The following is a 55,074-nucleotide window of genomic DNA, read 5'->3' as shown; positions in this document are numbered from 1 at the left end:
TGCTGCAGGGCCGCCCGCGCACGCCGCCGACTGCGGCAGTGGAATGACCTCGGTACTCAGGGCGCGCGCAGCAACGCGCTGCCGCTGCGGTAGAGGATGTAGGCGGCGACCGCGAACACGATGCCGGCGAAGATCCGCGCCAGGGTGTTGCGCTGCCCGGCCAGGCGCAGCGACAACCGGGTGCCGACGAGCCCGCCGAGCAGACCGCCGGCGATGAACAGCCCGGCCACCGGCCAGTTCACCATGCCGGACACCGCGTAGTTGAGCGCGGTGGCCAGGCCGAAGGTGCCCACCGCCAGCAGCGAGGAGCCGACCGCGTTGGCCATCGACATCCCGGTGGCCAGGATCAGCGCCGGCACGATCAAAAAGCCACCGCCGATACCGAAGAACCCGGAGGCACCGCCGGCCAGCAGCGCCGCCACCCCGGTACGCAGGCAGTTGCGCAGGGTGGTGATCTGGTGCGCGGCGCCGCGCTCGCGCCGCGGGCGCAGCATGGCGATGCCGACCGCGACCATGATCAGGCCGAACAGGAACAGCAGCGCCTGCCCGTCGATTGCCTTGCCGAGGGTGGAACCGAGCAGCGCGCCGACGGTGCCGACCAGCGCGAACACGATCGCGCAGGCCCAGCACACGTTGCGGCGGCGCGCATGGCTGGCGAAATTGAGATACGCATTGGCCGACACCGCCAGCGCGCTGGTGCCGATCGCCACGTGCGGCTGCGCGATCCCGACCACGTACAGCAGCAGCGGGGTGGCCAGGATCGAGCCGCCGCCGCCGATCAGGCCGAGCACGAACCCGACCGCGGCGCCGGAGCCGACCGAGGATAGCGTCTGCCAGAGGTCCAGCATGGCGCTCAGCCCGGCAGCTGCCGGGCCATCTGGTAGGCCATCGCGCAGCGGTTGCCGGAGGCGCAGTAGGCCAGCACCTTGCCCGGCGCCTGCGCCAGCACCTGCTTGAGCTGGGCGGCCTGGGCCGGGGTCACCGCGCCGGACTGGGCCGGGATGTAATGCGTCTTGAGGCCGTGCTTTTTCGCCTCGGCCTCGACCTGGGCCCAGGCGGGCTGGCCGGCCATCTCACCATCCGGGCGCATGCACACCAGGGTGGTATAGCCGGCCGCAGCGATCGCGGCGACCTCGCGCGGATCGACCTGCGGGCTGACGTGGTACGTGGGGGTGATGGGGGTGATGGGGGTGATGGCAGGCATGGGGGATTCTCCTTGCTGGAATGGGAAGGCAAATGCGACTTACAGCGCGTTCAAAGGCAGTTTGAGGAAGTGGCGGCCATCGGCCTCTGCCGGCGGCAGGTGGCCGGCGCGCATGTTCACCTGCAAGGAAGGCAGGATCAGGCGCGGCATGCCCAAGGTGGCATCGCGCGCCTGGCGCATCGCCACGAAGGCGTCTTCATCACTACCGTCGGCGACATGGATATTGGCGCGGCGTTCTTCGGCCACCGTCGTCTCCCAGCGGATCTCGCGTCCGTTCGGGCCGTAGTCGTGGCACATGAACAGCCGCGTGTGCGGCGGCAGCGCCAGGATGCGCCGGGCCGAGCGATACAGCGTGTGGGCATCGCCGCCGGGAAAATCGGCGCGCGCGGTGCCGGCATCCGGCATGAACAGGGTGTCGCCGACGAACGCGGCATCGCCGATGACGTGGGTCATGCACGCCGGGGTATGCCCGGGCGTATGCAGGGCGAAGGCTTCCAGGGTGCCGATCGTGTAGCGGTCGCCGTCCGCGAACAGGCGGTCGAACTGGCTGCCGTCGCGCTGGAACTCGGTGCCTTCGTTGAAGATCTTGCCGAAGGTGCGCTGCACTTCCACGATCTTCTCGCCGATCCCGATCCTGCCGCCCAGCTGCTGCTGCAGCCACGGCGCGGCGGAGAGGTGGTCGGCATGGACATGGGTTTCGATCAGCCATTCGACCTGCAACCCCTGCGCGCGCACGTGGTCCACGATGCGCTGCGCCGAGGCATAGCCGATGCGGCCGGCGGCGGGATCGAAATCCAGCACCGGGTCGATGATGGCGCAGGCGGTGCTGGCCGGATCGCGCACCACGTAGCTGATGGTGTTGGTGGCGGGGTCGAAGAAGGCGGTCACGTCCGGATGGGCGTCGGAAACGGGCGGCAGCGATGCGCTGTGCATGGCGATCTCCTTGGTGGCGTTCTGGACTTACGGTGCGATGGTGTCGTCGCTGGCATCATCGCCGACGTTCATGCGGGGCACTGTAGGCCCGTCCCGCGCGCAAGGGAAACGAATTATTCCGTCCTGTGTGATCGACCTGCTCGATAACGCTTTCGCTACCATGGCAGTGTCCAAGCCCTCCGCATGTTCGCCATGTCCGCCCTGCCCAATCTGCGCCACCTGCGCTACCTGGTCGCCCTGCACGACCATCTGAACTTCGGGCGCGCGGCCGCCGCCTGCTTCGTCACCCAGTCCACCCTGAGCGCCGGCATCCGCGAGCTGGAAGCGCAGCTGGGCGCGCAGGTGGCCGAACGCAGCAAGCGCAGCGTGGTGATCACCCCGCTCGGTCACCGGCTGGTGGCGCGCGCGCGGTTGCTGCTGCGCGAGGCCGAGGCGCTGGTGGCGATGGCGGCCGAGGACGGCAACCCGATGGCCGGCACGATCGACCTCGGCGTGCTGCCCACCATCGGCCCGTTCCTGCTGCCGCGGCTGATCCCCGCGCTCGGCCGCCAGTTCCCGCAGCTGCGGCTGGCCCTGCGCGAGGACAAGACGGGCAACCTGCTGGACCAGCTGGCCGAGGGCCGGCTCGACCTGGTGCTGATGGCCTTCCCCTACGACACCCCGGGCATGGAAACCCGGATGCTGTTCGACGATGCCTACCGCTTCGCCACCCGCAAAGACGACGCGCCGCGGCCGGTGAAGGGCAAGCGCTTCGACCTGCAGGCGCAGATCGACGAGCGCAACCTGCTGCTGCTGGAGCACGACCACTGCCTGCACAGCCACGCCCTGCCCGCCCTGCAGCACGCGGCGGAGGTGGGGCGCGTCAACTTCTCCTCGACCAGCCTGCACACCCTGGTGGCGATGGTGTCGGAAGGCATGGGTGCCACCTTCCTGCCCGACCTTGCGATCACCGGCGGCATCCTCAAGGGCACGTCCGTGGTGGTACAGCCGCTGGGCGATGCCGCCAGCGCGCGCACCATCGGCCTGTGCTGGCGACGCAACGCGGCACGGCGCGAGACCTTCGTGCAGCTGGGCGATTTCCTGCACGCCTGGGCGGCACGCCACGTGAAGCCGTGGGCGCCCGCCTGAGCCGGCGCGCGCGGCGGCTCTGCTAGGCTGTGCGGATGACGGATCTCATGAATGCTCCCGCAGATGCGCCCGCCTTCACGCCGATGGCGCAGCGTTTCCGCGGCTTTCTGCCGGTGGTGGTGGACGTGGAGACCGGCGGCTTCGACTGCCAGCGCCACGCGCTGCTGGAAATCGCCGCCATCCCGATCGAACTGGATGCCGCCGGCCGCCTCGTCCCCGGCGAGATTGCGCACGCGCACATCGCGCCGGCACCCGGCACCACGATCGACCCGAAATCGCTGGAAGTGACCGGCATCAAGATCGGCCATCCGCTGCGCGGCGAAGTGGACGAACGCAGCGGGCTGGATGCGATCTTCATCCCCGTGCGCGCGGCGGTGAAGAAGCACGGCTGCCAGCGCGCGATCCTGGTCGGCCACAACGCCCACTTCGATCTCGGCTTCCTCAATGCCGCGGTGGCGCGGGTGCAGCACAAGCGCAACCCGTTCCACCCGTTCAGCGTGTTCGATACCGTGACGCTGGCGGGAGTCGCCTACGGCCAGACCGTGCTGGCGCGCGCGGCGATGGCCGCCGGCCTGGGCTGGGATCCGCAGGAAGCGCATTCGGCGGTGTATGACGCGCTGCAGACCGCGCGCCTGTTCTGCGCGATCGCCAACGCCTGGCCGCTGCCAGCCGCTGCGGGCACGGGCGGTGCCGATCCGGATACCGCCACCGGCGCGGCCTGACGCGGCCGGCGTCAGGCGATGCCGCCGCCCTTGCGCGCGCTGCCAAGCGTGCGCGCAATGCCGTACAGGCTGATCGCGACCCAGGTCGCCTCCAGCAGAAACACCGAGATGTTGAAGCTGCCCCACAGCGAGGCCAGCACTCCGGAGGCGCCCAGCAGGTTCATCAGCTGGTAGGGCAGGCGGTTGCCGTGCAGGCGCCCGGCCTGCAGCAGGAAATACGAGAGCACGATCGACACCGTGCCCGCCAGCCCCACCCAGTCGTACCAATGCAGATTCATCTGCATCTCCTTACGCCGCTCACGCCAGCCGCTGGCGCACGGCCTCGAACAGCGCCACCCCGGCCGCAACCGACACGTTCAGGCTCTCGAAGCCCCCCGGCATCGGGATCTTCACCAGCCCGTCGCAGTGCTCGCGGGTGAGCCGGCGCAGGCCTTCGCCCTCGCTGCCCAGCACCAGCGCCACGTTGCCGGTGAGGTCGGTGGCATACAGCGAGGCCTCGGCCTCGCCGGCCAGCCCGTAGATCCACACCCCGGCCTTCTGCAGCTCGCGCAGGGTGCGCGAGAGGTTGGTGACGCTGAAAATCGGCAGCGTGTCCGCCGCGCCGGCCGAGGTCTTGCGCACGGTGGCATTGACCTGCACCGCCTTGTCCTTGGGGATCACCACCGCGGTCGCGCCCGCCGCCGCCGCGCTGCGCAGGCAGGCGCCGAGGTTGTGCGGGTCCTGCACGCCGTCCAGCACCAGCAGCAGCGCCTTGCCTTCGGCGGCGTCGACCAGGCCCGGCAGTTCGTGCTCGTCCCAGGTCTTGGCCGCGACGTAGCGCGCCGCGGCGCCCTGGTGGCGGACGCCGCCGGCCACGCCGTCCAGCGCCTGCTGGGAGACCCGGCGCACGTCGATGTCCTTGCGCCGCGCCTGCTGCTCGATCTCGAGGATGCGCGGGTTCTTGCCGCCGGCTTCCAGCAGCACTTCGCGCACGTGTTCGGCATCGTGCTCCAGCGCGGAGGCCACCGCGTTCAGGCCGACGATCCATTGGGAGGATTTGCTCATGTGGCTATTGTGCCGCGCCGCGGCCCCGTGCGCCCGGAAACACGCGCCCGCGATGCCCCGGCGGGCACGCCCTCCCCGCCGCCCGCGGCGAAAGGGAGGGCGCCCGGGCTAGTACTTCTGCTTCTTGCGGCGGGCTGGCTGGCCGCGTTCCGGCAGCGGCGGCAGACCGGCGTCGTCCTCGGCCAGGCGGAAGTCGATCTTGCGTTCCTCCACGCTGGCCTTGAGCACCACGATGCGGACGCGGTCGCCGAGCCGGAACGCGCGCCCGCGGCGCTCGCCGGTCAGCGTCTTGCGCACCGCGTCGAAGTGGTAGAAATCGCGCGGCAGCTGGGTCACGTGGACCAGTCCGTTGACCTTGGACTCGTCCAGCTCCACGAACAGGCCGAAGCTGGTGACGCCGCTGATGGTGCCGTCGAACTCCTTGCCGACATGGCTTTCCATCCACGCCGCGCGGTAGCGCTCGTCCACCTCGCGCTGGGCCTCGTCGGCGCGACGGGAGCGTTCGGAGCACTGCAGCGACAGCGCCGCCATCTCGTGCGGCGAATAGTCATAGGCCTCAGGCTTGCCGCCGCGCAGCGCATGCTTGATCGCGCGGTGCACCAGCAGGTCTGCATAGCGGCGGATCGGCGAGGTGAAGTGCGCGTAGGCCTCCAGCGCCAGGCCGAAGTGGCCGATGTTCTCCGGCGCGTACACCGCCAGCGACTGGCTGCGCAGGATCACCGATTCCAGCAGCGCCGCGTCCGGGCGCTCGCGCACCTTCTCCAGCAGGTTGCGGAAGTCCTTCGGCCGCACCTTGCCCCACGGCGGCAGGCGCAGCTGGAACTCCTTGAGGAACTCCTCGAGGTCGGCGTACTTCGACTCCGGCGGCTTGTCGTGGTCGCGGAACGGGGCCGGCACGCCGCAGGCGAGCAGGAACTTCGCGGCCTCCACGTTGGCCGCGATCATGCATTCCTCGATCAGCTTGTGGGCGTCGTTGCGCTGGAGCATGCCCGCCTGTGCCACCGCGCCCTGCGCGTCCAGCACGAAGCGCACCTCGCCGGTCTCGAACTCGATCGCGCCACGCTTGGCGCGCGCCTTCTCCAGCACCTTGAACAGCCGGTGCAGGTTGCGCACCTGCGGCAGCAGCGGGCCGATCTTGGCCAGCGCGGCGGCGTGGTCGTCCTCGGGGATGCCCTCGCCCACCGCGTTCCATACGTCGCTGTAGGTCAGCCGCGCGTGCGAATGCATCACCGCTTCGTGGAAGCTGGCCTTGGCGACGATGCCATCGCGGCCGATCTCCATCGCGCACACGAAGCACAGCCGGTCCACCTGCGGATTGAGCGAGCAGATGCCGTTGCTCAAGGTCTCCGGCAGCATCGGCACCACGAAACCTGGGAAGTACACCGAGGTCGCGCGCTTCTGCGCCTCCTCGTCCAACGGCGTGCCGGGACGCACGTAGTGCGAGACGTCCGCGATGGCGACGATCAGGCGGAAGCCATCGCGGGTGGGTTCGCACCAGACCGCGTCGTCGAAGTCCTTGGCGTCCTCGCCGTCGATCGTCACCAGCGGCACCGCGCGCAGGTCCACCCGCCCGGCGATCTCCGCGGGCTGCACCTCCAGCGGCACCGCGGTGGCCTGCGCCAGCACCTCGGGCGGGAATTCGTGCGGGATGTCGTGGCCGTGGATCGCCGCCTCCACCGCCTGCGAGGCGGTGAGTTTGTCGCCCAGCACCGCCAGCACCTTGCCGATCGGCGGTCGGTGCGCGTCCTGCGGGGTGGTGATCTCGGCCACCACCAGTTGCCCCGGGCGGGCGCCGTTGCGCGCGTCCTGCGGGATCATCAGGTTGCGCTGGATGCGCTTGTCGTCCGGCACCACGTAGGCGATGCCCAGCTCCTCGGTGTAACGGCCCAGCAGCCGGGTCAGGCGGCGCTCCAGCACCTCGACGATGCTGGCCTCGCCGCGGCCGCGGTGGTCGAGGCCGATCAGGTTCACCAGCACGCGGTCGCCGTGGCTGACCTTGCGCATCTCCAGCGGCGGCAGGAACAGGTCGTCGCCGCCCTTCTCCGGGCGCAGGAAGCCGAAGCCGTCGGGATTGGCGATGACCGTGCCGGCGATCAGCTCGGCCTGCGCCGCCGGCACGTAGCCGCCGCGACGGTTCTGCAGCAGCTGGCCGGCGCGCAGCATCGCCGCCAGCCGCTTCTGCAGCGCCTCGAAGCGGTCGGGGGCGGTCAGCCCCAGGGTGCGCGCCAGCTCGGTATCGTCCATCGGGCCGTCGTGCGCGGCCAGCACCTGCAGGATCAGCTCGCGGCTGGCGATCGGCTGCTCGTAGCGCTGGGCTTCGCGCTGGGCATAGGGATCGGCCACCGGTGTGCGCTGGCCGGCCGGGGGCGGTTCGGGCATCCACGGCGGCCGCGCGCGGGAAGCGCCGTTCTTGCCTGCCGGCGCGCGCCGCTTACCGGCTTTGGAGGGTGCACCGGCAGACTTGCCGGACGTCTTGCCGCGGCCACCGCCGCGCTTGCTTGGGGGTTTGCTCATCCCGCGATGGTACAGGCAGGGAGGTGAAGCGCCGCCGGCCGGTGAAAATACCTGTTGACAGCCCGCAGGCATCTCCGGAAAATGCGCGGCTCACCACCGGCCCAGGTGGCGGAATTGGTAGACGCACTAGTTTCAGGTACTAGCGGGTAAAACCGTGGAGGTTCGAGTCCTCTCCTGGGCACCACGTGAAGCATGAAAAGCCCGCGCAAGCGGGTTTTTTCGTTTCTGGTTCCTGCACGTGCCTGCACATTCCTGCACGGCCAGAGGGCGGCGGCAGGCTGCGCCCGTCAGGCGTCGCGTGCCGCGCGGCCAGTGGCGTGCAGGCTCACACCCCGGCGGCGTGCCGCCACAGCGCGCGCGCCAGCGGCGGCAGGCGCCCGGCCAGGCCCAGCGCGTGGCCGCGCACCAGGGTGGGCAGCAGCGCGTCGTTGCTGAACACCCGGTTGATGGCCTCGAACGCATACGCGCCGAGTGCGTTCTCGCTGCGGCGGTTGCGCGCCCAGCGCGCCAACCGCGCCGGCGCGGCGATGTCGCCACCCTGCGCTTGCGCCGTGCGCACCAGCGCGCGCAGCGCGGCCACGTCGCGCAGGCCGTGGTTCACGCCCTGCCCGGCCAGCGGGTGCATGACGTGCGCGGCATCGCCCACCAGCAGCACCCGCCCTGCGACCTGCGTGTCCGCCAACTGGCGCCGCAGCGGGAACGCGGCGCGCGGCGACTGCAGCGTGAAATCACCGAGTTCGCCGCCAAAGGCAATGGACAGCGCCTGCTCGAACTCCGCCTCCGGCGCCTGGAGCAGGCGCTGCGCCTCGGCCTCCGGCAAGGTCCACACGATCGACCCGAGGTGGCCTTCGAGGCCGGCGTCGCCGTCCGCGGCGAACGGCAGCAACGCCACCGGCCCGGTCGCCAGGAACCGCTGCCAGCAGGTGTCGCGGTGCGGCGCGCTGCTGGCGACGAAGGCCACCAGACCGCGCTGGTGGTAGTCGTGCTGCGGGGCCGCGATCCCGGCCAGCTGGCGCAAGGCCGACTGCCCGCCATCGGCGGCGATCGCCAGCCGCGCCTCCAGCTGCAGGCCATCGTCCAGGCGCAGGCGCACGCCGTCGTCCATTTGCTCCAGCCCTTCCACCCGCGCCGGGCAGTGCAGGCGCACGCCGGCCGCCGGCAGCGCCTGCCATAGCGCATCCACCAGCAGGGCGTTCTCGACGATCCAGCCCAGCTGCGGCTGCCCCAGCACGTCGGCATCGAATACCAGCGGATCACCGCCCGCGGCATCCCAGACCCGCATGCCGCGGTAAGGCTGCGCGCGGCAGGCCGCCACCTGCGGCCAGACCCCCAACTCGCGCAGCAGGGCCGCGTTGTCGGGAGCGAAGGCATACACCCGCAGATCGCGCGACTCGCGCCGCCACGGCGCGGGCGGGCGCGCCTCCACTAGCGCCACCTGCAATCCCGCGCGCGCCAGCGCCAGCGCCGCCGTCGCGCCGACCACGCCGCCGCCGGCGACGACCGCATCCAGCTGCCCGCGCCGGCTCATGCCGCCCGCCCCCGGCACAGCGCCGGCACGTCGCCGCGATAGCCCATCGCGCCGCCCACCAGCCAGGCCTGCAACCCGCCCGACAGCCCGCCCGCCAGCAAGCCGGCGCTACGCAGCGGGCGCAGCAGCGGGGCGTCGCTGGCGGTCAGCCGCGCCAGCCCGTCGGAGAACGCCAGCGTGCGCGCACGGTCCTCGGCGCGACGCGCGGCATATTGCCCGAGCACCGCGTCGGCGCCAGGGTCGCCACCGTTGGCGGCGATGCATTCGGCCAGGGTGAGCGCATCGCGCAGGCCGAGGTTGAAACCCTGCGCGCCGATCGGATGGATCGCCTGCGCCGCGTTGCCGACCAGCACCGCGCGCGGCGCGGTGAGCGCATCGGCCACGCAGCGCTGGATCGGATAGGCGCTGCGCGGCCCGACCGCGAAAAAGCGCCCGGCGCGCCAGCCGAACACGTCCTGCACGCGGGCGAGGAAGGCGGCATCGCCGAGCGCGGCCACCGCTTCGGCCTGCGCGCGCGCGACCCCATGCACCAGCCCGTAATGGCCATCCCCGCGCGGCAGCAGCGCGGTCGGGCCGGCGTCGGTCAGGCGCTCGTAGGCGGTGCCGTCGGGCGCGCGCTGGGCGCGCAGGCGGGCGACGAACAGGGTCTGGCCGTAATCGTGCTGTTGCACGCCGATGCCCAGCGCTTCCCGCACCGCGCTGTGCGCGCCGTCGGCGGCAACCAGCAGCCGCGCGCCGAGGACGCGCTCGCCGCCGGGTTCCTCGACGCGGATCCAGCGCAGGCCGGGATCGCCCGCCTCCAGCCCGACAAAGCGCGCCGGGCGGTAGCGCACCAGGTGCCGCAGCTGCTGCAGCCGCGTCTCCAGCGCCGCGCCGAAATCGCGCGCCACCACCACGCGCCCGAAGACCTCGCGCCCATGCTCGCGCGCATCGAGCAGGACGCGCCCGAAATCTCCGCTGCGGCTGATGTGGATGCGCTGGATCGGCCCGGTCGGCGCGCGCAGCAGCGGCAATACCCCGAGCGCATCGAGGGCATTGAGGCTGGCCTCGGCCAGGCTGAGGTTGCGCTGGTCGAACACCGGCGGCAGCGCCTCGGCAGGGGCGGCTTCGACCAGGCCAACCTCAAGGCCCTGGGCATCGAGGGCGATGGCGAGGCTGGCGCCGACCAGGCCGCCGCCGACGATCAGGACGTCATGCACCGGGCCGCGCGTGGGGGCGTGGGAGGACATTGCGCTATGCTAACGGCTTCACCGTACCGCCGTGCGCATGCCCATGAACCGCCCCGCTTCCCTGCTTCCCGCCGGCCCGCTGCTGCTGGCCGTGCTGATCTTCGCCGCCGCGCTGAGCCGGGTGCTGCCGCATCCGCCCAACTTCTCGCCGGTGGAAGCGGTGGCACTGTTCGGCGGCGCCTATTTCGCCCGCCGCGGCTGGGCGGTGGCGGTGCCGCTGCTGGCGATGTTCGCCTCCGACCTGGTGCTGGGCCTGGCCAACGGCGGCATCTACTGGAACTACTTCGCCAGCGCCGGCTACCTGCTGGTGTACGCCTGCATCGCGCTGTCGGCGGTGCTCGGCTTCGGCCTGCGCGGCAAGGTCGGCGCCGGCCGCGTGCTCGGCTATTCGCTGGCCGGCTCGCTGCTGTTCTTCGTGCTGACCAACGCCGGGGTGTGGGCGTTCGGCGCGCTGTACCCGCACACGCCGGCCGGCCTGGCTGCGGCGTTCGCGGCCGGCATCCCGTTCTTCCAGTGGACCGTGCTCGGCACCCTGTTCTATTCCGCGCTGCTGTTCGGCGGCTTCGAACTGCTGCGTCGGCAGCTGCCGGCCCTGCGCGCACAGACCGCCTGATGGGCAACCGCCTCAGCAAGATCTACACGCGCACCGGCGACGACGGCAGCACCGGCCTCGGCGACGGCACCCGCGTGGGCAAGGACTCGCTACGGGTGGAGGCCTACGGCACGGTGGACGAGGCCAATTCCTGCATCGGCCTGCTGCTGGCGGCTGACCTGCCGGATGCCGTGCGCGACCTGCTGACGCGCATCCAACACCAGCTGTTCGACCTCGGCGGCGAGCTGTGCATCCCCGGCCATGCCGCCATTTCCGACGCCGACATCGCGGCGCTGGAATCGCAGCTGGACCATTTCAACGACGGCCTGCCAGCGCTGCAGGAGTTCATCCTGCCTGGCGGCGGCGAGGCCGCGGCGCGCTGCCACGTGGCGCGCACGGTGGTGCGCCGCGCCGAGCGCGCGACGGTGGCGCTGGCGCGGCAGGAGGACATCCGGCCGCAGGCGGTGCGCTACCTCAACCGCCTGTCCGACCTGCTGTTCGTGCTGGCGCGGGTGCTGGCGCGCGCGGCCGGCCACGGCGAAGTGCTGTGGCAGCACGAGCGCCGCAAATAGGCGCCGGCGGGATCCCGCCCATGCAGGTATTCACCCATCCCGCCTGCCTGACCCACGACACCGGGCCCGGCCATGCCGAGCGCCCCGAGCGCCTGCGCGCGGTGCTCACCGCGCTGGAGCGCGCGCATCCCGACCTCGACTGGCAGCAGGCCCCGCGCGCCAGCCGCGGCCAGCTGCTGCGGGTGCACGATGAAGCCCTGCTGCGCACGGTGCTGGACAGCCAGCCGCACGAACGGGTGATGCTGGACCCCGACACCGTGCTCTCGCCCGCCTCCGCCGAGGCCGCCCTGCGCGCCGCCGGCGCCGGCGTGGCCGCGGTGGATGCGGTGCTGTCCGGACAGGCCCGGCGCGCCTTCTGCGCGGTGCGGCCGCCCGGCCATCACGCCACCGCGACCACCGCGATGGGCTTCTGCCTGTTCAACAGCATCGCGGTGGCGGCCCGCCACGCACTCGACGCGCACGGGCTGGAGCGGGTGGTGATCGCCGATTTCGACGTGCACCACGGCAATGGCACCCAGGCCATTTTCGCGGATGATGCGCGGGTGCGCTTTGCCAGTTCGCACCAGTGGCCGCTGTACCCGGGCACCGGGGCGCACCACGAGACCGGGCGCGGCAACATCGCCAACGCCCCGCTGCCGCAGGGCGCCGACGGCGCTGTTTTCCTGGCCGCCTGGAACGACGAACTGCTGCCGTTCCTGGACGCGTTCCGGCCGCAGCTGGTGCTGATCTCGGCCGGCTTCGACGGCCACCGCCGCGACCCCCTGGCCGGCCTGCAGCTGGAAGCCGAGGACTATGCCCGCCTGACCGCGCGCCTGGTCGCGCTGGCCGACCGCCACTGCGACGGCCGGGTGGTGTCGATGCTGGAGGGCGGCTACGACCTCGAAGCGCTGGCCGAATGCAGCGTGGCGCACGTGGATGCGCTGCGATCCTGAACGCCGCAACGCCCGCCGGGTTTGCCGCCTCCGGCCGCTTCCGGCAAGCTTGATTCCCGTTTTCCCGCTTCCGGACCCTTCGTGCGCCTGATCCCGCGCCTGCTGCCGCTTCCGCTCTGCATCGCCGCCGCGCTGCCCGCGCAGGCCGGCAACGACATGCCGCAGAACTGGGCGCTGTGCCCGGTGGGCGACGCGGTGCCGGCGTTCGCGGATTTCCCGCGTGCGCCCGAGGGCCTGAACATCGATCCGCTGGGCAAGGCAGCCGGGCAGGCGGCCGGCGACGACAAGCACGCGCCCACCGACATCGAGGGCGACCACCTGGGGGGCACCGATGCCAACCCGGTGTTCCAGGGCAACGTCACCATGCGCCGCGGCAGCCAGTTCATGGGCGCCGACCAGCTCACCTTCGACAAGGCCGAGGGGCGCTACAAGGCCGAAGGCAGCGTGCGCTTCCAGGCCAACGGTCTGCGCCTGCGCGCGGCCAGCGCGGAGGGCGACCAGAACTCCGACACCCATACCATGCAGGACCTGCAATACCAGCTGCTGTCGCGGCGCGGCAACGGCAAGGCCGACAGCCTGAGCCTGGCCGGCCAGGAGGGCAGCCTGCGCGGGGCCACCTACTCCACCTGCCCGCCGCAGGCGCGGCACTGGGAGCTGGACGCACGCCGGATCGACATCGACAACCAAACCGGCTGGGCCCGGGCCTACGGGGCGCGCCTGCACGTCGGCAAGGTGCCGGTGCTGTATTTCCCGTTCTTCATGTTTCCCACCGACGACCGCCGCCGCACCGGCCTGCTGCTGCCGTCGGTCTCCAATTCCAGCCGTAACGGCCTGGACTGGGCCCAGCCGATCTACCTGAACCTGGCACCGAACTACGACGCCACCCTCACCCCGCGCCTGATGTCGTCGCGCGGCGCGCTGCTGGGGGGGCAGTTCCGCTATCTGCAGGAAAGCGGGCGCGGCACCCTCAACGCCTGGTGGATGCCGCATGACCGCCTGCGCGACCGCTACCGCGGCAGCATGGATTTCAAGGGCGTGCAGGACATTTCCGAGCACTGGCAGGCGCGTGCCGACCTCGCCTGGATCAGCGACCCCCGCTATCTGGAGGATTTCAGCAGCAGCCTGGACGGGCTGGCGCGCGCCACCACCTTCAGCAACCTCGGGCTGTACGGCATCGGCGAAGGCTGGACCGCCGGGGTGACCGCCGACCACTGGCAGCTGGCCGACTACACCCTCGACCGCAGCGTGCTGCCCTACGACCGCCTACCGCGCGCCTTCCTGCACTGGCAGCGCAACGCGGGCATGGCGCTGACCTACGGCGTGGACGCCGAGGCGGTGCGCTTCCAGCACCCGGTGTACGCGGCCGGCTCGCGTTTCGACGCCAAGCCCTGGATCAGCTCGCCGCTGCAAGGCGACGCCTGGTTCGTACGCCCCACCCTGGCCTGGCGCTATACCAGTTACGTGCTGGACCCGGCGCTGGCGCAGAGCCTCGGCAGCGGCAAGACCCCCTCACGCGCGCAGTCCATCTTCAGCCTCGACAGCGGGCTGTTCTTCGACCGCGAGATCCGGGTCAAGGGCCACGATTACCTGCAGAGCATCGAGCCGCGCCTGTTCTACCTGAACGTGCCCTACGTGGACCAGTCCGGAATGCCGGTGTTCGATACCCAGCCATTGACCTTCAGCTGGGAGCAACTGTTCCGCGACAACCGCTATTCGGGCGGCGACCGCCAGGCCGACGCCAACCAGCTCACGCTGGCGGTCAGCACCCGCATGATCCGCCAGTCCGACGGCTTCGAGCGCTTCTCGGCCAGCATCGGCCAGATCCGCTACTTCCGCGAATCGCTGGTGCGCCTGCCGGGCGAGCCGATCACCGACAAGGGCAATTCGGCCTGGGTGGTGGATGCCAACTACGCGCCCACCGACCGCTGGACCATCGGTGCGTCCTACCAGCGCGACCCCAAGTTCAAGCGCACCGACCTCGCCAGCCTGCGCGCGCGCTACCTGTTCCCGGACGACGGGATCGTCAACATCAACTACCGCTACCGCCGCGCGCAGCTGGAGCAGGTGGACTTCTCCTTCCTGTACCCGATCAACCCCCGCTGGAGCGTGGTCGGCCGCGAGTACTACTCGCTGCGCGACCGCAAGACGCTGGAGGGCGTGGCCGGGGTGCAGTGGGACAGCTGTTGTGTCGCGGTTCGGCTTGTGGCCCGCCGCTACGTGCAGAATCGGGCCGGCCAGCTGGGCAATACCCTGATGTTCGAGATCGAGCTGAAAGGGCTGGGCTCCGCCGGCCAGGACATCCAGACCACCTTGCGCCGATCCATCCTCGGCTACAATCGCGACGACCTTTATCTGGTGCCGCCGCAGACTGCCACGGGCCAGCCTTCCAAGCCCGCCCCCGCGAACGCCAATCCATGATGCCCACCTCCCGCCTGCGTGCCCCCCGACTCCTCGCCTCCCTGCTGCTGCCGGCCCTGCTGCTGGCCGGGCACGCGGACGCACAGCAGGCCGCCACGCCGCTGCAGCCGGTGGAGCAGATCGCGGCGGTGGTCAACGACGACGTGATCCTGCGCAGCGAGCTGGAGCGCGCGATCGCCAATATCCGCGCCCAGTACAAGGGCAACGAGAACCAGCTGCCGCCGGACAACGTGCTGGAGCGCCAGGTGCTGGAGCGCCTGATCCTGATGCGCCTGCAGCTGGCGCGCGCGGCGGATGCCGGCATCACCGCCACCGACTCGGACATCGAGCGCGCGGTGCAGGGCGTGGCCCAGCAGAACGGCATGAGCGTGGACCAGCTGCGCGCGCGCATCGCCCAGGACGGCATGAGCTTCGCCGACTTCCGCAACAACCTGCGCGACGAGATCGTCACCCAGAAGCTGCGCCAGAGCTTCGCCCAGGGCCGCATCAACGTCAGCGAGGCGGAAGTGGACGCCGCGATGGCCACCGCCGCCGCGACCGCCACCCAGCAATACCACCTGGCGCACATCCTGGTCGGCACGCCGGAGGCCGCCAGCCCCGAGCAGATCGCCATCGCGCAGAAGAAGATCGAGGGCGTGAAAGCCCTGATCGACAAGGGCGAGATGAGCTTCTCCGCCGCCGCGGTGCGCTATTCCGACAGCCCCAACGCGCTGGAAGGCGGCGACCTCGGCTGGCGCAGCCTGAACGAGATCCCGCCGGCATTCGCCGCCGCCATCCAGCAGATGCACGACGGCGAGATCCTCGGCCCGATCCGCGGCCCCAGCGGCTTCCAGCTGCTGCAGCTGGTGGGCACCCGCACCCAGGCGCCGGGCAGCGGCGACAAGGTCACCCAGTTCTCCGCACGCCAGATCCTGGTCAAGGTGGACGACAAGACCAGCGATGCCGCGGCCAAGGCCAAGGCCGACGCCATCGCCGCCAAGCTGGCCGGCGGCGCGGACTTCGCCAAACTGGCCAGCGAGAACTCCGACGACGCCGCCACCCGCCGCCGCGGCGGCGACCTCGGCTGGTTCACTGCCGACACCTACGGCACCGCCTTCGGCCTGCAGGTCGCCGCGCTGTCCGATGGCCAGACCTCGGCCCCGTTCAAGACCGATGCCGGCTGGGTGATCGTGCAGCGCGTGGGCACCCGCGAGATCGCGGCCGGCGACGAGAACATGCGCGCGCAGATCCGCGAAACCATCGGCCGCCGCAAGCTGGAAGACGAATGGAACCGCTTCCTGCGCGAAATGCGCGGCGAGGCCTACGTGGACGTGCGCGACGCCGAAGGCCATTCCACCGCCCCGGCGCTTCCGGAAACGCCCAAGGAAAAGCACAAGGCGCGCCCCAATCGGGAAATGGAAGACGCCAGCGCCGCCGGCCGCTTCATGCCCGAGGCGCAGCCCTGAGCCTGTGATGCGTCCACGGCTGGCCCTGATCCCCGGCGAGCCGGCCGGTATCGGGCCGGAACTGGTGGTGCGCGCGGCCCAGCGCGACTGGGAGGCGGAGCTGGTCGTCTACGGCGATGCCAATACCCTCTCGCGCGCCGCCGCCGCGCTCGGCCTGCCGCTGCACCTGCACCCTGCGGGCAGCCCGCCGCCGCAGGCACGCAGCCTAGCGCTGGTGGAGATCCCGCATCCCCATGCCGCGCCCTGGGGCCAGCCCAACCCTGCCAATGCCCCCAGTGTGGTCGCTGCGCTGACCCGCGCCGCGCGGGACTGCCTGGCCGGCACCCTGCACGGCATGGTCACCGGCCCGGTGCACAAGGCGGTGATCAACCAGGCCGGGATCGCGTTCACCGGCACCACCGGCCTGCTGGCTGCGCTGAGTGGCTGCGAGGTGGTGATGATGCTGGCCAACCCGGCGATGCGGGTCGCCCTGCAGACTGTGCACCTGCCGCTGCGCGCGGTGCCGGAGGCCATCACCCCGGAAACGCTGACACGCACCCTGCGCATCGTCGATGGCGCGCTGCGCACGCAGTTCGGGATCGCCGCGCCGGTCATCGCGGTGCTGGGCCTGAACCCGCACGCCGGCGAGGACGGCCATCTTGGCCGCGAGGAACTGGACGTGATCGCGCCGACGCTTTCGGCGCTGCGCCGCGAGGGCCTGCACCTGCTCGGCCCGCTGCCGGCCGACACCGCCTTCCTGCCGGAGAAACTGCGCGGCGTGGATGCGGTGCTGGCGATGTACCACGACCAGGGCCTGCCGGTGCTCAAGCACGCCGACTTCGCCCACGCCGTGAACATCACCCTCGGCCTGCCCTTCCCGCGGGTGGCAGTAGATCACGGCACCGCGCTCGACCTGGCCGGCACCGGCCGGGCCGACCCGTCCAGCCTGTTCGCCGCGATCACCACCTGCACGCACCTGGCCATCGGGAAGCGCGCGTGATGGAGATGATTTCCTTTGCCGATTTCCTCAAGGTGGAACTGCGCGTCGGCCGCGTGGTGTCCGCCGAGCCGTTCCCGCAGGCCCGCAAGCCCGCCTACATCCTGCACGTCGATTTCGGACCGGAACTGGGCGTGCGCAAGTCCAGCGCCCAGATCACCGTGCACTACCGGCCGGAGGACCTGGTCGGGCGCCTGGTCGTGGGGGTCGTCAATTTACCGCCCAAGCAGATCGGCCCGCTGATGTCGGAATGCCTGGTGACCGGCTTCCATGATGCCGACGGCGCGGTGGCCCTGTGTGTGCCCGACCGCGACGTCCCCCTCGGAACCCGCCTGTTATGACCACCGGCTTCACCGAACCGGCCAAGAAGCACCTGGGCCAGAACTTCCTGCACGAGAAGGGCGTGATCGCGAAGATCGTGCAGGCGATCGATCCGCAGCCGGGCGACGTGCTGGTGGAGATCGGCCCCGGCCAAGGCGCGCTCACCTTCCCGCTGCTGGACCGCCACGGCGAACTGACCGCGATCGAGTTCGACCGCGACCTGCACGCCCCGCTGCAGGCCGCGGCCGCCGCGCACGGGCACCTGCACCTGATCGAAGGCGACGTGCTCGGCGTGGACTTCACCGCGCTGGCCGCGCGCGCCGGGGATGCCCGCGGGCAGATCCGGCTGGTCGGCAACCTGCCCTACAACCTGTCCTCGCCGATCCTGTTCCATGCGCTGGACCACGCCGCCGCGATCCGCGACATGCACTTCATGCTGCAGAAGGAAGTGGTGGAGCGCATGGCCGCCGGGCCAGGCAGCAAGGTCTATGGCCGCCTGAGCGTGATGCTGCAGGCCTATTGCGCGGTGACGCCGCTGTTCACGGTGCCGCCCGGCGCGTTCCGGCCAGCGCCGAAGGTGGACTCGGCGGTGGTCCGGCTGGTGCCGAAGCCGGCCGAGCGCATCGAGGTAGCGGATCGCGCGACATTCGCGAATGTGGTTCGCGCGGCCTTCGGGCAGCGCCGCAAGACCCTGCGCAACGCGCTGCAGGGCGTAGCCGATACCGCCGCGATCGAGGCCGCCGGCCTGCGCTCGGAGGCGCGCGCCGAGCAGGTGACGGTCGCCGGTTTCGTGCAGCTTGCCAATCTCCTCGCGGCGCGCGGCGGCTGAACGCTACCCGCGGCTAATCCCACAGCGCGGCCGCTTGCGCCAGCACGCCGGGCACGCGGTCGTAAGGCACCGAATCGACGATCTGGTACTCCGGCTGGCGGGTGTCGCGCAGCACCTGCGCGCCGCCGCGCGCACCATCGGCGGTCACCAGTCGCGCCACCTGCGGATGCGCGGCATCCTCGCCGCGGCGCAGGACGATCCCGATTTCATCGTTGGCCAGCCGCACCAGGGTGCCGGGCGGATACACGCCCAGTTCCTTGACCAGCATCATCGCCAGCCCCTCGTCCACCTGCTTGCCGCGCTCGAGGAAGATGCTGCGCAGCGCCATCCGCGCCGGCAGCGCGTCGCGGTACACCCGCGGGCGCAGCATCGCGGTGTAGATGTCGATGATCGCCAGCAGCCGGGTCGGCTCGCGGATGGCCGCGCCGCGCAGGCCGTGCGGATAGCCGGAGCCGTCCAGGCGTTCGTGGTGGTGCAGCACCGCGTCCACCCACACCGGGTCGGTGATGCCCGCGGCTTCCAGCAGGCGCAGGCCCACCTCCGGGTGCGCGCGCACCTGCGCCAGCTGGGTGTAGCTCAGGCGCTCGCTCTGGCCGTTGAGCTGGGCCGCCAGCGGGCCGAGGGCGAGGTCGTAGGTCAGCGCCGCGCCCGCCAACGCGCGCGCGGTGGCCGCCTCCATCCCCATCGCCCGGGTGGCGAACACGCAGATGATGGCCGCATGCGCCTGGCGCGCGGCGTGGTTGGCCGGGTCCAGCTGCATCTGCATGGCCGCCAGCGCGGCATCGGCATCCTGCGCCAGGTGGGTTTCGATGCAGGCGATCAGCTGCGCCACCCGCTCCTGCACGCCGGCCGCGGTGCCGGAGAGCAGGCGCCGGTGCAGCATGGCCACGTCGCGGTGGAGCTGGTTCATCGCCTCGATGGTGGTCGCCGGCGGCGCATCCACGGCGGCCGGCGCGCGCCGCGCCAGCGGCACCAGGTTGCCCCGCTGCAGCAGCATCCGCCGCTGCTCCTCGTTCTCGACCAGCGCGCCCTGCGGCATCAGCAGCGCGCCCGAGCGGTCGTACACCGGCAGCACCAGCGGCTTGCCGACTTCGAGATCGTCCTCCCTGAGCGGGCGGGCGGCATCCATGCGGATCGTTACTTGGTTCATGTCCCCGGAACTGTCCCTGGCGCGCGAGTGGGCGCGGGCTGGCTACAGCCAGCAGGCACTGGCCCGCGCCTAGTCTGCCAGAGATTGCGACGGTGCCGATGCCCCGCGCAGGCGGCCACGGGGTGCGGCCGGCTCACGGGGCCTCCGGCAGCCAGGCGGCCACCCAGTCCTCGATCGCGGCGCGCTGGCGCGCGCGCAGCAGCGCCGGCGCGGCGGCGCGCAGGCGGCCGAGGTCGCACTGGCGGATCGCCTGCCGCACCTCCAGCAGGGTCGCCGGGTGCAGGCTCAGCTCGGTCAGCCCCAGCGCCAGCAGCAGCGGCACCAGCCGCGGGTCCGCGGCCATCTCGCCGCAGACCGTGACCGGGCGGCCACGGCGCTGGCCGATCCGGACCACATCGCGCAGCACCCGCAGCACCGCCGGGTGCAGCGGGGTGTACAGCTCGCCCAGCGCTTCGTGGGTGCGGTCGACCGCCAGCAGGTACTGCACCAGGTCATTGGTGCCGATCGACAGGAAGTCGCATTGCCCGACGAACGCGCCCAGCGCCAGGGCCGCGGCCGGGACTTCGATCATCGCGCCCAGCGGCAGCTGCGGCGCGGTTTCCAGCCCCTGCGCGCGCAGCTCGCGCAGGACCTCGTCCAGCAGCCGCCGCACCGCGCGCAGTTCCTCGCCGCCGCTGACCATCGGCACCAGCACCCGCACCGGGCCGTAGCCGGAGGCGCGCGCGATCGCGCGCAGCTGGGTGCGCAGCAGCTCCTGCCGCGCCAGCGACAGCCGCACCCCGCGCAGGCCCAGCGCCGGGTTCGGCTCGTCGCGCAGGGCCAGGCCGGTCTTGTCGGCTTTGTCGGCGCCGAGGTCCAGGGTGCGGATGGTGACGGTGCGCCCGGTCATCGCCAGCACCGCGTCGCGGTAGGCGCGGAACTGCGCCTCCTCGTCGGGCAGCACGCTGCTGCCGAGGAACAGGAACTCGGTACGGTACAGGCCGACGCCCGCGGCCCCCAGCGCGTGCGCCTCGGTGACATCCTCGCGCGACTCCGCGTTCGCCCACAGCTTGATGTCGATCCCGTCCAGGGTGCGGGTGGGCTCGCGCCGCAGGCGGTTGAGCTGGCGCCGCTCGCGGCGCGCCTCGGCCATCCGGCGATGGTGGGCGCGCAGATCGGCGGCATCCGGCTCCAGCACCACCAGCCCGCTGCCGCCGTCGATCGCCAGCACGTCGCCGTCGTTGATCTTCTGCAGCGCCTGCGCGGCACCCACCACCAGCGGCAGGTGCAGGCTGCGCGCGAGGATCGCGCTGTGCGACAGCGGGCTACCGCCGGCGGTGACCACCCCGACCACGCCCTGCGCCTGCAGCTGCGCCAGTTCCGCTGGCGCCACGTTGTCGGTCACCAGGATCTCGCCGGACACCCCCTGCAGCTCCGCGCGGCCGCTGTGCAGGGCGGCGTGCAGGCGGCCGATCACCTGGTCGATGTCGTCGATCCGGCTGCGGAGGTAGGCATCGTCCATGCCCTCGAACACCGCGGCGATGCGGTCGCGCTGCAGGCGCAGCGCGTAGTCGGCGGAATACAGCCCGGTGCGGATCAGCTCGTCGATCCCCGACAGCAGCTCGGGGTCGTCCAGCAGCAGCGCGTGCAGGTCGAGGAACTCGCCGATCTCGTGCGCCAGCGCGCCGTGCAGGCGCTCGCGCAGCTGGCGCATCTCCGCGCGCACGCTGTCCACCGCGGCATGGAAGCGCGCCAGTTCGGCGTCCACTTCGGTGGCGGCGATGCGTGCCTCGTTGATCTCCAGCGCGTGCGGCAGGCGCACGCGGGCCCGTCCAAGCGCGCTGCCGCGGGCGGCGGCGGTGCCGGACAGGACCTGGCGCATCAGCTGTCCTCGTCGAAACGGCGCTCGAACAGCGCCGCCACCGCGTCGGCGGCGGCCTGCTCGTCCTCGCCATCCACCCGCAGCACCACCTCCGAACCCGGGCCGGCGGCCAGCAGCATCACGCCCATGATGCTCTTGGCATTGACCTCGCGGCCACGCGCCTCCAGCGTGGCCTGGCAGCGGAACGCGGACAGCAGCTGCACCAGCTTGGCGGTGGCGCGCGCATGCAGGCCGAGGCGGTTGCTGATCTTGAGTTCGCGCCGGATCATGCGGCGCCTCCGCGGGCGCGGCGCGGGCGGGAAGGGTCAGATGTCATCGATGATGGCTCCGCTGCGGGCACCGGCGGCAGCCACCGCCGGCAGGTCGGCCAGTTCCAGCTCCGCGTAGTTCATCACCCGCAGCAGCATTGGCAGGCTGAGCGCGGACACCCGGCGCACCGGCGTCCCCAGCCGCGCCAGGCGCGCGGCGAGGTTGGCGGGCGTGGCGCCGTACAGGTCGGTGAGGACCAGCACGCCGTCGCCGCCGTCCACCCGGCGCATCGCCGCGCTGGCCTGCGGCAGCAGGGCCTCGGGCTCTCCGTCGAACGGCACCTCGAACGCCTCGCACGCCAGCGGCAGCCTGCCCAGCAGGCGCGCGGCCACCGCCAGCAGGGGCTGGCCGATGCCTTCATGGGTGACGAGGAGGATGCCGACGCTCATCCGCGCAACTTAACAGACCGCGATGACGGCGGGGAAGCGCGGGCATCGGCCACGATGCGCGCATGCGCCGGACGGCGCGTCAGTCCAGCTCGCGGTGGTGGGTGGCGACCTCGCGCCAGCCGTGTTCGCGGCTGTGGCGGGCCAGGCGCTCGGCCAGGTACACCGAGCGATGGCGGCCGCCGCTGCAGCCGAACGCCACGGTGACATAGCTGCGGGTATCGGTGCTCAGCTTGGGCAGCCAGGTATCCAGGAACGCTTGCACCTGCGCGACGTAGGTCGCCACCTCCGGCTGCGCGTCGAGGTAGTCGCGCACTTCCGGGTCGCGCCCGGACAGCGGCCGCAGGCGCGCGTCCCAGTGCGGGTTCGGCAGCACCCGCGCATCGAACACGAAATCGGCGTCGCCCGGCACCCCGTGGCGGTAGGCGAACGACTCGAACAGCAGCGCCAGCCCGGCGCTCTCCAGCCCGAATTCGGACAGGATGCGGCGGCGCATCTGGTGCACGTTGAGTTCGCTGGTATCGATCAGGATGTCCGCGATCTGGCGCAGCGGGCGCAGCGCCTGGCGGTCCAGCAAGATCGCGTCCGCCAGCGACAGCCCGAGGTGGCTGAGCGGGTGCCGGCGGCGGGTGTCGGCGTAGCGGCGCAGCACCACCTCGCTGCGGGCTTCGAGGAACAGCAGGCGCGGGTTCAGGCCCATCGCGCCCACCTGCGACAGCATCGCCGGCACGTCGGACAGATCGCCCAGACTGCGCGCGTCGATCACCACCGCCACCTTCTCCGGCGCCGAATCCCCGGCCCGCATGCGGCGCACGAACTCCGGCAGCAACTCGGCCGGCAGGTTGTCCACGCAGTAGTAGCCGAGGTCCTCCAGCGTGTGCAGCGCGCCGGACTTGCCGGAACCGGACATGCCGCTGACCACCACCAGGGCCGGCACCGCGGGTTGCTGTGTCGCCTCGCTCATGGCGCGCTCACGGGCTGGAATGCTCGAGGAAGTGGCTGTGCCGGGCCATGAACGCCGCGGCCGGGTCGATCCCCTTGCTGCGCAGGATGTGCATGCGGGTGGCGGCCTCGGTGAGCACCGCCAGGTTGCGCCCGGGCATCACCGGGATGGTGATCATCGGCACGTCCAGGTCGAGCACGCGGCGGCTGCCAAGATCGCCGGTCAGGCGCTCCAGGCCGCTGGGGTCTGGCTCCAGCGACGGCCGCGACAGGTGCACGATCATGCGTAGGTATTTGTTCCGCTTGACCGCGGTATCGCCGAACATCTGGCGGATGTTGAGCACTCCCAGGCCGCGCAGCTCCAGCATGTCCTGCAGCAGCTCCGGGCAGGTGCCATCGAGCACGTCGGGGGCGATCTGGGTGAACTCGGGCGCGTCGTCCGCCACCAGGCGGTGGCCGCGGGTCACCAGTTCCAGCGCCAGCTCGCTCTTGCCCGAACCGGATTCGCCGGTGATCAGCACGCCGATCGAATAGATCTCCATGAACACGCCGTGCAGGGTCACGCGCGGCGCCAGCTTGCGCGCGAGCACGTACTGCAGGTGGTTGAGCAGTTCATGCCCGCGGCGCGGCGAGACCCACAGCGGGGTATCGGACTCTTCGGCCGCCTGGCGCAAGTCTTCCGGGCACGACTGGTTCTTGCTGATCACCAGCGCCAGCGGGCGGAAATCGATGATTTTCTGGATGGTCTCCCAGCGCTGGCGGGCGTCCAGCCCATCCAGCCATTCCAGCTCCTCGCTGCCGAGGATCTGCACCTTGTTGGGATAGATCGCGTTGAGGTAGCCCGCCAGCGACGGCCGGCGGGCCACGGTTTCCACCGCCTCCAGCACGCGCTGCCCGCCCTGTGCCTGCCCGGCCACCCAGCGCAGCGCCAGGCGCTCCTGCTGGAGGGCGAACAGTTCGGCGGCGGTGATGCGTGCGGCGGTCACGGCGGGCGGGTCAGCCGGCGAAGTCGCGCGACAGCCCTTCGCCGCGATGGTGGTCCACCATCTTGTCCTTCTGCTTCAGCAGCAGGCGGTCGAGCTTGTCGGCCAGCAGGTCGATCGCCGCGTACATGTCGGCCGCGTTGGCATCGGCATGCAGGGTCTTGCCGGGCAGGTTGACGGTGGCCTCGGCGCGGTGGTCGGGCTTCTCCAGTCCGAGCTGGACGCGGATCTGGCAGGGATGCTCGAAATGCCGCCCCAGCCGCTCGAAGCGGGTCTCCACGTACTTGCTCAGGGCGGGGGTGACGTCCATTTGCTGGCCGTAGGTTTCGATCTGCATCTTGACCTCCTTCTGCACGATGGGCCGCGCGCGGGGGTGCTCGCGGCAAGGCGGCGGGCGTGGCCCCTGCGGCGGCAGCCTGCCGCCCGGCGACCGTCCATCCGCGCCTTCGGCTCCCAACCTATCGGCCCGGCGCGCATCCGGCAAGGGCCACGCGCGATCGCGTTGGCGGCGGTTCGTGCAGGCCGCGCCGGGGCGGCCTCACAGCCGGAAGTCGTCGCCCAGGTACACCCGGCGCACGTCGGCGTTCTGCAGCACCGCCTCGGGCGTGCCCTGTGCCAGCACCCCGCCATCGGCCAGGATATAGGCGCGGTCGCAGATGCCCAGCGTCTCGCGCACGTTGTGATCGGTGATCAGCACCCCGATACCGCGCGCCTTCAGGTGGCGCACGATGCGCTGGATCTCGTTGACCGAGATCGGATCGACCCCGGCGAAGGGCTCGTCTAGCAGGATCATGCGCGGCTTGCCGGCCAGCGCGCGCGCGATCTCCACCCGCCGCCGCTCGCCGCCGGACAGGCTGGCGCCCTGCTGCTCGGCAACGTGGCCGATCTGCAGCTCGTCCAGCAGCGCATCCAGCTCGTGCTCGCGGCCGTCCTCGTCGAGGTCGGGCCGCAGCTCCAGCACCAGCCGCAGGTTGTCGGCCACGCTCAGCTTGCGGAAGATCGAGGGCTCCTGCGGCAGGTAGCCCAGGCCCAGGCGCGCGCGCCGATACATCGGCTCGCCGGTGATGTCGGTGCCGTCCAGCACGATCCGCCCGGCATCGGCCGAGACCAGGCCCACGATCATGTAGAAGCAGGTGGTCTTGCCGGCGCCGTTCGGGCCCAGCAGGCCAACCACCTCGCCGGCGTCCAGGGTCAGCCCGAAGTCGCGCACCACCTCGCGCGACCGGTAGCGCTTGCGCAGTCCCTCGGCGAGAAGCATCAGGGCATGCCCTTGCCGGCGTCCGCCGGCGCGTCCTTGGGCAGGATGCGCATCTTGACCCGGCCGCCGTCGCCGCCGCTCTCCACCTGCCCGGTCTTGAGGTTGTAGACCACGCGTTGGCCGTTGAGGGTGCCGCGCTGCTGGCGGATCACCACGTTGCCGGTGAACACCATGACTTCGTTGCGCAGGTCGTAGTCGATGTTGTCGGAGGTGGCGTCGATGCGGTCGCCGTCGTCCATCTCCTGCTGCAGGTTGACCCCGCCGCTGAGCAGGGCGCGGCTGGGGTTGCCGCCGGCCTGCTGGATCACCGCCTTCTCCGCCTTCACCCGCAGCGTGCCCTGCACCAGGGTGACGTTGCCGGTGAGGGTGCAGCTGGCGTTGTTGCCGGTGCCGCAGGTGCTGCGCGCGGACTCGATGTCCATCGGCTGGTTGCGGTCGGACGTGCGCGCCGCCGCCGCGCCGCAGGCGACGGTCAGGGCCGCGGCCAGCAGGCCGGCCAGGAAGTCAGTGCTGCGGGACATAGCGGGTGCGAACCTGGGAAAGAAGGGAGACCTGCTGGTGGTCGAAATCCGCCTCCAGCCCCTTGCCCTGCATTGTAAGACCGGGGCGGGTGATGGTGACGTCGGCGCTGGTGCTGGCCAGATTGCGGTTCAGGTCCAGCGCCAGGTGGTCGGTTGCGATCCGGGTCGGCGGCGGCGCCTGCGGCGGGCTGGTCGCCAGCACGTCGTCATGCAGCTCGATCCGGCTGCCGTCGGCCGGCACCAGTCCGCGCTGGGCGCGCACGTCCCAATACCGCCCCTCGCGGTCGGGCACCAGGAAGCGCGGGGTGGCCAGCGCGAGGGTGCGGTCGGCGGGATTACGCTGCAGTTCCGGGCCGAGCAGGGTGAACGCCTCCTTGCCCTGCTTGTCCAGCGAAACCACCTCGAAATCGCGCAGCACGTAGTCCGGGCGCGCCAGCAGCACGCCGCCGTCATCCGGATGCGCGCGCATCCAGATCGACCAGCCGCTGGCGATAGCCGCCGCCAGCAGCCCCAGGGTCAGCCACCGGCGCAGCCTCACGGCGCCGGCTCCCGCGCCAGCAGCGCCTCGACCCGGCCCTGCGCGTGCAGCAGCAGGTCGCAGGCCTGGCGCACCGCGCCCTCGCCCCCGGCCAGCGCGGTGGTCCAGTGCACGTCCGCGCGCAGCCACGGGTGCACGTTGGCCGGGGCGATGGCCAGCCCGACCGCGCGCAGCACCGGCAGGTCGGGCAGGTCGTCACCCATGAACGCCACCTCGTCCAGGCCAAGGCCGCGCTCGGTGGCGATCCGCCGCAGGCAGCCCAGCTTGTCCTGCTCGCCCAGGTGCAGGTGGTCGATCCCGAGCTCGCGCCCGCGTGCCAGGGTGGCCTCGCTGCGGCGCGCGCTGACCAGCGCAGTGGCGATCCCGGCGCGCCGCAGCAGCGCCAGGCCCAGGCCGTCCTGCACGTGGAAGCGCTTGCTCTCGCCGCCGTGGGCGTCGTACTGCAGGCCGCCGTCGGTCAGGGTGCCGTCCACGTCGAAGCCGATCAGGCGGACTCTTGCGGCACGCGCCAGCACTTCTACCGGGTAGTCGATCCGTTCCGGATGGCGCATCAGACCACCCTCGCGCGCAGCAGGTCGTGGATGTTCAGCGCGCCGACCAGGCGGCCGTCGCCGTCGACGACCAGTAACCCCTGGATCTTGTGGGTCTCCATCAGCTTCGCCGCTTCCGTGGCCAGCGCGTCGGGGCCGATGGTGCGCGGCGTGCGCGTCATCACCGCGTCGATGCGGGCGGTGCGCAGGTCGATGCCGGGGTCGTTCAGGCTGCGCCGCAGGTCGCCGTCGGTGTACAGGCCCAGCAGGCGGCCGTCGGCATCCACCACCGCGGTCATGCCCAGCCGCTTGCGGCTCATCTCGATCAGCGCCTCGCTCACGGTGGCCTGTGGCCCAACCCGCGGCACATCCTCGCCCGTATGCATCACATCGCGGATGTGCAGCAGCAGGCGCCGCCCCAGCGCGCCCGCCGGGTGCGAGCGCGCGAAGTCGTCGGCGGTGAAGCCGCGCGCCTCCAGCAGCGCCACTGCCAGCGCGTCGCCCAGCGCCAGCGCGGCGGTGGTGCTGGAGGTCGGCGCCAGTTGCAGCGGGCAGGCCTCGACCGGCACCGCCACATCCAGGTGGATGTCGGCCTCGCGCGCCAGGCTGGAGCCGGCGCGGCCGGTCATCGCGATGATGGGGTTGCCCTGCCGGCGCAGCGCCGGCAGCAGCAGCAGGATCTCGTCGCTCTCGCCCGAGTACGACAGCGCCAGCAGCACGTCGGCATCGGTCACCATGCCGAGGTCGCCGTGCGCGGCCTCGCCCGGGTGCATGAAGAACGCCGGGGTGCCGGTGGAAGCCAGGGTCGCCGCGATCTTGCGCGCCACGTGCCCGGACTTGCCCATCCCGGTGCACACCACCCGCCCGCGGCAGGCCAGCATGGCCTGGCAGGCGGCCTCGAATTCGCTGCCGATACGGGCGGCGACCGCGCCCAGCGCCTCGGCCTCGATGGCCAGCACGCGCCGGCCGCTGGCGGCGAACTGGAAGCTGTCCGGGCGATCGGTCATGGCGGGGAACTCGGCGCGATTCCGCTAAACTGGGCCGTTCAGTTTACGCGAGTTGCCCCTGCCCCCCACATGAACGCCGAACTCATCCGCCAATTGATCGAAACCGGCCTGCCCGGCGCCCGTGCCGAGGTCCGCGGCGACGACGGCGTGCATTTCGAAGCCACCGTGGTCTGCGCCGCCTTCGCCGGCAAGCTGCCGCTGGCCCGCCACCGGATGGTGTACGCCACCCTGGGCGAGCGCATGGGCGGGGAGATCCATGCCCTGCAGCTGAAGACCCTGACCCCCGACGAGGCGGCCGCCTGATGCAGAAGATCGTGGTCGAAGGCGGCCCCCGCCTGGCGGGCGAAGTCCGCATCTCCGGCGCCAAGAACGCGGTGCTGCCCATCCTGTGCGCCACCCTGCTGGCCGACGCGCCGGTGCGCATCACCAACGTGCCGCGCCTGCATGACGTGCTGACCACCGCCAAGCTGCTGGCCGGGCTGGGCGCGGGCGTCGTCCACGAAGGCGATGCGATGACGGTCGATCCGCGCAGCGTCAACAGCCACGTGGCGCCGTACGAGCTGGTCAAGACCATGCGCGCCTCGGTGCTGGTGCTGGGGCCGCTGCTGGCGCGCTTCGGCGATGCCGAGGTCTCCCTGCCCGGCGGCTGCGCGATCGGCTCGCGCCCGGTGGACCTGCACATCAAGGGCCTGCAGGCGCTGGGCGCGGAAATCGTGGTCGAACACGGTTTCATCAAGGCGCGCAGCGCCGGCCGCCTCAAGGGCGCGCGCCACGTGTTCGAGCTGGTCAGCGTGGGCGCCACCGAGAACGTGCTGATGGCCGCCGCGCTGGCCGAGGGCACCACGGTGCTGGAGAACGCGGCGATGGAGCCGGAGATCGTGGACCTGGCCGAATGCCTGAACGCGCTGGGCGCGCGCATCCGCGGGCACGGCACGCCGCGGATCGAGGTCGAGGGCGTGGAGCGCCTGCACGGCGGCGAGCATGCGGTGATCGCCGACCGCATCGAGACCGGCACCTTCCTGGTCGCCGCCGCCATGACCGGCGGCCGCATCACCGCCACCCGCGCGCGCCCGGACACGCTGGACGCCGTGCTCGGCAAACTGCGCCAGGCCGGTGCGGAGATCGCCTGCGAGGCCGACCGCATCCATCTCGACATGCACGGCCAGCGCCCGCGCGCGGTGGACATCACCACCGCGCCGCACCCGGCGTTCCCCACCGACATGCAGGCGCAGTTCATGGCGCTGGACTGCATGGCCGACGGCGTGGGCGTGGTCAACGAAACGATCTTCGAAAACCGCTTCATGCACGTCAATGAACTGCTGCGCCTGGGCGCGGACATCCGGGTGGACGGGCACACCGCGGTGGTGCGCGGCGTGGAACGGCTCAGCGGCGCACCGGTGATGGCCACCGACCTGCGCGCCTCGGCATCGCTGATCCTGGCCGGGCTGGTGGCCGATGGTGAGACCACCATCGACCGCATCTACCACCTCGACCGCGGCTACGAGAACATCGAGGCCAAGCTGTCGGCGCTGGGCGCACGCATCCGCCGGGTGGGCTGAACGCCGGCCGGCGGCGCGCCCGCTTCAGCGCGGGCGCGGCCTGGCCGGGCGCGGCTTCGGCGCCGGGGCCGGCACGTCGCGACCGGGCACCTGCACCACCCGCAGCTCGTCGGTATCCAGCTGCAGCGCGGTGAGCTTGCCGCTCCAGACCGCGCCGGTGTCGATCGCGTGCACGCCGTTGCCGATGAACAGCCCCAAGGTGCTCCAGTGCCCGCACACGATCTTGAGATCGCGCGCGGCGTGCCCCGGCACGCAGAACCACGGATACAACCCCGGCGGCTGGCTGCCCGGCGGGCCCTTCTGGTCGAACGCGATCCGCCCGCGCGGGCTGCAATAGCGCATGCGGGTGAAGATGTTGATGATCGCGCGGTCGCGGTCGTTGCCCTTCAGGTGCGGGCCCCAGTCCGGGCCATCGCCGTACATGTGGCGCAGCAGCCGCGGGTAGTGCTCGCCGCGCAGGCGCGCCTCCACCTCGCGCGCGTGCTTCTCGGCCATCTGGGTGGTCCACTTCGGGGCCAGCCCGGCATGCACCATCATCCAGCCCAGGCCGCGGTCCACGTGGCACAGCTCGCGCCCGCGCAACCAGGCCAGCAGCTCCGGGGCATCCGGCGCGGACAGCACGCCCTGCAGGTCGGGGTTGACCCGGCGCTGCTCCTCGGGGGTGCGCTCGGACACCGCCAGCAGCGACAGGTCGTGGTTGCCCAGCACCACCTCGCAGTGGTCGCGTAGCGAATGCACCAGGCGCAGGGTCTCCACCGACTGCCCGCCGCGGTTCACCAGGTCGCCGCAGAACCATAGGCGGTCCACCGCCGGGTCGAAACGCAGTTTCTCCAGCAGGCGCTGGGTGACGTCGTAGCAACCCTGGAGGTCGCCGATTGCCCAGACGGCCATGCGTGCGGCCTCAGTGCAGGGTGCGCGGGACGGACAGCGTGAACGCCGGGATCGGCGCCGCGAAGCGGGTGCCGTCGTCCGCCAGCATGTCGTAGCTGCCGCGCATGGTGCCGATGTCGGTCTCCAGCACCGCGCCGGAGGTGTACTCGAAGCCCTCGCCCGGGCGCAGCCACGGCTGCTCGCCCACCACCCCCTCGCCCGTCACCTCGCGCACCTTGCCGTTGCCGTCGGTGATCAGCCAGTGGCGCCCCAGCAACCGCGCCGGCACCTTGCCCAGGTTGCGGATGTGGATGGTGTAGGCGAACACGTAGCGCCCTTCCTCCGGGGCCGACTGGTCGTCCAGGAAGCGGGCGTCCACGTCGATGTCGAACTGGTAATCGTTGCTGCTCATCGGCACATTCTAGCCGCGGCCGCCCGCACGCGGGGCGCGCGCGGCGGGCGCGCATCCGCGCTGCATGCGCAAGGCACGCGCGCAGGGTGGGCAAGCCGGGGGGCCGCGGGCGATAATCCGCCGCACGTGCCCGCCCGACCCGGCCCCGCGCCCATCGCCGCGCGACCGGCCTTCCCCTCCGCCCGGAACCCCGCATGGCCGAAGCCGTCCGCCACGACAAGACCGCGCGCCAGTTGCGCCTGCTCAGCGACGCGCTGGACAGCGGCCGCCTCGGGCCGGTGCGGCGGCTGGTCAACACCCTCTCGCCGGCGGAGATCGGCAACCTGCTGGAATCGCTGCCGCCGGGCAAGCGCTCGGTGGTGTGGGGGCTGGTGGACCCGGAGGACGACGGCGAGGTGCTGGTGCACGTCGGCGAGGAAGTGCGCGAGTCGCTGATCGCCGACATGGACGAGGACGAGCTGGTGGCCGCGGCCTCCGACCTCGACATCGACGACCTCGCCGACCTGGTGGAAGACCTGCCGGACACGGTGATCGAGGAAGTCCTCAAATCGATGGATCGCGAGAACCGCGAGCGCCTGGAGCAGGTGCTGTCCTACGAGGAGGGCACCGCCGGGCGCCTGATGAACCCGGACGTGGTGACCGTGCGCGCCGACACCACGGTGGACGTGGTGCTGCGCTACCTGCGCCTGCGCGGCGAGCTGCCCGACCACACCGACCACCTGTACGTGGTGAACCGCCGCCACCATCTGATCGGCTGGGTCGCGCTGCAGGACCTGGTGACCCACGACCCCGGCACCCCGATCAACCGCCTGATCGACGACGACCTCACCGCGATCAACGTCAACGAGCCCGCCGACGCGGTGGCGCGCAAGTTCTCCGACCACGACTGGATCTCCGCGCCGGTGGTGGACGAGAGCAACGTGCTGCTGGGCCGCATCACCATCGACGACGTGGTGGACATCATCCGCGAGCAGGCCGAGCACCAGGCGCTGTCCGCCGCCGGCCTCGACGAGGACGAGGACCTGTTCAGCCCGGTCTGGCGCGCCACTCGCCGGCGCATGCTGTGGCTGGGCATCAACCTCGCCACCGCGTTCCTGGCCGCCAGCGTGGTCGGTCAATTCGAGGAGACCATCCACGCCCTGACCGCGCTCGCGGTGCTGATGCCGATCGTGGCCGGCATGGGCGGCAACGCCGGCACCCAGGTGCTGGCGCTGATGGTGCGCGGCCTCGCGCTGGGCCAGGTGGGCGCCTCCAACATCCGCACCCTACTGTGGAAGGAGTCGCGGGTGGCGCTGCTCAACGGCCTGGGCCTGGGTCTGGTGCTGGCCCTGGTGGTGCTGCTGTGGTTCCACGACCTCGGCCTGTCGCTGGTGATCGCCATCGCCCTCACCTGCAACCTGCTGTTCGCGGCGCTGGCCGGCGTGCTGGTGCCGGTGACCCTCAAGCGGATGGGCTACGACCCCGCGCTGGCCAGCAGCATCTTCCTCACCACCGTCACCGACGTGATGGGCTTCTTCACCTTCCTCGGCCTGGCCACGGTGCTGCTGCTGCGCTGAGTGGGCGTATCCAATACCGGCAGGCCCAGGCGATGGAGCGCGGGCTGTAGAAGCAGCGCGCCGGCGCGCCCTCCGCGACCGGCTTTCTCTGCAAGAGGAAACGCCCGGCCTGCGCCGGGCGTTTCCTTGCGTGGCTGGCGCTGGATTCAGCGCTTTGGCGCCACGCCCAGCTCCTGCAGCAGCTGCGGCGCCGGCATCACCTCCTGCATGATCCAGCGCATGTAGCGCTGGTCCACCGAGATCATGCGGGTGATCACCGGGTCGAACACCCAGTTGCTGGCCACCGACTCCAGGGTGCCGTCGAACGCCAGCCCCACCAGGCGGCCGTGCGCGTCCAGCACCGGCGAGCCGGAATTGCCGCCGGTGATGTCGAGGTCGGCCAGGAAGTTGACCGGCACGGTGCCCAGCGCCGCATCCGCCAGCCCGCCGTAGCGCTTGGCCGCCACCGCGTCCAGCAGCGCCTTCGGGTTGTCGAACGGCTCGGCGCCGGTTTCCTTCGCCGCCACTTCCTCGAGCTTGGTGAACGGGGTATACACCTTGCCGTCCAGCCCGGTGTAGCCCTTCACGTGGCCGAAGGTGATGCGCAGCGAGGAATTGGCGTCCGGGTACACGAACTGGCCCTTGCTGCGCTTGTAGTCGGCGATCGCCTGCAGGTACAGCGGGCGCGCCTGCAGCGCGGTGCCGTACACGGCCTTCGCCTTCTCTTCCATCTGCAGCAGGGTCGGCATCACCGCCACCGCGTACTGGATGGCCGGATCATCGCTGGCCTCGAACGCGGCCTTGTCGGCATTGAACCACTTCAGGCGCGCATCGAGCTTGCCCAGCGCGCTGCCGTCCAGACGCGCCAGCGCGCGTTCGACGGCGGCCGCATCGCTGCCGCCCAGCCAGGCATCCACCGCGGCCACGCGCTGGTCGGCCGGCAGCGCCACGTAGCGGTCCAGCCAGTACTGCTGCAGCTGGCGGTCCATGGCCGGCACGTAGCGGCGCTCCATCTGCTTCAGGCCGCCCTCGATCACCGGCAGGTCGCGCTGCTGGTAGCCGGACTCGCGCTCGGCGTCGGGCTTCTGCTTCTCGAGCGCAAGTCGGTACAGGCTCACCGCCACCCCGACGGTGCCGGTGCGGTCGAAGCTGCCCAGCACCAGGTCGCGCTCCTGCGTACGCTTGCCGTCCTCGACCAGCTTCACCAGCGTGGCATGCGCGTCCAGCGCCGGCTTGCCGGCGGCGCCGCGCTTGCGCAGCCAGGCCAGCACGTCGGCCTCCTCGCGCTGCTTGATCGCCAGCACGCCGTTGCGCTTGAAGCCTTCCAGCTGGCCTGCGAAGTTCTTGCTGGTGTTGTTCCAGCCGGCCAGCGCGCTGGCGTACTTCACCGCGATGTCGGGGTTGCCCTTGGCTGCGGCCTCGACCAGCGCAATCTGGTCGTTGAACGCCTTGACGATCGCGGGATAGCGCCAGGCCTCGGTGTTCTGGAACTCGGCGGCCAGCGCATAGCGATCGGTGCGGCCCGGGTAGCCGGCCACCATCACGAAGTCGCCCTCACGCAGGGGCGTATCCGCGATCTTGAGCCAATGCTTCGGACGGTACGGCACGTTGTCCTTGCTGTACGCGGTCGGCTTGCCGTCCTTGCCGACGTAGGCGCGGTAGAACGAGAAATCGCCGGTGTGGCGCGGCCACATCCAGTTGTCGATGTCGCCGCCGAACTTGCCGACGCTGGACGGCGGCGCGTAGGCCAGGCGCACGTCCTTGATCTCGAGGTTCTTGAACAGGCGGTAGGTGTTGCCGCCCATGAAGCTGTACAGGCGGCAGCGGTAGCCCGGCTCGGCCTCGCAGTCGCCGGTGGCTTTCTTCTCGAACGCCTCCAGCGCATCCGCGCGCGCCACCGGGTCGTTGCCGGCGGCCGCCATCGCGGCCTTGGCCTGCGCAGTGACGTCGGTGATCGCCTCCAGCACGTAGATGCGCGCGTTCGGGCCGGCGGACAGCTCGTCAGCGGTGGTCGGCGCGTTGAAGCCGTCCTTGATCAGGTTCTTCTCCGGGGTGGAGTTGAGCTGGATCGCCCCGTAGGCGCAGTGGTGGTTGGTGGCCACCAGCCCGTTCGGGGACACGAAGCTCGCGGTGCAACCGCCCAGCGAGACCACCGCGCCCATCGGGTCGCCGGTGAGGTCGGCCAGCTGCTTCGGGTCCAGCTTCAGCCCGGCCTGCTTCAGCGGGCCGGCGATCTCCGGCAGCTGCTGCGGCACCCACATGCCTTCGCCGGCACTCGCCGTGCCCAGCCCTGCCACCGCCAGCGCCACCGCGGCGGCCATCATCGTCTTGCGCATGTCATCTCCCTCTCTCTGGTTCGTCTCTTGGTTGCGTGCCTTGCTTCCGCAGCCCGGCTCGGAGCGTCGTCGTGCCGGTGGTCGTTGTCGTTTTCTCGCGCCGCCTGGTGCTGGCGGCGCCGGTTCACTCGGCCGGCAGCTGCATCTCGCGCAGCAGGCGCGGCGCGGGGTACACCTTGGCCAGGATCCAGCGCAGGTAGCGCATGTCCACGTGGATCGCGCGCTTGTAGCGCGGGTCATACATCCAGCTGGCGCTGACCGCCTCCCAGTTGCTGTCGAAGTTCAGCCCGATCAGGCGTCCCTGCGCATCCAGCACCGGCGAGCCGGAGTTGCCGCCGGTGGTATCGAGGTTGGTCATGAAATCGACCGTCTGCGTCTTCAACTCCGGGTCGGCGGTGCTGCCGAAATCGCCCTTGGCGATCGCATCGCGCAGCGGCTTGGGCGCATCGAACGGCGCCTGGCCGGTGTGCTTCTCCACGATCCCCGCCACCGTGGTCAGCGGGCGGTAGTCGATGCCGTCGCGCGGCGAGAGCGGGCTGACCTTGCCGTAGCTCACGCGCAGGGTGGAATTGGCGTCCGGATACACCGCGCGGCCCTGCGTCTTGCGGTAGGCGATGAGAGTGCGCATATAGGCCGGGCGCAGCCGCAGCAGTTCGCCGGCGCGCTGCTTGGCCTGATCCTCCAGCCGCAGCAGGGCCGGCTGCAGGGTGGCGGCGGCGCGCAGCAGGGTGTCGTCGGAGGCGGCGAGCTGCGCGGCATCCTGGTGCAGAGCGGCCAACCGCACGCTCTCGTCGCCCAGCCGGGTACCCGCGTACAGCGCGTCCAGCCGCTGCGCGGCCTCGGCCTCGCTGGTGCCGAACACCGCATCGAACTCCGGCACCCGCTGCGCGGCGGGCAGCGCGAAATAGCGCTTCAGCGCATAGCGCAGGGTGGCCTTCTCCACCTCGGGATCGAAGCGCTTTTGCAACTGCTTCAGGCCGCCTTCGATCAGCGCCTCGTCGCGCTGCTGGTAGCCGGATTCACGCTGGGCATCCGGCTTGGTGCGCTCCAGCGCCAGTCGCTGCAATTGCACCGCCGCGCCCAGCAGGCCCGGGCGCAGGAACGGCAGGATGAAATCACGTGCGCGGGTGGCGTCCTGCGCATCCAGCTGCGCCTGCAGCGCGCGGATCCCGGCCTGCGCCGGCTTGTTGCCCGGCTGTCGCGCCAGCCAGGCCAGCATCGCCTCCTCGTCGGCGCGGCGCACGCGCACCGCGTCGCTGCGGCGCAGCCCGTCCAGCTCGCCCTGCGCGCGCTTGAGGTTGTTTTTCAGCGATGCCACGGTGGAGGCGTAGCGCACGCGTTTTTCGTCGCTGCCGGCGGTGGCCGCCTCGATGGTGCGGATCAACCCGTCCAGCATCTCCACCCGCGCCGGCAGCAGCCAGTCCACCTGGGTGGCGAACTCCGAGGCGGTGCGCAGGCGGAAGGTGACGCCAGGGTAGCCGGCCACCATTGCAAAATCCCCGGCCTTCACCGGCGCGGTGGACACCGGCAGCACCGCGGGCGGCACGTAGGGCACGTTATCCGGCGCGTACGCGGCCGGCTTGCCATCCTTGCCGACGTAGGCGCGGTAGAACGCGAAATCGCCGCTGTGGCGCGGCCACATGAAGTTGTCGATCTCATCACCATAGTTGCCGATCGCCTCCGGCGGCGCGTACACCAGCCGGATGTCTTTCAATTCCAGCTGCTTGATCAGGTAGAACTCGCTGCCGTAGTACATGTCGGCCACGCTGCAGCGGTGCCCGGCATCGCGCTCGCATTCGGCCACCGCGGCCTTCTTCGCGGCCTCCACCGCATCGAAGTAGGCGCGCCCGGTCTTGCCCCTGGCACCGGCCAGGATGCGCTCGGTGATCGGAGTGAAGCCGACCGTCACCCAGGCCCGCGCGGCCGGCCCGGCGGAGACCTCGTCGGCCATCGTGGCGGCGTTGAAGCCGTCCTTGATCAGGTTCTTCTCGGGCGTGGAGTTGAGCTGGATGGCGCCCATCGCGCAGTGGTGGTTGGTGACGATCAGCCCCTGCGGCGAGACGAAGCTGGCGGTGCAGCCGCCCAGCGAGATCACCGCCGCCAGCGGGTCGGCAGTGACGTCGGCCAGGGCCGCCGGATCGCCCTGGAACCCCGCGGCCTTCAGCTGCGCCGCCAGCTGCGGCAGTTGCGAGGGCATCCACATGCCTTCGTCGGCATGGGCGGCCCCGCCCGCGAGGGTCAGGGCCAGGGCGGCGGTCAGGCTGCGTTTGCGCATGGGTGGCTCTCCGGGACGGCAAACCCGTATTAGACCATCCCCGCCCGACGCCGGACCGTGCCCATGGTCAGGCCGGGGCGGCGCGGGGAACGGCGCTAAAATGGCGGCTTCCTCCGCACGGGTCACGCACATGTCGCAAGCCACCACCATGCGCGCGCTGGTCAAGCGCGAAGCCGCCAAGGGCATCTGGATGGAACAGGTGCCGGTCCCGGTGCCCGGCCCGAACGAAGTGCTGATCAAACTGGAGAAGACCGCGATCTGCGGCACCGACCTGCACATCTACCTGTGGGACGAGTGGAGCCAGCGCACCATCAAACCCGGGCTGGTGATCGGGCATGAGTTTGTCGGCCGCATCGCCGCCCTCGGCGCGGCCGTCACCGGCTACGAGGTCGGCCAGCGCGTCTCGGCCGAAGGCCACATCGTCTGCGGCCACTGCCGCAACTGCCGCGCCGGCCGCCAGCACCTGTGCCCGAACACCGTCGGCATCGGCGTTAACCGCAACGGCGCGTTCGCCGAATACATGGTGATGCCGGCCAGCAACCTGTGGCCGATCCCGGACCAGATCCCGTCCGAGCTGGCGGCGTTCTTCGACCCCTACGGCAACGCCGCGCACTGCGCGCTGGAGTTCGACGTGGTCGGCGAGGACGTGCTGATCACCGGCGCCGGCCCGATCGGCATCATCGCCGCCGGCATCTGCAAGCACATCGGTGCGCGCAACGTGGTCGTCACCGACGTCAACGACTACCGCCTGAAGCTGGCCGCCGACATGGGCGCGACCCGGGTGGTGAACGTGGCCAACACCTCGCTGAAGGACGTCATGGCCGACCTGCACATGGAAGGCTTCGACGTGGGGCTGGAGATGAGCGGCAACCCGCGCGCGTTCAACGACATGCTCGACTGCATGTACCACGGCGGCAAGATCGCCCTGCTCGGCATCCTGCCCAAGGGCGCCGGGGTGGACTGGGACAAGATCATCTTCAAGGGCCTCACCGTGCAGGGCATCTACGGCCGCAAGATGTACGAGACCTGGTACAAGATGACCCAGCTGGTGCTCTCCGGCTTCCCGCTGGGCAAGGTGCTGACCCACCAGCTGCCAATCGAGGAGTTCCAGAAGGGCTTCGACCTGATGGAACAAGGCAAGGCCGGCAAGATCGTGCTGAGCTGGAACTGACGAGACGGGTCGTGCATTGGGCGGCCGGGGCTGCCTGTGCACGACCATCGGCGGCATGGATGCCGCCGATGAGCCTACATGGATGTATTCACGGCGTGTCGGGCACAGGCAGCCCCGGCCGCCCAATGCGCACGGAACCCCCCATGTCCCTGACCCAACGCTACGCCGCCACCCTCGAGGAAATCCGCGCCGCCGGCCTGTTCAAGTCCGAGCGCATCATCACCAGCCCGCAGGCCGCCGAAATCCGGCTGGCCGACGGGCGTACGGTGCTGAACTTCTGTGCGAATAACTATCTGGGCCTGGCCGACCACCCGGACATCATCGCGGAGGCGAAGAAAGCGCTGGATACCCGCGGCTTCGGCATGGCCAGCGTGCGCTTCATCTGCGGCACCCAGGACCTGCACAAGCAGCTGGAACAGACCATCGCCGAGTTCTTCGGCACCGAGGACACCATCCTCTACGCCGCCTGCTTCGACGCCAATGGCGGCCTGTTCGAACCGCTGCTCGATGAGAACGACGCGATCATCTCCGATGCGCTCAACCACGCCTCGATCATCGACGGCGTGCGCCTGTGCAAAGCCCGCCGCTACCGCTACGCCAACTGCGACATGGCCGACCTCGAGACGCAGCTCAAGCAGGCCCGGGCCGACGGCGCGCGCACGATCATGATCACCACCGACGGCGTGTTCTCGATGGACGGCTTCATCGCGCCGCTGGACGAGATCACCGCGCTGGCCGCGAAGTACGGCGCCCTGGTGCACATCGACGAATGCCACGCCACCGGCTTCCTGGGCGCCACCGGCCGCGGCAGCGCCGAGGTGAAGGGCGTGCTGGACAAAATCGACATCTTCACCGGCACCCTCGGCAAGGCCATGGGCGGCGCGCTGGGCGGCTTCACCACCGCGAAGAAGGAGGTGATCGAACTGCTGCGCCAGCGCTCGCGCCCGTACCTGTTCTCGAACTCGCTGCCGCCGCACGTGGTGGCCGCCGGCATCAAGGCCTTCCAAATGCTCGCCTCCGCCGGCGAGCTGCGCGAGCGCCTGCGCGAGAACACCGCCTACTTCCGCGAGCGCATGGCCGCCGCCGGCTTCGACCTCAAGCCGGGCGTGCACCCGATCTGCCCGGTGATGCTGTACGACGCACCGCTGGCGCAGCGCTTCGCCGCGCGCCTGCTGGAGGAAGGCATCTACGCGATCGGGTTCTTCTTCCCGGTGGTGCCGAAGGGCCAGGCGCGCATTCGCACGCAGATTTCCGCGGCGCACACGCGCGAGCACCTCGATCGCGCGATCGACGCCTTCACCCGCATCGGCCGCGAACTGGGCGTGCTGAACGCCTGACGGCACAGCTGCCGCCGAGTGCGGCGATTTCCTCCGCGCGCAGTTCGCGCCACTGGCCCTTCGGTAGTTCACCTAGGGCCAGTGGCCCGATCGCCACCCGCACCAGCCGCAGCACGCCGATGTCGAATGCCGCCAGCAGGCGCCGGATGTGGCGGTTGCGGCCTTCATCGAGGCTGATTTCGAGCCAGGCGTTCTTCTCGCCACTGCGCAGCAGATGCGCCGATTCCGCACGCAGATGCTCGCCATCGACATCGGCCCCGCGCTGCAATGCGGCCAGGATCGCCGCATCGGGAATGCGGTCCACCTGCACGTGGTAGGTCTTGACCGGCCCGGTCGCCGGGTCGGTGATGCGCGCGGCCCACTGCGGATCGTTGCTGAACAGCAGCAGCCCCTCGCTGGCCTTGTCGAGCCGGCCGACCGGGGCGATCCAGCCCAGCTCCGCACCGTCGAAGCAGCGATAGACCGTGTCGCGGCCCCGCTCGTCGCGCGCGGTGGTGACCAGCCCGCGCGGCTTGTTGAGCATCAGGTAGCGCGGCAGCGCGGCGACCGGCTCGGCGCCATCGATGGCGATGCGCGCTGCCACGGCATCGACGGGATGTTCGGGATCGCGCACCACGCGTCCCTCCAGCCGGACCCGCCCTGCGCGCACCAGCCGTTCCGCTTCGCTGCGCGAGCACAGCCCGCGTTTGGACAGCACACGCGCCAGGCCATGCCGCGGCCCGCGCACGGAGCGGCTCACTTCTCCGGCGCGGCCGCGGCAGGCGCGGCGTCCGCGCCCGGTTCCTTCTTACCGACCACGCGCACGCCGCGTGCCTTCATCCAGGCATCGAACTCATCGGCCGTCATGCGCTTGCCGTTTTGGGTCATGTTGAAGCGCCAGGGCGTGTTGTCGAACGCGGTCTTGGGCGTGTAGGCCGCCGGATCGGGGGCGCCCTGCGCCACCACCGGCGCGGCCTTGCGCAGCATCGCGCGGCACCCGTCGATGCGGATGCGCGCCAGCACGTTGTCCACCGACAGCGCTTCGTCGAACGACTGCGCCAGCACGCCGTCGGCGCTGCCCAGCTGCGTCAGCGCGGGTGTAAGCTCCGCCGCCACCGGCGCCAGGACGCCCACGCGCACGGGCGTCGGAGCCGCCAGCTCCATCTGGCAGGCGTCGCCCGCGGCATGCGCCATCGCCGGCAGGAACAGCAGCGGCAGGACTTGAACGGCGCGAATCGACGGCATGGCGGATACTCCCCGGAAGACCGCGCACAGTGTAGGCCGCAGGCCGACGTGCCGGCAATGCGCGTATTCCCGGTCTGGCGCGCCAGCCTTACCGGCCACCGCCCAAAAACGAAGCCCGGCCAATGGCCGGGCTTCGCGTGAGCAGCGGACAGCCGAAATTACTGGCTGTTGAGCTCGGTGCGGCGGTTGATCTCGCTCTTGCAGGTCGGCAGCTTGTGCGTGCCCTTGTCCTCGAGCGGGCGGCTGAAGCCGTAGCCAACCGGGCCGGCCAGGCGCGAGGCGTCCACGCCGTTGCTGGTCAGGTAGTCGTACACGGTCTTGGCGCGACGCTCGGACAGCTTCTGGTTGTAGCCTTCCTTGCCGCACTGGTCGGTGTGGCCGGCCACTTCCACCTTCAGCTCCGGATAGCGCTTCAGGATCTCGACCGCCTCGTTCAGGATCGCCACGGCGTCCGGACGCAGGGTGGCCTTGTCGAAGTCGAAGTTGACGCCCTTCAGGTCGATCGAGACCGGCACCGGGCAACCATCCGGACCGATGGTCTGGCCGGGCTGCGAGTTCGGGCACTTGTCGTTGCAGTTGTTGACGCCGTCGCCGTCGTCATCCATGTCAGCGCAGGTCTTCGCCGGCTCCGGAGCGGGGGCCGGAGCGACCGGGGCAACCGGATCCGGGCCGAGGGCGTAGGTCATGCCAATCGACAGCAGCGCGTCGGTGAACAGATTCTGCTGGTTGCCGATGCGGGCCTGCTGATCGTCGAAATCGACGCGGGTGCCGACTTCCGTGCGCAGGTTCATGCGCCCGAAATCAAACTGCAGGCCGGCGCCCAGGTTCACGGCCAGATTCGAGGCCTTGTGGCGACCAGGGCTCGGCAGCGGAGCCGCGTTGTACTCCTCTTCGTGGCGCTGCCAGCCCAGGCCACCGCGCAGGTAGGGCCACATCTTGGCACCCGCATCACGGAAGTGGTAGCGCGCATCCAGCGAGATGCCGTACTGGCTCCAGTGGTAGTTCGGATTGATGTTCTTGTCAGGGTTCTGGTAGTTCAGCTCGGTATCCAGCGACACCCGCGGGGTCAGGAACTTGCCGAACCCGAGGGTGCCGAACAGCGCATCCTGGGTGCCGCGATCCTTGTCCTGGAAATTCACGCCGGTCGAACCCGACACGTACCAGCGATCATCGAACTCCTGGGCAGACGCGGCCTGCGCCAGACCCAGACCACCCAGCAGGGCAGCGCAGAGGAGTTTCTTGTTCATGCTTCAGCTCCTTGATTCAGTAAAGAAACTTGCGACGCAAAGGTGTTGGTGTTGCTGTGTATCGGTTATGTCCGCACACCACCCGCTTCGGGCCCGATGGGCAGGCGAAAGCGGGTTAACACTAACATAACTTCAGGCGCTTGCAAAACGCGTGAAGGCCACGCGGACGGGATGCGCATCACCCCATACGCAGCGGTATGCTTTGGCGATGACGACCGCCTACCCGCACCTGCTCGCTCCGCTCGACCTCGGCTTCACCACCCTGCGCAACCGGGTCCTGATGGGCTCGATGCACACCGGACTGGAAGACCATGCCCGCGACTTCCCGAAGCTCGCGGCCTATTTCGCCGAGCGCGCGGCCGGCGGGGTCGGCCTGATGGTGACCGGCGGCTTCGCACCCAACCTGCGCGGCTGGCTCAAGCCCTTCGCCGGACGCATGAGCCTGCCCTGGCACGTGCCCCGGCACCGCCAGGTGACCGCCGCGGTGCACGCGCACGGTGCCAAGATCTGCCTGCAGCTGCTGCATGCCGGGCGCTACGCCTACCACCCGCTGTCGGTGGCGCCGAGCGCGCTGAAAGCGCCGATCAATCCGTTCACCCCGCGCGCGCTCAGCCCGCGCGGCATCGAGCGCACCCTGCGCGATTTCGCCACTGCCGCCGCGCGCGCGCGCGAGGCCGGCTACGACGGGGTGGAGATCATGGGCTCGGAAGGCTACCTGCTGAACGAGTTCACCGTGCCGCGCACCAACCGCCGCAGCGACGCCTGGGGCGGCGATGTGCAGCGGCGCATGCGCTTCGCGGTAGAGATCGTCGAGCGCGTGCGCGAAGCCTGCGGCCCCGATTTCATCCTGATCTATCGCCTGTCGCTGCTGGATCTGGTCGAGGATGGCAACGACTGGCCGGCAATCGTGGCGCAGGCACGCGCGGTGGAAGCCGCCGGCGCAACCCTCATCAACACCGGCATCGGCTGGCACGAGGCACGCATCCCCACCATCGCCACCTCGGTGCCGCGCGCCGCGTTCACCGCGGTCACCGCCAAGCTGAAGCCACACGTGGCGCTGCCGCTGGTGGCGACCAACCGCATCAACATGCCAGACGTGGCCGAACGCGTGCTGGCGCAGGGCCATGCCGACCTGGTGTCGATGGCGCGCCCCCTCCTGGCCGATCCGCAGTGGGTCGAAAAGGCCCGGACCGGCCGCGCGCAGGCGATCAACACCTGCATCGCTTGCAACCAGGCCTGCCTGGATCATGTGTTCGAGAACAAGCGCGCCAGCTGCCTCGTCAACCCGCGCGCCTGTGCGGAAACCGAGCTGAACTATCGTCCGGCCCACACTCCCAAATCCATCGCGGTGGTCGGCGCCGGACCCGCCGGCCTCGCCTGCGCCAGCGTCGCTGCGGAGCGCGGGCACCGCGTGATGCTGTTCGACGCAGCCACGGACATCGGCGGCCAGTTCAACCTGGCCAAGCGCATCCCCGGCAAGGAAGAATTCCACGAGACCCTGCGCTACTTCGACCACCGTCTGGCGGACGCCGGGGTGGAACGGCGGCTAGGCACGCGGGTGGAGGTGGCGGATCTGGCGGGGTTCGACGAGGTCGTTGTCGCCACCGGGGTGACGCCGCGCCGGGTGAACTTCCCCGGCGCCGACGATCCGCGCGTGGTGGGCTACCTCGACGTGCTGGAAGGCCGGGTCACGGTGGGTGCGCGCGCCGCCATCATCGGGGCCGGCGGGATCGGGTTCGACGTGGCCGAGTTCCTGGCCGAGGCCGGGCACTCGCCCAGCCTGGACCCTGCACGCTGGATGGCCGAATGGGGCGTGGACCCGACCTTCGAAGCGGCCGGCGGGCTGGTGCCGGCGCAACCCGCGCCGCCGGCGCGCCAACTGTGGCTGTTGCAGCGCTCGCCCGGCAAGCCCGGTGCCCGCTTGGGCAAGACCACTGGCTGGATCCACCGCGCCACGCTCAAGGCCAAGGGCGTGCGGATGCTGGGAGGTGTGGAGTACCTCGGGATGGACGCGGCCGGGCTGCGCATCCGGGTGGACGGTGCCGAACAGGTGCTGGCGGTGGACCATGTGGTGGTCTGCGCCGGCCAGGAGCCGCGCCGCGACCTGTTCGATGCGTTGCAGGCGCAAGGCCGGCGCGCGCACCTGATCGGCGGCGCCAAGCTGGCGGCCGAACTGGACGCCAAGCGCGCGATCGACGAAGGCAGCCGGCTGGCGGCCGCGCTTTAGACCCGCGCCGGAATGCTGAACAAATCCACGGGAAATCAAGGGGTTCAATCCACTCGTTCAGCTGACGTTATGGAATCGACCCCTACCTTGCGCCGACTTTTGGCCTGAGCGGACGCACCCCCGCGTTCTGATCAGGTAAACCGGCACGCCGCCCGCCCATCCCGACCGATGCGGGCCGCGCGCCCGGGCAAAGGCCGCCATAGAGCAGCCGCCCTCCCCAGTACGCCATGACGCGACCGCGCGGCATCCGCTCCACCGATGCCCCGCCCCGCGCCGCAACGGAGCAAGGAGTACGACATGAAACTGGCGTGGATACTCTGGCTGTCGCACGTGCTGCCGCAGCCGGCCGCAGACTCGCTCTGCCTCTCCACCACCATCTATCTGGAAGCGCGCGACCAGTCCGCGCTGGGCCAGCAGGCCGTGGCCGAGGTGGCCCTGCGCCGCCGCGACAGCGGCCTCTGGGGCAACAACCTGTGCCAGGTGGTGACCGCGCGCAAGCAGTTCGCGCCCACCCTGCTGTCGCCGCAGACCCGGCTGTCCAACATCCAGGCCTGGACCGAGGCGGTCAGCGTGGCGCTGGATTCCCAGCGCAACTGGGCATTGCCCCGCGACCAGCGCAAGCTGGTGGTGCCGGGCGCCAGCCATTTCGCCGCGCATGCGATCGCCAACCCGGCCTGGGGCAGCGCGCTGCAGGTGGCCACCATCGGCGACCACACGTTCTACAAAGTGCAGAGCCTGAAGCCGCGCCGCGGTTGAACCGGCGCGCGCGGGCGCAGGCTCATTCCGAGTCGCCGCGCCCCTGCCACAGCCGCGCCATCTCCAGGTAGGTGAAGCTGGCCGACCAGGCGATCATCATCAGCCCGGCGATCGCCTCCATCCCGGCCATCACCCGCAGCGCACCGTCCGGCGAGATGTCGCCGAAGCTCACCGTGCTGTAAGCCATGGCCGAGAGATAGATCCCGTCGAACAGGGAAATGTCGGCCACGCCGCGCGCCAGGCCGATCCCGGGCAGTTGGTCCATGCCCCAGTAGGCGACGCCGTAGCAGGCGATCTCCAGCACGTGCAGGCCGAGCAGGGCGAAGATGATCGCCAGCATGGCCGAGCGGTGGCGGCGGTAGCGGCGGCCGCCGAAGCGGCGCGCCAGCCATTCCAGGCCGCGGTAGTGGATCAGGATCACCAGCGCGGTCACCAGCGCCGCGACTAGCGCGGCCAGCGCGTATCCGCCCAGGCCAGCCGCTGGCGACGCCGGGATCATCGCGCTCAGCGCTGGTCGATCGGCACGAAGACGCGGTCTTCCGGCCCGATGTAGTTCGCGGACGGGCGGATGATCTTGCCGTCGATGCGCTGCTCGATGATGTGGGCGCTCCAGCCGCTGGTGCGCGCGATCACGAACAGCGGGGTGAACATCGCGGTGGGCACGCCCATCATGTGGTAGCTGACCGCGCTGAACCAGTCGAGGTTCGGGAACATCTTCTTGATGTCCCACATCACCGCTTCCAGGCGCTCGGCGATGTCGAACATCTTCATGTTGCCCTGCTCGGCCGAGAGCTGGCGCGCCACTTCCTTGATCACCTTGTTGCGCGGGTCGGACACGGTATAGACCGGATGCCCGAAGCCGATGATGACCTCCTTGTTTTCGACCCGGCGGCGGATGTCGGCCTCCGCCTCGTCCGGCGTCTCGTAGCGCTTCTGCACCTCGAACGCGACCTCGTTGGCGCCGCCATGCTTGGGCCCGCGCAGCGCGCCGATCGCGCCGGCGATGCAGGAATGCATGTCGCTGCCGGTCCCCGCGATCACGCGCGCAGTGAAGGTGGACGCGTTGAACTCGTGCTCGGCGTACAGGATCAGCGAGGTATGCATCGCACGCACCCACGAAGCCGGCGGCGACGCGCCGTGCAGCAGGTGCAGGAAGTGGCCACCGATGGAATCGTCGTCGGTCTCGACGTCGATCACCCGGCCGTTGTGGCTGTAGTGGTACCAGTACAGCAGCATCGAGCCCAGCGAGGCCATCAGCTTGTCGGCGATGTCGCGCGCGCCCGGATGGTTGTGGTCGTCCTTCTCCGGCGCCACGCAGCCCAGCACCGACACGCCGGTGCGCATCACGTCCATCGGGTGCGCCGACGGCGGCAGCTCCTCCAGCGCCGCCTTGACCGCGGCCGGGATGCCGCGCAGCGCCTTCAGCTTGGCCTTGTAGGCAGCCAGCTCGGCGCGATTCGGCAGCTTGCCGTGCACCAGCAGGTGCGCGATCTCCTCGAACTCGCTGGTGGTCGCGAAATCGAGGATGTCGTAGCCGCGGTAATGCAGGTCGTTGCCGCTGCGGCCCACCGTGCACAGCGCGGTATTGCCGGCGGCGGTGCCGCTGAGGGCGACGGATTTCTTCGGCTTGAAGCCGGGGGTGGCGGTGTCGCTCATCGTCGTGCTCCTGGGAATTCCGTGTAGTTACTTCTTCGCCGCGAACAGCGCGTCGAGCTGCTGCTCGTAGGCGTGGTAGCCGATGCGGTCGTACAGCTCCTCGCGGGTCTGCATCGCATCGACCACGTTGCGCTGGTGGCCGTCACGCCGGATCGCTTCATAGACCCGCTCCGCGGCCTTGTTCGCGGCGCGGAAGGCGGACAGCGGGAACAGCTGGATCGCCACGCCGGCGCTGGCCAGCTCTTCGCGCGAAAACAGCGGGGTCTTGCCGAACTCGGTGATGTTGGCGAGCACCGGCACCCGCACCGCTTCGACGAAACGGCGGTAGGTGTCCAGATCGTAAGCGGCTTCCGCGAAGATGCCGTCGGCGCCCGCCTCGACGCAGGCAATGGCGCGCTCGATCGCCGCGTCCACGCCGTCCACCTGGATCGCATCGGTGCGCGCGATCAGGAAGAACCCGGCGTCGGTCTTGGCATCGGCCGCCGCCTTCACCCGGTCGACCATCTCGCCCTGCGGCACGATCTCCTTGCCCGGGCGATGCCCGCAGCGCTTGGCGCCCACCTGGTCCTCGATATGGCAGGCGGCGGCGCCGGCCTTGATCAGGCTCTTCACCGTGCGCGCGATGTTGAAGGCACTCGGGCCGAAGCCGGTGTCGATGTCCACCAGCAGCGGCAGGTCGCAGACATCGGTGATCCGGCGGGTATCCACCAGCACGTCCTCGAGCGTGTTGATGCCGAGGTCGGGCAGGCCCAGCGAGCCGGCCGCGACGCCACCGCCGGACAGGTAGATGGCGCGGTAGCCCGCGCGCTTGGCGAGCAGGGCATGGTTGGCATTGATGGCGCCGATGACCTGCAGCGGGGATTCTTCGGCGAGTGCGGCGCGGAAACGGGCGCCGGCGGAGGAAGCGTTCATGCGGGCTCCGGCAAAAAAGCCATTTTAGCCGATGCCGGCCGCGGCCCCGGGGCCACACTCACGCCGGGCCGCACACCCGGTTGCGCCCGCCCGCCTTCGCCCGGTACATCGCCGCATCCGCCGCGCTCGCCAGCGCCATCAGGTCGTGCATCGCGGCATCGCGCTGCGCGGCGCCGATGCTCACGGTCAGTGCGGCGTCCGCATCGCAATCGGCCAGCAGCCGCGCCGCCTGCACCCGCTGCCGGACGATCTCGCCCAGCGCACGGGCCTCGGGAAGCGCGACGGCCGGCAAGGCCACCACCAGCTCATCGCCGCCGTAGCGCGCGGCGATGCCCTGCCCGCCCACCACCGCCTGCAGCACCCCCGCTACGCCGCACAGCACCTCGTCGCCCACCTGGTGGCCGAAGCGGTCGTTGACCGCCTTGAACTCGTCGATATCCACCCACAGCAGGCTGTAGGGATGCCCGGCCTCCACGCAGTCCGCGAAGCGGCGGGCGGCCAGCAGCTCGAACTCGCGGCGGTTGTACAGCCCGGTCAGCGGGTCGTGCACGGCCATGCGCTCCAGCTCTTCCTGCAGCCGCTTGCGCTCGGTGATGTCCTGGCCAATGGCGATAGAGCCGACCTGGCCGCGCTCGTCGAAGAACCGGCGCTGGTTCCAGGCCATCGTCTTGACCTGGCCATCCTTGCACCGGATGTGGGTTTCGAAACCCTCGACCTCGGCGCCCTCGTCGAGGATCGCGCGCACGCGGCGCGCGATGTCGGCGCGATAGTCCGGATCCGGATACAGCCACTCCCAGACCGCATCGCCGCCGATCACCTCCTCGCGGCGGTAGCCGCTGATCTGCTCGGCGGCTTTGTTCCAGACCGTGATCCGCGCCTGTGCATCGAGCACGTTGAGCCAGATGTTGGCGTTGTCGATGATGCTCTCGCGGAACTGGTTGAGCAGGTCCAGGTCCTCGCGCTGGCGCTGCTGGCGCAGGCGGTGGGTGGCCTCGTCGCGCAGCAGGCGGTACAGCACGGCGTACAGCAGCACGGCGGTCGCCGCCACGTACAGCCAGCCCTTCCAGGTCTGCGCCCGGGTCAGCTGCACGGCGTCCTCGAACAGCGCCTCGACCACGCGGTCCGACCACAGGATCCACACCATGCCCAGCAGCAGGTAGACCAGCGCCACCAGCAGGGCCTTGTTGGCGGCCAGGCGCAGCAGGGCCGCGCCACCCCGCGCAGCCGTCGACACCGATCCGGGCGCCCCGTTTCCCATGCGCCTACTTAACGCCCACGTCCCCCCTGCCTGCAAGGGCAACGTCCAGACGCGGAAAAGGCGGCCAGCGGCCGCCTTTCCGGTACGTGCCGCGCGGGTGCGCGGGTCAGAGCAGGTGGGCGACGCCCGCGCGCTCTTCCTCCAGCTCGGCCAGGGTCTTGTCCATGCGCTCGCGGCTGAAGTCGTCGATCGGCAGGTCCTTGACGCGGGTGTATTCACCGTTCGCGCAGGTCACCGGCACGCCGTAGATGATGCCCTCCGGGATGCCGTAGCTGCCGTCCGAGGGCACGCCCATGGTGACCCACTTGCCGTTGGTGCCCAGCGCCCAGTCGCGCATGTGGTCGATCGCGGCGTTCGCCGCCGAGGCCGCCGAGGACAGCCCGCGCGCCTCGATGATGGCGGCGCCGCGCTTGCCCACCACCGGGATGAAGGTGTTGGCGTTCCAGTCGGCGTCGTTGATCTTGTCCTTCAGCGACACCCCACCGGCGGTGGCGAAGCGGTAGTCGGGGTACATGGTCGGGCTGTGGTTGCCCCACACCACCAGGTTCTCGATGTCGGCCACCGCCACCCCGGCCTTGGCCGCAAGCTGGCTGAGCGCGCGGTTGTGGTCCAGGCGCAGCATCGCGGTGAAGTTCTTCGCCGGCAGGTCGGGCGCGGACTTCATGGCGATGTAGGCATTGGTGTTGGCCGGGTTGCCCACCACCAGCACCTTGACGTTGCGGCTGGCGACCGCGTTCAGGGCCTTGCCCTGCACGGTGAAGATCTCGGCGTTCTTCAGCAGCAGGTCCTTGCGCTCCATGCCCGGGCCGCGCGGCATCGCGCCGACCAGCAGCGCGTAGTCGGCGTCCTTGAACGCGACCATCGGGTCGGAGGTCCCCACCATGCCCGCCAGCAGCGGGAAGGCGCAGTCCTCCAGCTCCATCATCACGCCCTTGAGCGCGGCCTGGGCCTTTTCCAGCGGCAGTTCCAGCATCTGCAGGATGACCGGCTGGTCCTTGCCCAGCATTTCGCCGGAGGCGATGCGGAACAGCAGGGCGTAGCCGATCTGGCCGGCAGCGCCGGTGACGGCGACTCGAACGGGGGCTTTCATGGGATGCTCCGTGGTGCGTTGGATGGGGATGACCGGTGCCGGCTCACTGCAGCTCGGCGAAGAATTCCTGGATGCGGGCCAGGCCCGGCGCCAGCTGGGCGGTCGGGCAGGTGTAGCTGATGCGCAGCGCGTTGGGCTCGCCGAACGCGGAGCCCGGCACGCAGGCCACGCCCTTGGCGTCCAGCAGCACGTTGCAGAAATCGACGTCGTTGGCGATCTTCACACCGTTGTGCGACTTGCCGAACGCACAGCGGATGTCCGGGAACACGTAGAACGCGCCCTGCGGCCGCGGGCAGACCACGCCCGGGATCGCCGCCAGCGCCGCCATGACCTGGTCGCGCTTGGCCTGGAACTCCGCGCACTTGGCCACCGGCACGTCCTGCGGGCCGGTCAGCGCCGCGATCGCGGCAGCGGTGGTGATCTCCGGCAGGTTGGTGATGTGGTTGGAATTGAGGGTGGTCACCGCCTTGGCCACCGATTCCGGGCCGGCCATGAAGCCCACCCGCCAGCCGGGCATGCCGTAGGTCTTGGACAGCGAGTCGATGAAGATCGTGCGCTCGCGCAGCTCCGGGCGGACCTGCATGAAGTTCACGTACTCCAGCCCGTCGAACAGCATCCGGTTGTAGATGTCGTCGGTGATGATCCAGGTGTCCGGGTACTTCACCAGCACCTCGGCCAGCGCCGCGATCTCGGCGCGGGTGTACACCATGCCGGTCGGGTTGGACGGGTTGTTGAACAGGAACACCTTGGGCTTGGCCGCCAGCGCCGCCTCCAGCTGCGCCGGGGTGACCTTGTAGTCCTGCGCGGCCGGGCACTCCAGCAGCTGGACCTTCGCGTCCACGATCTCCGCGATGTCCATGTAGCTGGTCCAGTACGGGGTCGGGAACACGATGGTGTCGCCCTCGTCCAGCAGCGCCTCGGCCAGGTTGTAGATGACGTGCTTGGCGCCGATGCCGGTACTGCAGTGGGCGCGGGTATAGCCGGTCAGGCCCAGCGACTCCAGGTGCGCGATGAACGCATCCAGCAGCGCGTCGCTGCCGCGGTTGCTGCCGTACTGCCCGCTGTCCTTGGCCAGCGCCTCGCGCGCAGCGGCATAGACGTGCTCGCCGGGAAGGAAGTTGGGGACGCCGATCGAGAAGCTGATGATGTCGCGGCCTTCGGCCTTCAGGCGCTTGGCCTTCTCGGCGACCTGCATGATGACGCTGGGCTTGGCGCGGCTCATGCGCCGGGCGAATTGAGGCATCGTGGGGAACCTCGGGACGGGCCGCTGGCGCGGCGTTGGGCGTGTGGGAAAGCCCCGGGATTCTAGCACGCCGCCCCGCGCCGACCGTCCCGCGCGCACGCCCGCGGCCGGGCCGGCGGCGCCTGCAAACGCGACGGGCGGCCCGCGGCCGCCCGTCCGCACACCACGACCGGCGCGCTCAGGCCGCCAGGATCTTGTTCCACTCGGCCACGCGGTCGGCCTTGGCGGCCAGCGCCGCCTCGGCATCGCCCTCGATCGTCACCGACTTGATGACGTCGCCCTGGCGCACCGCATCCACCACGTCCATGCCGGCGACCACCTTGCCGAACACGGTGTGCTTGCCGTCCAGCCAGCCGCAGGGCACGTGGGTGATGAAGAACTGGCTGCCATTGGTGTTGGGGCCGGCATTGGCCATCGACAGCACCCCGCGCTCGTGGCGCAGGCCGTTGCCGGTCTCGTCCTCGAAGCGGTAGCCGGGGCCGCCGCGGCCGCTGCCTTCCGGGCAGCCGCCCTGGATCATGAAATCGGCGATCACGCGATGGAAATTCAGGCCATCGTAGAAGCCGCGCCTGGCCAGGTTGACGAAATTGGCGACGGTCAGCGGCGCCTCGGCGGCGGCCAGCTCCACGCGGATGGTGCCGCGGTCGGTGTCGAAATTGGCGATCAGGCTCATTCTGTTCATCTCCGGGGCCCGGATGGGCGCATGAAGCCGATATAATAGCCGGCTTCCCTTCTCCCACCGCGCGCGCCGCCAGCCGATCGGCCGCCGGTGCGGCCTCCACGAGCCCCCCATGTCCGTCGAACGCCTCCGCAACATCGCCATCGTCGCCCACGTCGACCACGGCAAGACCACCCTCGTCGACCAGCTGCTGAAGCAGTCCGGCACCCTGAACGAGCGCGCGGTCGTCCCGGACCGGGTGATGGACAGCAACGACCTGGAGAAGGAGCGCGGCATCACCATCCTCTCCAAGAACACCGCGATCCGCTGGACCAACCCCAAGACCGGGGAGCAGTGGCGCATCAACATCGTCGACACCCCCGGCCACGCCGACTTCGGCGGCGAGGTCGAGCGCGTGCTGTCGATGGTGGACTCGGTGCTGATCCTGGTGGACGCGATGGACGGGCCGATGCCACAGACCCGCTTCGTCACCCAGAAGGCATTCGCGATGGGCTTCAAGCCGATCGTGGTGGTCAACAAGGTGGACCGCCCGGGCGCGCGCCCCAGCTGGGTGCTGGACCAGACCTTCGACCTGTTCGACCGCCTCGGCGCGACCGACGACCAGCTCGATTTCCCGGTGGTGTACGCCAGCGGCCTGCAGGGCTACGCCGGCCTCGACGAGAGCGTGCGCGAGGGCGACATGACCCCGCTGTTCGAGGCGATCTGCGCGCACGTGCCGGCGCCGCCGGTGGACCCGGACGGCCCGTTCCAGATGCGCGTCACCTCGCTGGACTACAACAACTACGTCGGCGTGATCGGCATCGGCCGCATCCAGCGCGGCAAGGTCAAGACCAACCAGCCGGTGACGGTAGTGGCCGCCGACGGCAGCCGCCGCAACGCCAAGGTGCTGCAGGTGCTGGGCTTCATGGGGCTGGAGCGGGTGGAGGTCGGGGAAGCGCAGGCCGGCGACATCATTGCCTTCAGCGGCATCGAGGGCATCGGCATCTCCGACACCCTGTGCGACCCGTCGGCGGTCGAGCAACTGCCGGTGCTGGCGGTGGACGAGCCCACCATCAGCATGACCTTCCAGGTGAATGATTCGCCGTTCGCCGGCGTGAAGGAGCGCAGCGGCGGCAAGTTCCTGACCAGCCGCCAGCTGCGCGACCGCCTGCTGCGCGAGACCCAGCACAACGTGGCGCTGCGGGTGGAAGACACCGCCGACGCCGACAAGTTCAAGGTCAGCGGCCGCGGCGAACTGCACCTGTCGATCCTGATCGAGACCATGCGCCGCGAAGGCTACGAGCTGGCGGTGTCGCGCCCCGAGGTCATCATCAAGGAGATCGACGGCGTGCTGTCCGAGCCGTACGAGTCGCTGGTGGTGGACATGGACGAGCAGTACCAGGGCGGCGTGATGGGCCGCCTCGGCGAGCGCAAGGCGCTGCTGCAGAACATGGAGCCGGACGGCAAGGGCCGCGTGCGCCTGGACTACATCATCCCGGCGCGCGGCCTGATCGGCTTCCAGACCGAGTTCCGCACCCTCACCGCCGGCACCGGCCTGCTGTTCCACGTGTTCGACCACTACGGGCCGAAGACCGATGGCAGCATCGGCCAGCGCCAGAACGGCGTGCTGATCTCCAACGCCACCGGCAGCTCGCCGGCCTACGCGCAGGCGGCGATGCAGGAGCGCGGCCGGCTGTTCATCGAGCCGGGCGAGGAGATTTACGAAGGCCAGATCGTCGGCATCCACAGCAAGGACAACGACCTCACCGTCAATGCCCTGCGCGGCAAGCAGCTCACCAACTTCCGCGCCGCCGGCAAGGACGACGACGAGGGCCTGATCCCGCCGATCAAGTTCTCGCTGGAGCAGGCGCTGGAGTTCATCGACGACGATGAGCTGGTGGAAGTCACGCCCAAGCAGATTCGCCTGCGCAAGAAACTGCGCACCGAAACCGACCGCAAGCGCGCCAGCCGCGCGGGCTGATCCCCCGCCGCATGCCGCGTCCGTCTCTGCGACAATCGCATCCCGCGCCAGAGAGGACGGCATGAGCCATACCCCGCACTACAACCCGGATCCGCACGCGCATCCGGGCCTGCACGCGATCGCCGTGTTCGAGGCGTTCAAGGGCGCGCTGGCGCTGGTTTCGGCCAGCGGCCTGGCCTTGCTGGGGCCGGAGCCGATCCGCCGCTTCATCATCGAGCTCACCTGGCGCTTGCACCTGCATCCCGAGCGCGGTCCGATCGCACATTTCCTGGATGCGATCAGCCGCAATACCGTGCACCTGACCGCGCTGATCCTGCTCGGCTACGCGGCGCTGCGCTTCGTCGAGGCCTGGGGCCTGTGGAAGGTACGCGCCTGGGCCTCGTGGCTGGGCGTGGTATCGGCGGCGCTGTACCTGCCGCTGGACGTCGGCGCGATCTTCCGCCACCCGGGCTGGCTGTCGGTGGCGGTGCTGGTGGTCAACCTGGTGGTGGTGTACGCCCTCGTCCGCGACCTGCTGCGCCGACGCCAGCACTGACCGCCCGCACTTGCCCGCGGGCGCGCCCTGCGCAATGCTCCGGTGGCTGCCCACGCACCGGAGCCCGCCCATGCGCCACCTGCCACTCGCCGCCGCCGCGCTGACCCTCGCCTTGGCCGCCTGCCAGCCCGCCTCGCCCCCGCCTGCCGCGTCCCCGGCCGAGACCGCGAAACCCGTGCAGGCGGCCGCACCCGCGTTCGCCTTCGAGGAGGCCAGCATCGCCGACCTGCAGGCGAAGATGGCCGCCGGCACCCTGACCAGCCACGCGCTGGCGCAGGCCTACCTCGACCGCATCGCCGCGATCGACCGCGCCGGCCCCGCGATCAACGCGGTGATCGAGCTCAATCCGGATGCCATCAAGGAAGCCGATGCGCTGGATGCCGAGCGCAAGGCCGGCAAGGTCCGCGGCCCGCTGCACGGCATCCCGGTGCTGCTGAAGGACAATATCGACGCCACCCCGATGGCCAATTCCGCCGGCTCGCTGGCGCTGGCCGACAACCGCCCCAAGGCCGATGCCTTCCTGGTGGCGAAGCTGCGCGCCGCCGGCGCGGTGATCCTGGGCAAGACCAACCTGTCGGAGTGGGCGAACTTCCGTTCCACCCGCTCCACCTCCGGCTGGAGCGGGCGCGGCGGGCAGACCAAGAACCCTTACGCGCTCGACCGCAATCCCTGCGGCTCCAGCGCCGGCACCGGCAGCGCGATCGCCGCCAACCTCGCCGCCGCCGGCATCGGCACCGAGACCGACGGCAGCATCATCTGCCCCTCGGCGGTGGCCGGGCTAGTCGGGATCAAGCCGACCGTCGGCCTGGTCAGCCGCAGCGGGATCATCCCGATCTCGGTCTCGCAGGACACCGCCGGCCCGATGGCCCGCAGCGTGGCCGATGCCGCCGCGCTGCTGACCGCAATCGCCGCGCCCGATC

Annotated in this window: 55 protein-coding genes and 1 tRNA gene (2 of these 56 cut by a window edge); 22 read left to right on the top strand and 34 right to left on the bottom strand. The window is 70.5% G+C overall.

Annotation, left to right across the window (positions count from 1 at the left end; translation table 11 throughout):
* Positions 1-47 carry the end of an efflux RND transporter permease subunit gene (locus tag EDC34_RS06105; protein ID WP_114959630.1) on the top strand. It extends 3,010 nt beyond the left edge of the window, so only the last 47 of its 3,057 coding nucleotides appear in the window; its start codon lies beyond the left edge, outside the window; the stop codon is at positions 45-47.
* Positions 48-56: 9 nt separating this feature from the next.
* Here the strand turns inward: EDC34_RS06105 and EDC34_RS06100 are convergent, their stop codons facing one another.
* The 3 genes from EDC34_RS06100 to EDC34_RS06090 are packed head-to-tail and all read right to left on the bottom strand — an operon-like array spanning position 57 to position 2,137.
* On the bottom strand, positions 57-848 hold the full coding sequence (locus tag EDC34_RS06100; RefSeq protein ID WP_114959631.1) for a sulfite exporter TauE/SafE family protein: 792 nt from the start codon (positions 846-848) through the stop codon (positions 57-59).
* Between the two features lie 5 nt (positions 849-853).
* A complete protein-coding gene (locus tag EDC34_RS06095) occupies positions 854-1,204 on the bottom strand; it encodes a protein tyrosine phosphatase family protein (RefSeq protein ID WP_114959632.1) in 351 nt (116 codons plus the stop codon).
* A 39-nt stretch (positions 1,205-1,243) separates the two neighbouring features.
* On the bottom strand, positions 1,244-2,137 hold the full coding sequence (locus EDC34_RS06090; protein WP_114959633.1) for an MBL fold metallo-hydrolase: 894 nt from the start codon (positions 2,135-2,137) through the stop codon (positions 1,244-1,246).
* A 192-nt stretch (positions 2,138-2,329) separates the two neighbouring features.
* On the opposite strand from EDC34_RS06090, the gene EDC34_RS06085 reads away from it, so the two are divergent.
* Together EDC34_RS06085 and rnt are read left to right on the top strand one after the other, a co-directional pair.
* Complete coding sequence (locus EDC34_RS06085) at positions 2,330-3,265, top strand: hydrogen peroxide-inducible genes activator (protein ID WP_114959854.1); 936 nt, start codon at positions 2,330-2,332, stop codon at positions 3,263-3,265.
* 47 nt (positions 3,266-3,312) lie between these two features.
* A complete protein-coding gene (rnt, locus tag EDC34_RS06080) occupies positions 3,313-3,987 on the top strand; it encodes a ribonuclease T (protein ID WP_114959634.1) in 675 nt (224 codons plus the stop codon).
* Positions 3,988-3,998: 11 nt separating this feature from the next.
* Here the strand turns inward: rnt and EDC34_RS06075 are convergent, their stop codons facing one another.
* From EDC34_RS06075 to rnr, 3 genes are all read right to left on the bottom strand, one after another.
* Positions 3,999-4,265, bottom strand: coding sequence for a CBU_0592 family membrane protein (locus EDC34_RS06075; RefSeq protein ID WP_240311060.1), 267 nt, complete (start codon positions 4,263-4,265; stop codon positions 3,999-4,001).
* Positions 4,266-4,284: 19 nt separating this feature from the next.
* Entirely contained in the window at positions 4,285-5,031 is a 747-nt protein-coding gene (gene rlmB / locus EDC34_RS06070) for a 23S rRNA (guanosine(2251)-2'-O)-methyltransferase RlmB (protein WP_114959636.1), read from the bottom strand.
* Positions 5,032-5,139: 108 nt separating this feature from the next.
* Positions 5,140-7,545: a ribonuclease R gene (rnr, locus tag EDC34_RS06065; RefSeq protein ID WP_114959637.1), complete on the bottom strand. Its 2,406-nt coding sequence runs from the start codon at positions 7,543-7,545 to the stop codon at positions 5,140-5,142.
* Positions 7,546-7,644: 99 nt separating this feature from the next.
* Here rnr and EDC34_RS06060 point away from each other — a divergent pair.
* Positions 7,645-7,729, top strand: a tRNA-Leu gene (locus EDC34_RS06060).
* Between the two features lie 141 nt (positions 7,730-7,870).
* Here EDC34_RS06060 and EDC34_RS06055 read toward each other — a convergent pair.
* Both EDC34_RS06055 and ubiH read right to left on the bottom strand, forming a co-directional pair.
* Positions 7,871-9,073, bottom strand: coding sequence for an FAD-dependent oxidoreductase (locus EDC34_RS06055; RefSeq protein ID WP_114959855.1), 1,203 nt, complete (start codon positions 9,071-9,073; stop codon positions 7,871-7,873).
* Complete coding sequence (gene ubiH, locus EDC34_RS06050) at positions 9,070-10,302, bottom strand: 2-octaprenyl-6-methoxyphenyl hydroxylase (protein ID WP_114959638.1); 1,233 nt, start codon at positions 10,300-10,302, stop codon at positions 9,070-9,072. The genes EDC34_RS06055 and ubiH overlap by 4 nt, the downstream gene beginning before the upstream one ends.
* 43 nt (positions 10,303-10,345) lie before the next feature.
* On the opposite strand from ubiH, the gene EDC34_RS06045 reads away from it, so the two are divergent.
* From EDC34_RS06045 to rsmA, 8 genes are all read left to right on the top strand, one after another.
* Positions 10,346-10,915 (top strand): DUF6580 family putative transport protein, encoded by a 570-nt coding sequence (locus EDC34_RS06045; RefSeq protein WP_114959639.1) that lies wholly within the window; start codon positions 10,346-10,348, stop codon positions 10,913-10,915.
* Positions 10,915-11,466: a cob(I)yrinic acid a,c-diamide adenosyltransferase gene (locus EDC34_RS06040; RefSeq protein WP_114959640.1), complete on the top strand. Its 552-nt coding sequence runs from the start codon at positions 10,915-10,917 to the stop codon at positions 11,464-11,466. The genes EDC34_RS06045 and EDC34_RS06040 overlap by 1 nt, the downstream gene beginning before the upstream one ends.
* A gap of 20 nt (positions 11,467-11,486) precedes the next feature.
* Positions 11,487-12,398 carry a histone deacetylase family protein gene (locus EDC34_RS06035; RefSeq protein ID WP_114959641.1) on the top strand — a complete coding sequence of 304 codons (912 nt, stop codon included), beginning with the start codon at positions 11,487-11,489 and terminating at the stop codon, positions 12,396-12,398.
* 81 nt (positions 12,399-12,479) lie between these two features.
* The gene (gene lptD / locus EDC34_RS06030) at positions 12,480-14,816 is read left to right on the top strand and encodes an LPS assembly protein LptD (protein WP_114959642.1); all 2,337 of its coding nucleotides are present in this window, start codon (positions 12,480-12,482) and stop codon (positions 14,814-14,816) included.
* Positions 14,816-16,261, top strand: a complete 1,446-nt coding sequence (locus EDC34_RS06025; RefSeq protein ID WP_114959643.1) for a peptidylprolyl isomerase — start codon at positions 14,816-14,818, stop codon at positions 16,259-16,261. The genes lptD and EDC34_RS06025 overlap by 1 nt, the downstream gene beginning before the upstream one ends.
* 4 nt (positions 16,262-16,265) lie before the next feature.
* Positions 16,266-17,240, top strand: a complete 975-nt coding sequence (gene pdxA / locus EDC34_RS06020; RefSeq protein WP_205388042.1) for a 4-hydroxythreonine-4-phosphate dehydrogenase PdxA — start codon at positions 16,266-16,268, stop codon at positions 17,238-17,240.
* Positions 17,240-17,578, top strand: coding sequence for a tRNA-binding protein (locus EDC34_RS06015; RefSeq protein ID WP_114959645.1), 339 nt, complete (start codon positions 17,240-17,242; stop codon positions 17,576-17,578). The genes pdxA and EDC34_RS06015 overlap by 1 nt, the downstream gene beginning before the upstream one ends.
* A complete protein-coding gene (gene rsmA, locus EDC34_RS06010) occupies positions 17,575-18,387 on the top strand; it encodes a 16S rRNA (adenine(1518)-N(6)/adenine(1519)-N(6))-dimethyltransferase RsmA (protein ID WP_114959646.1) in 813 nt (270 codons plus the stop codon). Before EDC34_RS06015 ends, rsmA begins: the two co-directional genes overlap by 4 nt.
* A gap of 13 nt (positions 18,388-18,400) precedes the next feature.
* On the opposite strand, the gene EDC34_RS06005 is transcribed toward rsmA, so the two are convergent.
* From EDC34_RS06005 to EDC34_RS05950, 12 genes are all read right to left on the bottom strand, one after another.
* On the bottom strand, positions 18,401-19,537 hold the full coding sequence (locus tag EDC34_RS06005; RefSeq protein WP_132982860.1) for an HD-GYP domain-containing protein: 1,137 nt from the start codon (positions 19,535-19,537) through the stop codon (positions 18,401-18,403).
* Between the two features lie 133 nt (positions 19,538-19,670).
* Positions 19,671-21,398 (bottom strand): phosphoenolpyruvate--protein phosphotransferase, encoded by a 1,728-nt coding sequence (gene ptsP, locus EDC34_RS06000; RefSeq protein WP_114959648.1) that lies wholly within the window; start codon positions 21,396-21,398, stop codon positions 19,671-19,673.
* Positions 21,398-21,667 (bottom strand): HPr family phosphocarrier protein, encoded by a 270-nt coding sequence (locus EDC34_RS05995; RefSeq protein ID WP_114959649.1) that lies wholly within the window; start codon positions 21,665-21,667, stop codon positions 21,398-21,400. The genes ptsP and EDC34_RS05995 overlap by 1 nt, the downstream gene beginning before the upstream one ends.
* A gap of 36 nt (positions 21,668-21,703) precedes the next feature.
* The gene (locus EDC34_RS05990) at positions 21,704-22,096 is read right to left on the bottom strand and encodes a PTS sugar transporter subunit IIA (RefSeq protein ID WP_114959650.1); all 393 of its coding nucleotides are present in this window, start codon (positions 22,094-22,096) and stop codon (positions 21,704-21,706) included.
* Positions 22,097-22,175: 79 nt separating this feature from the next.
* Positions 22,176-23,057, bottom strand: a complete 882-nt coding sequence (rapZ, locus tag EDC34_RS05985; RefSeq protein WP_114959651.1) for an RNase adapter RapZ — start codon at positions 23,055-23,057, stop codon at positions 22,176-22,178.
* A 7-nt stretch (positions 23,058-23,064) separates the two neighbouring features.
* The gene (gene hprK / locus EDC34_RS05980; protein ID WP_114959652.1) at positions 23,065-24,021 is read right to left on the bottom strand and encodes an HPr(Ser) kinase/phosphatase; all 957 of its coding nucleotides are present in this window, start codon (positions 24,019-24,021) and stop codon (positions 23,065-23,067) included.
* Positions 24,022-24,031: 10 nt separating this feature from the next.
* The gene (hpf, locus tag EDC34_RS05975) at positions 24,032-24,355 is read right to left on the bottom strand and encodes a ribosome hibernation-promoting factor, HPF/YfiA family (RefSeq protein WP_114959856.1); all 324 of its coding nucleotides are present in this window, start codon (positions 24,353-24,355) and stop codon (positions 24,032-24,034) included.
* A 201-nt stretch (positions 24,356-24,556) separates the two neighbouring features.
* Entirely contained in the window at positions 24,557-25,276 is a 720-nt protein-coding gene (lptB, locus tag EDC34_RS05970) for an LPS export ABC transporter ATP-binding protein (protein WP_114959653.1), read from the bottom strand.
* Positions 25,276-25,797, bottom strand: a complete 522-nt coding sequence (gene lptA / locus EDC34_RS05965; RefSeq protein WP_114959654.1) for a lipopolysaccharide transport periplasmic protein LptA — start codon at positions 25,795-25,797, stop codon at positions 25,276-25,278. The genes lptB and lptA overlap by 1 nt, the downstream gene beginning before the upstream one ends.
* Positions 25,781-26,335 carry an LPS export ABC transporter periplasmic protein LptC gene (lptC, locus tag EDC34_RS05960; RefSeq protein WP_240311062.1) on the bottom strand — a complete coding sequence of 185 codons (555 nt, stop codon included), beginning with the start codon at positions 26,333-26,335 and terminating at the stop codon, positions 25,781-25,783. The genes lptA and lptC overlap by 17 nt, the downstream gene beginning before the upstream one ends.
* On the bottom strand, positions 26,332-26,886 hold the full coding sequence (locus tag EDC34_RS05955) for a KdsC family phosphatase (protein WP_114959655.1): 555 nt from the start codon (positions 26,884-26,886) through the stop codon (positions 26,332-26,334). Before EDC34_RS05955 ends, lptC begins: the two co-directional genes overlap by 4 nt.
* Positions 26,886-27,872 (bottom strand): KpsF/GutQ family sugar-phosphate isomerase, encoded by a 987-nt coding sequence (locus tag EDC34_RS05950; protein WP_114959656.1) that lies wholly within the window; start codon positions 27,870-27,872, stop codon positions 26,886-26,888. Before EDC34_RS05950 ends, EDC34_RS05955 begins: the two co-directional genes overlap by 1 nt.
* Before the next feature lie 69 nt (positions 27,873-27,941).
* Here EDC34_RS05950 and EDC34_RS05945 point away from each other — a divergent pair, with 69 nt between their 5' ends.
* Together EDC34_RS05945 and murA are read left to right on the top strand one after the other, a co-directional pair.
* Positions 27,942-28,175: a BolA family protein gene (locus tag EDC34_RS05945; protein WP_114959657.1), complete on the top strand. Its 234-nt coding sequence runs from the start codon at positions 27,942-27,944 to the stop codon at positions 28,173-28,175.
* A complete protein-coding gene (murA, locus tag EDC34_RS05940) occupies positions 28,175-29,431 on the top strand; it encodes a UDP-N-acetylglucosamine 1-carboxyvinyltransferase (RefSeq protein WP_114959658.1) in 1,257 nt (418 codons plus the stop codon). The genes EDC34_RS05945 and murA overlap by 1 nt, the downstream gene beginning before the upstream one ends.
* A gap of 24 nt (positions 29,432-29,455) precedes the next feature.
* On the opposite strand, the gene EDC34_RS05935 is transcribed toward murA, so the two are convergent.
* Both EDC34_RS05935 and apaG read right to left on the bottom strand, forming a co-directional pair.
* Positions 29,456-30,322: a symmetrical bis(5'-nucleosyl)-tetraphosphatase gene (locus tag EDC34_RS05935; RefSeq protein ID WP_114959659.1), complete on the bottom strand. Its 867-nt coding sequence runs from the start codon at positions 30,320-30,322 to the stop codon at positions 29,456-29,458.
* Positions 30,323-30,332: 10 nt separating this feature from the next.
* Positions 30,333-30,713 (bottom strand): Co2+/Mg2+ efflux protein ApaG, encoded by a 381-nt coding sequence (gene apaG / locus EDC34_RS05930; RefSeq protein ID WP_114959660.1) that lies wholly within the window; start codon positions 30,711-30,713, stop codon positions 30,333-30,335.
* A 194-nt stretch (positions 30,714-30,907) separates the two neighbouring features.
* Between apaG and mgtE the strand changes: the two genes are divergently transcribed.
* Positions 30,908-32,269, top strand: coding sequence for a magnesium transporter (gene mgtE / locus EDC34_RS05925; protein ID WP_114959661.1), 1,362 nt, complete (start codon positions 30,908-30,910; stop codon positions 32,267-32,269).
* A gap of 146 nt (positions 32,270-32,415) precedes the next feature.
* Here the strand turns inward: mgtE and EDC34_RS05920 are convergent, their stop codons facing one another.
* Positions 32,416-34,584, bottom strand: a complete 2,169-nt coding sequence (locus tag EDC34_RS05920; RefSeq protein WP_114959662.1) for a S46 family peptidase — start codon at positions 34,582-34,584, stop codon at positions 32,416-32,418.
* Between the two features lie 124 nt (positions 34,585-34,708).
* Positions 34,709-36,859, bottom strand: coding sequence for a S46 family peptidase (locus EDC34_RS05915; protein WP_114959663.1), 2,151 nt, complete (start codon positions 36,857-36,859; stop codon positions 34,709-34,711).
* Between the two features lie 148 nt (positions 36,860-37,007).
* Here EDC34_RS05915 and tdh point away from each other — a divergent pair, with 148 nt between their 5' ends.
* The gene (gene tdh / locus EDC34_RS05910) at positions 37,008-38,030 is read left to right on the top strand and encodes an L-threonine 3-dehydrogenase (RefSeq protein ID WP_114959858.1); all 1,023 of its coding nucleotides are present in this window, start codon (positions 37,008-37,010) and stop codon (positions 38,028-38,030) included.
* Between the two features lie 125 nt (positions 38,031-38,155).
* The gene (kbl, locus tag EDC34_RS05905) at positions 38,156-39,367 is read left to right on the top strand and encodes a glycine C-acetyltransferase (RefSeq protein WP_114959664.1); all 1,212 of its coding nucleotides are present in this window, start codon (positions 38,156-38,158) and stop codon (positions 39,365-39,367) included.
* Here the strand turns inward: kbl and EDC34_RS05900 are convergent.
* The 3 genes from EDC34_RS05900 to EDC34_RS05890 form a co-directional block, all read right to left on the bottom strand.
* Positions 39,327-40,106 (bottom strand): pseudouridine synthase, encoded by a 780-nt coding sequence (locus tag EDC34_RS05900; protein ID WP_114959665.1) that lies wholly within the window; start codon positions 40,104-40,106, stop codon positions 39,327-39,329. The genes kbl and EDC34_RS05900 overlap by 41 nt on opposite strands.
* Complete coding sequence (locus tag EDC34_RS05895; protein WP_114959666.1) at positions 40,103-40,591, bottom strand: hypothetical protein; 489 nt, start codon at positions 40,589-40,591, stop codon at positions 40,103-40,105. The genes EDC34_RS05900 and EDC34_RS05895 overlap by 4 nt, the downstream gene beginning before the upstream one ends.
* A 158-nt stretch (positions 40,592-40,749) precedes the next feature.
* On the bottom strand, positions 40,750-41,838 hold the full coding sequence (locus EDC34_RS05890; protein ID WP_114959667.1) for an OmpA family protein: 1,089 nt from the start codon (positions 41,836-41,838) through the stop codon (positions 40,750-40,752).
* A gap of 208 nt (positions 41,839-42,046) precedes the next feature.
* Between EDC34_RS05890 and EDC34_RS05885 the strand changes: the two genes are divergently transcribed.
* Positions 42,047-44,065, top strand: a complete 2,019-nt coding sequence (locus EDC34_RS05885; protein ID WP_114959668.1) for an NADPH-dependent 2,4-dienoyl-CoA reductase — start codon at positions 42,047-42,049, stop codon at positions 44,063-44,065.
* A 297-nt stretch (positions 44,066-44,362) separates the two neighbouring features.
* A complete protein-coding gene (locus tag EDC34_RS05880; protein WP_114959859.1) occupies positions 44,363-44,821 on the top strand; it encodes a cell wall hydrolase in 459 nt (152 codons plus the stop codon).
* A gap of 22 nt (positions 44,822-44,843) precedes the next feature.
* On the opposite strand, the gene EDC34_RS05875 is transcribed toward EDC34_RS05880, so the two are convergent.
* From EDC34_RS05875 to EDC34_RS05845, 7 genes are all read right to left on the bottom strand, one after another.
* A complete protein-coding gene (locus tag EDC34_RS05875) occupies positions 44,844-45,320 on the bottom strand; it encodes an ion channel (protein ID WP_114959669.1) in 477 nt (158 codons plus the stop codon).
* A gap of 5 nt (positions 45,321-45,325) precedes the next feature.
* On the bottom strand, positions 45,326-46,477 hold the full coding sequence (gene prpC, locus EDC34_RS05870) for a bifunctional 2-methylcitrate synthase/citrate synthase (protein ID WP_114959670.1): 1,152 nt from the start codon (positions 46,475-46,477) through the stop codon (positions 45,326-45,328).
* Positions 46,478-46,504: 27 nt separating this feature from the next.
* Positions 46,505-47,389, bottom strand: a complete 885-nt coding sequence (gene prpB, locus EDC34_RS05865) for a methylisocitrate lyase (protein WP_114959671.1) — start codon at positions 47,387-47,389, stop codon at positions 46,505-46,507.
* 58 nt (positions 47,390-47,447) lie between these two features.
* Positions 47,448-48,623 (bottom strand): GGDEF domain-containing protein, encoded by a 1,176-nt coding sequence (locus EDC34_RS05860; protein WP_205388043.1) that lies wholly within the window; start codon positions 48,621-48,623, stop codon positions 47,448-47,450.
* A gap of 130 nt (positions 48,624-48,753) precedes the next feature.
* A complete protein-coding gene (locus EDC34_RS05855) occupies positions 48,754-49,737 on the bottom strand; it encodes a malate dehydrogenase (RefSeq protein ID WP_114959673.1) in 984 nt (327 codons plus the stop codon).
* 43 nt (positions 49,738-49,780) lie between these two features.
* Complete coding sequence (locus EDC34_RS05850) at positions 49,781-50,959, bottom strand: pyridoxal phosphate-dependent aminotransferase (RefSeq protein ID WP_240311063.1); 1,179 nt, start codon at positions 50,957-50,959, stop codon at positions 49,781-49,783.
* A gap of 199 nt (positions 50,960-51,158) precedes the next feature.
* A complete protein-coding gene (locus tag EDC34_RS05845) occupies positions 51,159-51,653 on the bottom strand; it encodes a peptidylprolyl isomerase (protein WP_114959675.1) in 495 nt (164 codons plus the stop codon).
* Positions 51,654-51,771: 118 nt separating this feature from the next.
* On the opposite strand from EDC34_RS05845, the gene typA reads away from it, so the two are divergent.
* The 3 genes from typA to EDC34_RS05830 all read left to right on the top strand — a co-directional run.
* On the top strand, positions 51,772-53,619 hold the full coding sequence (gene typA, locus EDC34_RS05840; protein WP_114959676.1) for a translational GTPase TypA: 1,848 nt from the start codon (positions 51,772-51,774) through the stop codon (positions 53,617-53,619).
* 61 nt (positions 53,620-53,680) lie between these two features.
* Positions 53,681-54,154, top strand: coding sequence for a DUF2127 domain-containing protein (locus EDC34_RS05835; protein ID WP_114959677.1), 474 nt, complete (start codon positions 53,681-53,683; stop codon positions 54,152-54,154).
* Positions 54,155-54,224: 70 nt separating this feature from the next.
* Positions 54,225-55,074 carry the 5' portion of an amidase gene (locus EDC34_RS05830; RefSeq protein ID WP_114959678.1) on the top strand. Its footprint extends 779 nt past the window's final position, so only the first 850 of its 1,629 coding nucleotides appear in the window; its start codon is at positions 54,225-54,227; its stop codon lies beyond the right edge, outside the window.

The organism is Thermomonas haemolytica (assembly GCF_004346265.1).
Classification (GTDB): Bacteria; Pseudomonadota; Gammaproteobacteria; order Xanthomonadales; family Xanthomonadaceae; genus Thermomonas; species Thermomonas haemolytica.
This window is presented reverse-complemented; position numbering and strand designations above follow the sequence as displayed.

Excerpts from the sequence above, each read along its gene's own strand:
- EDC34_RS06045 (WP_114959639.1), top strand. The coding sequence starts at position 10,346 with ATGAACCGCCCCGCTTCCCTGCTTCCCGCCGGCCCGCTGCTGCTGGCC.
- EDC34_RS05945 (WP_114959657.1), top strand. The coding sequence starts at position 27,942 with ATGAACGCCGAACTCATCCGCCAATTGATCGAAACCGGCCTGCCCGGC.
- ubiH (WP_114959638.1), bottom strand. The coding sequence starts at position 10,302 with ATGTCCTCCCACGCCCCCACGCGCGGCCCGGTGCATGACGTCCTGATC.
- murA (WP_114959658.1), top strand. The coding sequence starts at position 28,175 with ATGCAGAAGATCGTGGTCGAAGGCGGCCCCCGCCTGGCGGGCGAAGTC.
- kbl (WP_114959664.1), top strand. The coding sequence starts at position 38,156 with ATGCGCACGGAACCCCCCATGTCCCTGACCCAACGCTACGCCGCCACC.
- EDC34_RS06035 (WP_114959641.1), top strand. The coding sequence starts at position 11,487 with ATGCAGGTATTCACCCATCCCGCCTGCCTGACCCACGACACCGGGCCC.
- prpC (WP_114959670.1), bottom strand. The coding sequence starts at position 46,477 with ATGAGCGACACCGCCACCCCCGGCTTCAAGCCGAAGAAATCCGTCGCC.
- ptsP (WP_114959648.1), bottom strand. The coding sequence starts at position 21,398 with ATGCGCCAGGTCCTGTCCGGCACCGCCGCCGCCCGCGGCAGCGCGCTT.
- EDC34_RS05835 (WP_114959677.1), top strand. The coding sequence starts at position 53,681 with ATGAGCCATACCCCGCACTACAACCCGGATCCGCACGCGCATCCGGGC.
- EDC34_RS05875 (WP_114959669.1), bottom strand. The coding sequence starts at position 45,320 with ATGATCCCGGCGTCGCCAGCGGCTGGCCTGGGCGGATACGCGCTGGCC.
- hpf (WP_114959856.1), bottom strand. The coding sequence starts at position 24,355 with ATGCAGATCGAAACCTACGGCCAGCAAATGGACGTCACCCCCGCCCTG.
- EDC34_RS05895 (WP_114959666.1), bottom strand. The coding sequence starts at position 40,591 with ATGCCGTCGATTCGCGCCGTTCAAGTCCTGCCGCTGCTGTTCCTGCCG.
- EDC34_RS05880 (WP_114959859.1), top strand. The coding sequence starts at position 44,363 with ATGAAACTGGCGTGGATACTCTGGCTGTCGCACGTGCTGCCGCAGCCG.
- EDC34_RS06005 (WP_132982860.1), bottom strand. The coding sequence starts at position 19,537 with ATGAACCAAGTAACGATCCGCATGGATGCCGCCCGCCCGCTCAGGGAG.
- typA (WP_114959676.1), top strand. The coding sequence starts at position 51,772 with ATGTCCGTCGAACGCCTCCGCAACATCGCCATCGTCGCCCACGTCGAC.
- rlmB (WP_114959636.1), bottom strand. The coding sequence starts at position 5,031 with ATGAGCAAATCCTCCCAATGGATCGTCGGCCTGAACGCGGTGGCCTCC.
- rnr (WP_114959637.1), bottom strand. The coding sequence starts at position 7,545 with ATGAGCAAACCCCCAAGCAAGCGCGGCGGTGGCCGCGGCAAGACGTCC.
- EDC34_RS06085 (WP_114959854.1), top strand. The coding sequence starts at position 2,330 with ATGTCCGCCCTGCCCAATCTGCGCCACCTGCGCTACCTGGTCGCCCTG.
- EDC34_RS05995 (WP_114959649.1), bottom strand. The coding sequence starts at position 21,667 with ATGATCCGGCGCGAACTCAAGATCAGCAACCGCCTCGGCCTGCATGCG.
- tdh (WP_114959858.1), top strand. The coding sequence starts at position 37,008 with ATGCGCGCGCTGGTCAAGCGCGAAGCCGCCAAGGGCATCTGGATGGAA.
- EDC34_RS06055 (WP_114959855.1), bottom strand. The coding sequence starts at position 9,073 with ATGAGCCGGCGCGGGCAGCTGGATGCGGTCGTCGCCGGCGGCGGCGTG.
- lptA (WP_114959654.1), bottom strand. The coding sequence starts at position 25,797 with ATGTCCCGCAGCACTGACTTCCTGGCCGGCCTGCTGGCCGCGGCCCTG.
- EDC34_RS06040 (WP_114959640.1), top strand. The coding sequence starts at position 10,915 with ATGGGCAACCGCCTCAGCAAGATCTACACGCGCACCGGCGACGACGGC.
- prpB (WP_114959671.1), bottom strand. The coding sequence starts at position 47,389 with ATGAACGCTTCCTCCGCCGGCGCCCGTTTCCGCGCCGCACTCGCCGAA.
- EDC34_RS06090 (WP_114959633.1), bottom strand. The coding sequence starts at position 2,137 with ATGCACAGCGCATCGCTGCCGCCCGTTTCCGACGCCCATCCGGACGTG.
- EDC34_RS06095 (WP_114959632.1), bottom strand. The coding sequence starts at position 1,204 with ATGCCTGCCATCACCCCCATCACCCCCATCACCCCCACGTACCACGTC.
- EDC34_RS05950 (WP_114959656.1), bottom strand. The coding sequence starts at position 27,872 with ATGACCGATCGCCCGGACAGCTTCCAGTTCGCCGCCAGCGGCCGGCGC.
- EDC34_RS05920 (WP_114959662.1), bottom strand. The coding sequence starts at position 34,584 with ATGCGCAAGACGATGATGGCCGCCGCGGTGGCGCTGGCGGTGGCAGGG.
- EDC34_RS05935 (WP_114959659.1), bottom strand. The coding sequence starts at position 30,322 with ATGGCCGTCTGGGCAATCGGCGACCTCCAGGGTTGCTACGACGTCACC.
- EDC34_RS05890 (WP_114959667.1), bottom strand. The coding sequence starts at position 41,838 with ATGAACAAGAAACTCCTCTGCGCTGCCCTGCTGGGTGGTCTGGGTCTG.
- rapZ (WP_114959651.1), bottom strand. The coding sequence starts at position 23,057 with ATGAGCGAGGCGACACAGCAACCCGCGGTGCCGGCCCTGGTGGTGGTC.
- EDC34_RS05885 (WP_114959668.1), top strand. The coding sequence starts at position 42,047 with ATGACGACCGCCTACCCGCACCTGCTCGCTCCGCTCGACCTCGGCTTC.
- EDC34_RS05990 (WP_114959650.1), bottom strand. The coding sequence starts at position 22,096 with ATGAGCGTCGGCATCCTCCTCGTCACCCATGAAGGCATCGGCCAGCCC.
- EDC34_RS05955 (WP_114959655.1), bottom strand. The coding sequence starts at position 26,886 with ATGCGCCATCCGGAACGGATCGACTACCCGGTAGAAGTGCTGGCGCGT.
- EDC34_RS06075 (WP_240311060.1), bottom strand. The coding sequence starts at position 4,265 with ATGAATCTGCATTGGTACGACTGGGTGGGGCTGGCGGGCACGGTGTCG.
- rnt (WP_114959634.1), top strand. The coding sequence starts at position 3,313 with ATGAATGCTCCCGCAGATGCGCCCGCCTTCACGCCGATGGCGCAGCGT.
- EDC34_RS05845 (WP_114959675.1), bottom strand. The coding sequence starts at position 51,653 with ATGAGCCTGATCGCCAATTTCGACACCGACCGCGGCACCATCCGCGTG.
- apaG (WP_114959660.1), bottom strand. The coding sequence starts at position 30,713 with ATGAGCAGCAACGATTACCAGTTCGACATCGACGTGGACGCCCGCTTC.
- EDC34_RS05850 (WP_240311063.1), bottom strand. The coding sequence starts at position 50,959 with ATGAGCCGCGCCAAGCCCAGCGTCATCATGCAGGTCGCCGAGAAGGCC.
- EDC34_RS06015 (WP_114959645.1), top strand. The coding sequence starts at position 17,240 with ATGGAGATGATTTCCTTTGCCGATTTCCTCAAGGTGGAACTGCGCGTC.
- lptB (WP_114959653.1), bottom strand. The coding sequence starts at position 25,276 with ATGCTTCTCGCCGAGGGACTGCGCAAGCGCTACCGGTCGCGCGAGGTG.
- rsmA (WP_114959646.1), top strand. The coding sequence starts at position 17,575 with ATGACCACCGGCTTCACCGAACCGGCCAAGAAGCACCTGGGCCAGAAC.
- mgtE (WP_114959661.1), top strand. The coding sequence starts at position 30,908 with ATGGCCGAAGCCGTCCGCCACGACAAGACCGCGCGCCAGTTGCGCCTG.
- EDC34_RS05915 (WP_114959663.1), bottom strand. The coding sequence starts at position 36,859 with ATGCGCAAACGCAGCCTGACCGCCGCCCTGGCCCTGACCCTCGCGGGC.
- EDC34_RS06025 (WP_114959643.1), top strand. The coding sequence starts at position 14,816 with ATGCCCACCTCCCGCCTGCGTGCCCCCCGACTCCTCGCCTCCCTGCTG.
- EDC34_RS06100 (WP_114959631.1), bottom strand. The coding sequence starts at position 848 with ATGCTGGACCTCTGGCAGACGCTATCCTCGGTCGGCTCCGGCGCCGCG.
- EDC34_RS05855 (WP_114959673.1), bottom strand. The coding sequence starts at position 49,737 with ATGAAAGCCCCCGTTCGAGTCGCCGTCACCGGCGCTGCCGGCCAGATC.